32 protein-coding genes are annotated in these 41,806 nt (G+C 46.8%); 15 read left to right on the forward strand and 17 right to left on the reverse strand.

Annotation, left to right across the window (positions count from 1 at the left end):
- Positions 1–161: 161 nt before the first annotated feature.
- Positions 162–1,421: a serpin family protein gene (locus V2I46_00045; GenBank protein ID MEE4175874.1), complete on the reverse strand. Its 1,260-nt coding sequence runs from the start codon at positions 1,419–1,421 to the stop codon at positions 162–164.
- 259 nt (positions 1,422–1,680) lie between these two features.
- Between V2I46_00045 and V2I46_00050 the strand changes: the two genes are divergently transcribed.
- The 6 genes from V2I46_00050 (at position 1,681) to V2I46_00075 (ending at position 8,841) form a co-directional block, all read left to right on the forward strand.
- Positions 1,681–2,445 (forward strand): DUF6089 family protein, encoded by a 765-nt coding sequence (locus tag V2I46_00050; protein MEE4175875.1) that lies wholly within the window; start codon positions 1,681–1,683, stop codon positions 2,443–2,445.
- Between the two features lie 19 nt (positions 2,446–2,464).
- A complete protein-coding gene (locus V2I46_00055) occupies positions 2,465–3,475 on the forward strand; it encodes a DUF6089 family protein (protein ID MEE4175876.1) in 1,011 nt (336 codons plus the stop codon).
- Between the two features lie 94 nt (positions 3,476–3,569).
- Positions 3,570–4,511 (forward strand): thioredoxin-disulfide reductase, encoded by a 942-nt coding sequence (gene trxB / locus V2I46_00060; protein ID MEE4175877.1) that lies wholly within the window; start codon positions 3,570–3,572, stop codon positions 4,509–4,511.
- 148 nt (positions 4,512–4,659) lie between these two features.
- Complete coding sequence (locus V2I46_00065; GenBank protein MEE4175878.1) at positions 4,660–6,510, forward strand: histidine kinase dimerization/phosphoacceptor domain -containing protein; 1,851 nt, start codon at positions 4,660–4,662, stop codon at positions 6,508–6,510.
- Between the two features lie 40 nt (positions 6,511–6,550).
- On the forward strand, positions 6,551–8,398 hold the full coding sequence (locus V2I46_00070) for a histidine kinase dimerization/phosphoacceptor domain -containing protein (protein ID MEE4175879.1): 1,848 nt from the start codon (positions 6,551–6,553) through the stop codon (positions 8,396–8,398).
- A gap of 26 nt (positions 8,399–8,424) precedes the next feature.
- A complete protein-coding gene (locus tag V2I46_00075) occupies positions 8,425–8,841 on the forward strand; it encodes an OsmC family protein (GenBank protein MEE4175880.1) in 417 nt (138 codons plus the stop codon).
- Between the two features lie 4 nt (positions 8,842–8,845).
- Here the strand turns inward: V2I46_00075 and V2I46_00080 are convergent, their stop codons facing one another.
- A complete protein-coding gene (locus V2I46_00080; protein MEE4175881.1) occupies positions 8,846–10,120 on the reverse strand; it encodes a DUF2851 family protein in 1,275 nt (424 codons plus the stop codon).
- A 171-nt stretch (positions 10,121–10,291) separates the two neighbouring features.
- Between V2I46_00080 and V2I46_00085 the strand changes: the two genes are divergently transcribed.
- The 5 genes from V2I46_00085 (at position 10,292) to V2I46_00105 (ending at position 14,251) form a co-directional block, all read left to right on the forward strand.
- Positions 10,292–10,576, forward strand: a complete 285-nt coding sequence (locus tag V2I46_00085) for a hypothetical protein (protein ID MEE4175882.1) — start codon at positions 10,292–10,294, stop codon at positions 10,574–10,576.
- Between the two features lie 15 nt (positions 10,577–10,591).
- Positions 10,592–10,885, forward strand: a complete 294-nt coding sequence (locus V2I46_00090) for a cell division protein ZapA (GenBank protein MEE4175883.1) — start codon at positions 10,592–10,594, stop codon at positions 10,883–10,885.
- Between the two features lie 258 nt (positions 10,886–11,143).
- Complete coding sequence (rny, locus tag V2I46_00095; protein ID MEE4175884.1) at positions 11,144–12,685, forward strand: ribonuclease Y; 1,542 nt, start codon at positions 11,144–11,146, stop codon at positions 12,683–12,685.
- 454 nt (positions 12,686–13,139) lie between these two features.
- Entirely contained in the window at positions 13,140–13,640 is a 501-nt protein-coding gene (locus V2I46_00100) for a TlpA family protein disulfide reductase (protein ID MEE4175885.1), read from the forward strand.
- 11 nt (positions 13,641–13,651) lie between these two features.
- Entirely contained in the window at positions 13,652–14,251 is a 600-nt protein-coding gene (locus tag V2I46_00105; GenBank protein ID MEE4175886.1) for a thioredoxin family protein, read from the forward strand.
- 76 nt (positions 14,252–14,327) lie between these two features.
- Here V2I46_00105 and V2I46_00110 read toward each other — a convergent pair whose 3' ends face one another.
- From V2I46_00110 to V2I46_00140, 7 genes are all read right to left on the reverse strand, one after another.
- On the reverse strand, positions 14,328–14,783 hold the full coding sequence (locus tag V2I46_00110; protein MEE4175887.1) for a ferritin family protein: 456 nt from the start codon (positions 14,781–14,783) through the stop codon (positions 14,328–14,330).
- A 1-nt stretch (position 14,784) separates the two neighbouring features.
- On the reverse strand, positions 14,785–18,489 hold the full coding sequence (locus tag V2I46_00115) for a molybdopterin-dependent oxidoreductase (GenBank protein MEE4175888.1): 3,705 nt from the start codon (positions 18,487–18,489) through the stop codon (positions 14,785–14,787).
- Positions 18,490–18,517: 28 nt separating this feature from the next.
- Positions 18,518–20,296, reverse strand: a complete 1,779-nt coding sequence (locus tag V2I46_00120) for an NADH-ubiquinone oxidoreductase-F iron-sulfur binding region domain-containing protein (GenBank protein ID MEE4175889.1) — start codon at positions 20,294–20,296, stop codon at positions 18,518–18,520.
- An 18-nt stretch (positions 20,297–20,314) separates the two neighbouring features.
- On the reverse strand, positions 20,315–20,836 hold the full coding sequence (locus V2I46_00125; GenBank protein MEE4175890.1) for an NAD(P)H-dependent oxidoreductase subunit E: 522 nt from the start codon (positions 20,834–20,836) through the stop codon (positions 20,315–20,317).
- Between the two features lie 167 nt (positions 20,837–21,003).
- On the reverse strand, positions 21,004–22,341 hold the full coding sequence (gene gdhA, locus V2I46_00130; GenBank protein MEE4175891.1) for an NADP-specific glutamate dehydrogenase: 1,338 nt from the start codon (positions 22,339–22,341) through the stop codon (positions 21,004–21,006).
- A gap of 111 nt (positions 22,342–22,452) precedes the next feature.
- Positions 22,453–25,347, reverse strand: a complete 2,895-nt coding sequence (locus tag V2I46_00135) for a PEP/pyruvate-binding domain-containing protein (GenBank protein MEE4175892.1) — start codon at positions 25,345–25,347, stop codon at positions 22,453–22,455.
- Positions 25,348–25,427: 80 nt separating this feature from the next.
- Positions 25,428–28,988: a PEP/pyruvate-binding domain-containing protein gene (locus tag V2I46_00140; protein MEE4175893.1), complete on the reverse strand. Its 3,561-nt coding sequence runs from the start codon at positions 28,986–28,988 to the stop codon at positions 25,428–25,430.
- A gap of 333 nt (positions 28,989–29,321) precedes the next feature.
- On the opposite strand from V2I46_00140, the gene gdhA (V2I46_00145) reads away from it, so the two are divergent.
- Positions 29,322–30,665, forward strand: coding sequence for an NADP-specific glutamate dehydrogenase (gene gdhA / locus V2I46_00145; protein ID MEE4175894.1), 1,344 nt, complete (start codon positions 29,322–29,324; stop codon positions 30,663–30,665).
- Between the two features lie 44 nt (positions 30,666–30,709).
- Here gdhA (V2I46_00145) and wecB read toward each other — a convergent pair whose 3' ends face one another.
- Both wecB and V2I46_00155 read right to left on the reverse strand, forming a co-directional pair.
- The gene (wecB, locus tag V2I46_00150; protein MEE4175895.1) at positions 30,710–31,789 is read right to left on the reverse strand and encodes a UDP-N-acetylglucosamine 2-epimerase (non-hydrolyzing); all 1,080 of its coding nucleotides are present in this window, start codon (positions 31,787–31,789) and stop codon (positions 30,710–30,712) included.
- Positions 31,790–31,827: 38 nt separating this feature from the next.
- The gene (locus V2I46_00155; GenBank protein ID MEE4175896.1) at positions 31,828–33,129 is read right to left on the reverse strand and encodes a lipopolysaccharide biosynthesis protein; all 1,302 of its coding nucleotides are present in this window, start codon (positions 33,127–33,129) and stop codon (positions 31,828–31,830) included.
- A 95-nt stretch (positions 33,130–33,224) separates the two neighbouring features.
- Between V2I46_00155 and V2I46_00160 the strand changes: the two genes are divergently transcribed.
- Positions 33,225–33,728 carry a shikimate kinase gene (locus V2I46_00160; GenBank protein MEE4175897.1) on the forward strand — a complete coding sequence of 168 codons (504 nt, stop codon included), beginning with the start codon at positions 33,225–33,227 and terminating at the stop codon, positions 33,726–33,728.
- On the opposite strand, the gene V2I46_00165 is transcribed toward V2I46_00160, so the two are convergent.
- Positions 33,708–34,274, reverse strand: coding sequence for a C40 family peptidase (locus V2I46_00165; GenBank protein MEE4175898.1), 567 nt, complete (start codon positions 34,272–34,274; stop codon positions 33,708–33,710). The two genes, V2I46_00160 and V2I46_00165, sit on opposite strands and share 21 nt — an antisense overlap.
- 65 nt (positions 34,275–34,339) lie before the next feature.
- The gene (locus V2I46_00170) at positions 34,340–34,906 is read right to left on the reverse strand and encodes a YqgE/AlgH family protein (protein ID MEE4175899.1); all 567 of its coding nucleotides are present in this window, start codon (positions 34,904–34,906) and stop codon (positions 34,340–34,342) included.
- Between the two features lie 108 nt (positions 34,907–35,014).
- On the opposite strand from V2I46_00170, the gene V2I46_00175 reads away from it, so the two are divergent.
- Entirely contained in the window at positions 35,015–36,403 is a 1,389-nt protein-coding gene (locus tag V2I46_00175; GenBank protein ID MEE4175900.1) for a hypothetical protein, read from the forward strand.
- Positions 36,404–36,503: 100 nt separating this feature from the next.
- Positions 36,504–37,889, forward strand: a complete 1,386-nt coding sequence (murD, locus tag V2I46_00180) for a UDP-N-acetylmuramoyl-L-alanine--D-glutamate ligase (GenBank protein MEE4175901.1) — start codon at positions 36,504–36,506, stop codon at positions 37,887–37,889.
- A 552-nt stretch (positions 37,890–38,441) separates the two neighbouring features.
- Here the strand turns inward: murD and V2I46_00185 are convergent.
- The 4 genes from V2I46_00185 to fmt all read right to left on the reverse strand — a co-directional run bounded on the left by V2I46_00185 (position 38,442) and on the right by fmt (position 41,718).
- Positions 38,442–39,131, reverse strand: coding sequence for an RNA methyltransferase (locus V2I46_00185; protein ID MEE4175902.1), 690 nt, complete (start codon positions 39,129–39,131; stop codon positions 38,442–38,444).
- A gap of 9 nt (positions 39,132–39,140) precedes the next feature.
- Positions 39,141–40,193, reverse strand: coding sequence for an agmatinase family protein (locus tag V2I46_00190; protein ID MEE4175903.1), 1,053 nt, complete (start codon positions 40,191–40,193; stop codon positions 39,141–39,143).
- Positions 40,194–40,287: 94 nt separating this feature from the next.
- Positions 40,288–40,560 (reverse strand): HU family DNA-binding protein, encoded by a 273-nt coding sequence (locus V2I46_00195; GenBank protein ID MEE4175904.1) that lies wholly within the window; start codon positions 40,558–40,560, stop codon positions 40,288–40,290.
- 186 nt (positions 40,561–40,746) lie between these two features.
- Complete coding sequence (fmt, locus tag V2I46_00200) at positions 40,747–41,718, reverse strand: methionyl-tRNA formyltransferase (GenBank protein MEE4175905.1); 972 nt, start codon at positions 41,716–41,718, stop codon at positions 40,747–40,749.
- Positions 41,719–41,806 lie beyond the last annotated feature (88 nt).

Here is a 41,806-nt window from a genome sequence, read left to right on the forward strand (position 1 = left end):
CCATTTGTCTGTTATGGTTTGTAACTGATCAAAATACTTACTGGGATCTGTCGGGGGTGTATCCGATTTGAAAACCGCCCGGGTCCCTTACTTATATTATTTCTGATATTCTGTTTCCCCTTAAGGGTCCGGGCACTATCCTTTATTTTACTTTTTGATCCTTAGAATTTCAACTGACGGCCCATGAACAGGATGCTGTTGAAGCGGTTGTCCTTGATAAAATAAAGGAAGGGCCGATCGGCCTTGAAGGTGATATTTTGTTCTTCGTCAGGAGCGATGGCAGTTTTACGAATGATGACTACAGCAGTAGCTGCTGCCGCCTCAGTGCCTTCCTCTGCCACTTCGATCATGGCTTTATGGATTACCTTGTCAATTTTCAAATCCATCTCACCGGTCATGCCACTGAAATCGGCTTTGTTTGAAAAGGCCAGGGGCATACCCATCATAGCCAGCAGGTCCTCCAGGTCAGTTTTGGTTTCGGCTTTGAATTTTGGTACGATCACATGAACATCCTTTTCTTCCATGCCCGCAATGGCTGCAATAAAGTCGTCTGCCGTCAGATTTGCTTCCAGTTCAGGCAGGCTGATTCCTTGTTTGGGCAGGAAAATCAGCATCGAAAAATCACCCCCGTCGTAGGACAGTTCAATGGCTTCCATTTGATCGCTGGCGAAATAGGGCAATTTGTCGGTGCGGAACATAAATTCGGTTAGTTGCCGTTCCCCGTTTATGTTGGTAAAGTAATCCTGGCGGGTCATGTTTTTGTCAAATTCCACTGCCCAGGGTCCAAAAAAGTGAACCGCGTTGACCAGTACCAGGCGGCTATCCTCCGTAAGGATTCCCGGGAGGATCAGGTCGCTGATCTTTTCGCGGGTTTCATCATATACCCACTGATTGATGTCGAGGCGGATCTGCTCACGGTCTCCGCGATAGAAGTCTACCTCGTTAAGTGTTGTGCCGTAATTGCGCTCCAGCAAGTCGAAATACTGGGGACGGAAGTGATATCCCTGTTGCGCCCAGAGGTTGTTGGCAATATTGAGCTGAACCTTGTCGCCGGCCAGCTCACGCAGACGCAACATATAGTTGCTGTATTCAGGATGGAAGCGCTCCTGTTCTGGATCAAAATACAGGGTAGCCATCATTTCATCCTTGGTTTTTCCATCAGCGCCGGCATAAGTCATAGCCAGGGCCGATGAAATGCTGAAGGGCGAAATAATGAAGTTCTCCTTGTATTCGGGAATGGCTTTCAGCAAATCGAATGCAAAGAGGTTGTTGCGCTGGGGCAGGGGGAGTTCCATAACTTCTTCCATATTTCTTCCAGAGGTGGTGGTAACCAGTGATTTGTTTTTTTTGTTACATGAACTGAAGAACAAAAGAGATGCTCCCAGGACAAAAAAGAAAATATATTTTCCGATTTTTTTCATATGAATGCTATTTAGCATAATTTTTATAACAAATTTAAGATTTAACAAGCGAACTACGGATGATTATATCGAAAACCGTACCAAATATTCTTTATTCTTGTGCGTTGTAATAAAATAATGCATTTTTCAGCCATTCCTTTTTTTATAACTTTACAGTGATTTTACCTCCGGTCTGATCTCCGGCCAACCAAACAGGCCTGAAACGGGTGGAAAAACCTCATCAACGCAGGAAGCAAAAAATGATTCTTAAAATCAAACAATGAAGAGAATTTTATTTATTGCCGCAATCATTTTTCTTAGCAGTTACTCCAATTTAATTGGCCAGACCCGGCCCAATATTCCCATCACGGGAGTGCCCAGCCAGCCTTTTACTTCCCTGCGTGAAGTGATGCTGAGCAAGTCGAGGGGCTGGGATGCGGGTCTGAGCATTGGTTCTTCTCATTCGCTTGCCGATATTGGGGGGACCCGTGATGCTTCGCGCATCCTGTTCCTCGATGTGCAATGGCAGGCCACCGGGGTACATCTTGGAGCCTTTGCCCGCTATCGGTTTTCTGAATTGTTTGCTGTAAATATGGGCTTAAATTATGGCCGTATCGGCGGGGCCGACAGCCTTTCGCCTGTGACCTCTTCCCGCTACGGCAGGGGGTATTATTTTGAGAATGATCTGTATGAACTTGGCCTGAAAATGGAGGTTTACCTGCCAAAGCGCGTTTTAAACATTCCGGTTGACCTCTATGCATTTGCTGGGATTTCTGCCCTTTACCACGATCCTGTTCTTGCTGATTCCCTTGGCATCATTGATATTTCTGAGAATTACATTCCTGTTCAACCTGTCATCCCCATTGGCTTTGGGTTTCATTACACCACCGAGTCGAACTTCAAGATTGGTTTTAATGTGGGCTGGCGTAAAACATTTACTGACTACTTAGATGGAGAGGCGCCCCCACCAGGGCCTGCCAAAGATTCCTATTTCTTTAACGCCATTAACCTGGGCTATTATTTCAGCCCCAGGATGGGGAAGTAAACCCTAATCTTTTTCTGTTATGAGGAAACTGTTTGTTCTGGTTTTACTGTTGTTTTCAGGGGTAATCACTGCCCGTTCAGATGCTTTTGCCGATAATTGGATAGCCCCGGCCCGGGGGCTTTCAGCAATGGATCAAGTCAACAACTCGGAGGTTACTGATGCCCTTACCCTCGTTTTTGAGGATCCGGAATACTATCCAGAGGATTCACCAGATAAGCCAAATTCATCAAAGGCCAGCAAAATTAGCCAATCGCGAAGGCACACCGGCAGCCGCAGTCAATCATACCAGGCACCCAATTCCAGCAGCCTAAGGGCAGGGAGCCTGGGGAGCAGCCGGGGAACACCTTCCCCAAGTATTCTCACCCAGACCAGGGCCCAGGGTAAACCATCACTTCGCATGTCGCACCGTGACAGGTATTTTGGCGTTGGAAGCCGTGAATTTGGCTTCAATATTGGGACCGCCCATGGGTTTACTGATCTGCAGGGCAGCAAAGGTTTAGGCTTTGGCGAATCCCTGCAATTCCAGGTGAAAAACCCTGGCTTTACTTTAGGGCTTTATACCAAATTGCGCATGGTTGACTGGTTTGGCCTTAGTCTTGGCTTTGATTACGGAAGGGTGTCAGGAGAGGGAGATAATACACTGGGACCTTATGAAGGGTACTCCTTTGAGAATAACCTGGTGGAATTCAATGCCCGCCTGGCTTTCTATGCACCACTGGCTTCTGTGAACATATTCGATATATACGCCTTTGCCGGGTTGGCCCTCTTCAGCAATAACCTTAACTTGTATGATCCCGAGGGGTTTACTGTTGATACCGAGGGCAGTTTTTCCAAGCTTCAGCCTGCTATTCCTTTTGGCATAGGGCTTTCCGGGCTGGTAGGTAGCCGGGTGGTCATCGGATATGAACTTGGTTATCGTTACACTTCTTTTAATTACCTGGATGGAATTGCACCGGTCGATACCCGGTATGATGGTTATCTTTTCAACAATATTAAGATTGGGTTTATTCTGAAACCAAGGGGAAAGTAAGGCTTTCAAGGCTTTAACAAATATTAATATATTTCCGTGGGATAATTATTTTAATTTTGCAAAAAATTAAAAATCATTTAGAAAAGGAAAAAGCATGAGCGAGAATAAAGAACTGATTAAATGCCTGATTATAGGCAGTGGGCCTGCTGGTTATACAGCTGCCATCTATGCAGCCCGTGCGGATCTTCATCCCGTTATTTATCAGGGTTTGCAACCTGGTGGGCAGTTGACCATCACCACAGAGGTTGAAAACTATCCCGGATATCCGGAAGGGGTCCAGGGCCCGCAGATGATGGAGGATTTCCGGCAACAAGCCGAACGTTTTGGCACAGATATCCGTTGGGGCCTGGTTTCAGCGGTTGATTTGTCGCAGCGTCCCTTCAAAGTTACCGTTGATGAGACCAATGAGGTATTTGCAGAGACCCTCATCATTGCTACCGGGGCCAGCGCCCGCTGGCTGGGTCTGGAATCGGAAAAGAAATTTAATGGCTTTGGTGTTTCAGCCTGTGCCACCTGCGATGGTTTCTTTTACAAAGGCATGGATGTGGCTGTTGTTGGAGGAGGGGATACCGCCTGCGAAGAGGCTTCCTACCTCTCTAAACTGGCCAAGAAGGTATATCTGATTCACCGGCGCGATGAGTTAAGGGCTTCGAAGGCCATGCAGCACCGCGTGATGAAAACCCCCAATATTGAAGTGATCTGGGATACGGTACCCCAGGAAATTGTCGGGGACAAAACCGTGAACGGCGCCATCCTGAAAAACGTTAAGACTGGTAAGGAAAGCAAGCTTGACATTGAAGGCTTCTTTGTGGCCATCGGCCACAAGCCCAACAGTGAGATTTTTAAAGGACAGCTTGATATGGATGAGACCGGTTACCTGATCACCAAGTCCGACAGCACCCAAACGAATGTCCCGGGTGTGTTTGCCGCAGGCGACATTCAGGACCACGTTTTCCGCCAGGCTGTAACAGCAGCAGGTTCAGGATGCATGGCTGCAATTGAAGCCGAACGCTTCCTGGCCGACCTGGAAGATTAGTTTTCCCTTTATCTTTTCTAAAGCCCCGGATGGTCTGCCATTCGGGGCTTTTTGTTGGTATGCCAGGGGAATAATTTCCTTAACTCGAAAAATTATCTGATATTTGATGTTGCTTTTTTTTTAGGTAATCCTTCAAAGTGTCTGGAATATGAACGTTTATGCATTTCTCTCCTTGGTGAGTTTTTTGCTTTTTATCCAGGCTTTTGTTTACGCTTACTTTTTATTGGAACATTCCAGGGAAAGAACGGGGTTCGCCCTGTTTTCCCTTTCTTTTTCTATTTTTGCCTTGTTTTCTTTTTTTATGAATTTGGCTACTTCCGTGGAACAGGCCTACCTGTTCGACCGGTTTGCTTCTATTGGCTGGACTACATTCCCCGTTTGGGTGGTTTGGTTATTATACCTGCTCTCCAATTCTGACAATAAAAGATTAAAGCAAGGCATCTGGTATTTTTTGTTGCCCCTGGCGCTATTATCCTTTCTGAGGTTTAACCTGGAGCCTGAAACCATCAAGATATTCTATTTTCAGGATCAGGTTTTATTCAATTCAATCAATAGGGAAACACCGTGGTTTTATGTTTTTGTATTTTTCCTGATGTCTTCGGCATTGATTAGTTTGTTGATATTGCTCAGGTGGCAAAAGAACCTTCAAAAGAATCGTGAGCGGAGACAGGTAAGGGCCATTTTGGCGGGGATTCTTGTATTTTTCTTTGCCAGTGTGCTTACCAATCTTCTTTTCCCTTTTCTGGGCAATACCATCGTACCTCCCTTGGCACAAGTGACCGCCCTCCCCATGGGGGTAGGTCTTTATTTGTCGGTGGTGAGCCTGCGACCGCAAACTTTTACTTCTGATGTAGTTTCCAGGTTGATTACCAATCATCTTAAGGAGTTTGTCTTTTATTTCGACCAGCAGAATTCAATCTATGCAGCCAATCGGTATTGCCTTGAAAACCTAAGGTATAACAGCTATGAATTGATGCGTCTTGAGCCCGGGAAGATTTTTGCAGACTTTTCCATTATCCAGGAAAATGCCAGGAATCTCCGCTCCAATCAGGTCGTTTCCGAGATATCCACCCGGTTGAACCCAAAAACAGGTTCCCCCATTCCCGTGGTGCTTTCCCTGATCCGGATTGATGATTACCTGGGAAATTATCTTGGCCTGGTAATTTTGGGACTTGATTTACGCCAGAAGGAAAAACTGCAGGAAGAGCTTGCTGAGCGGGCCCGCAATGAGCAGCAAATATCCCAGATCAGGCTGGACCTTGAGTCGTTGGTAGAAAAACGGACCCGGGAACTCATTGATGCCAATGAGCGCCTTAAAAAGGAGATCCTGGAAAGGAAAAGGGCCGAACAGCAGATCTCGGCCGATCTTGAAGAAAAAGTTCAATTGGTAAAAGAGATCCACCACCGGGTCAAGAACAATATTCAGATCATTATCTCGCTCACCAATATGATGGGCACGCACAAGGATATAGATCCCAATTCCCGGGAGAAATTGCGACGCATTGCTGAGCGAATCCGAAGTATTTCTGCCATTCATGAGGACTTTTATTCCTCAGCCAACCTCTCGAGGATCAATTTCAGCGATTTCATTAAAAATACCACCGGTGAGATTTATGCAAATCAGGGCGCTGGCAAAAACATCATTTTCCGGCTGAATGTTGGCAATGAATGCCTCGAAATTGATCAGGCTATCCCTTGTGGTATTATTTACAGTGAGCTACTGACCAATGCCCTTAGGCATGCCTTCCCGAAATCGGAAGGTTCTGGTGGAACAGGATTAAATGTTGGAACGATAAATGTTGAGTTTTACAAACGCCAGGATGAATATACCCTGTTAATCAGCGATAATGGGATAGGGCTTGATGGGAAAAGGCAAAATAATTCTGAAGGTTCTAGCGGGCTGGGACTGGTCAATGTTCTTGTCAAAGACCATCTTAAGGGCCGTTTAACCAAAAGGGTTTCATTCGGGACTTCCTTTATTTTAAAATTCAATACTTAATGGGCCTTTGTATACCATGACCTTCAACATGATTTCCATAATGTCCATTATTGTCTTGGTCTTGTACCTGGAGATGGGTTTCTTTGTGTTTTTGAAGAACCCTTCGGCAAGCCTGAACCGGTGGTTCTTTTTCGTTGCCTTGGGACTTGCTGTTTGGTCCTTCGGACATGTCTTCCACGACCCTTCCAGCAAAATGTTTGGGGGGTATTTCCTGTTCCCTTTTTCCGTGGTGGGGGCATTCCTTTATGTCCCGTTCTTGGTAAGGTTTATTTCGGGCCTTACCGATTTTCCGCGTAACAACAGGTTCAAGCGATGGATTTTCAGAATTGCCTTTTTATACGCATTGCTGTTAGTTGTTTATCTTTTGACCAATCCTGAAAAAATTGATCATGTTTTTTTTATCAACTGGTTTGAAAATTCGCCATCAAACAGCTTGTTTACACTGGGTGCATTCTTCTTTTTTTTACTGACCAACGTTCTTATCATTTTTTCCCTTTTAATTTGGAGAAAAGGAATGCGCCGACCGGCTGAAATTGCCCAGTTCAGGTTCATTTTTTACCCCCTGATTGTATCCCTTTTCTTTTCCTTTTTGTCCGACCTCATCCTTCCTATGGGGAGCATTTGGGGGATAAACCATCTGTCGCACATTTATTCGATTTTTTGGTTGGGCGGGGTAGCTTATGGCGTTTTGCGCCTGAGGTTTTTTGCCCTGACCCCGTCACTTGCCGCTGAACAGGTCATTGGTCAAACCCGCCAGGTTTTGTTATTCTGCGACCTACAGGGCCGCGTGACCAAAACAAATGCCTTTACGGCTGGGTTGCTGCAATTGCGCAGTAAAGAGATGGAAGGTAAAAAGGTTATCCAATTCTTTGCAGAAGAACGCGAATTGGAGAATTACCTGGAGTGGGCTACTTCTAATGGCTTTTCCGGCCCGGCTGAAATCAGCCTTCGTTCTTCACGTGGCGAGTACATTGCCGTGAATGTGTCGTTTTCACTGGTAAAAGATGCCTTTGATGATGTCCTGGGATTAATGGTCTATGGACAGGATAATCGCGAGTCCATCAAATTGCGTAATGAAATCCTGATACGCCAGCAGATTGAGAATAAACTGCGGAGCCTGAGTGAAGTGCTTGAGGCAAGGGTAAAGGAAAGGACTGATCAGCTTGCCAATTCCTATAAAGAACTGCAGGTTAAGATGACCGAACGCCTGAAAGTCGAAGAGAAGATCAAGTCAGATATCGCTGAGAAAGAAGTCCTGATCAACGAAATCCATAACCGGGTCAAGAACAACATGAATCTGATCATTGCCCTGATCAATGCCCAGATAAGCAAGGAAAACCCCCGGAAGGTCAATCAGAAGTTCAGGGAACTGGCCCAGCGTGTCCGAGCCATTCTGCTCGTGCACCATCACTTGTATCTTTCACTGAATTACTCCGAAGTGGATTTCTCTGGATTTTTGAGGCTGCTTGTCAGCCAGCTGATCGATTTTTACCCCTCGGATGAAGAAGTCAGTCTTGAGCTAAACCTCTCCGAGGTTTTCCTCGATATTGACCATGCAATCCCTTTGGGGATCATTGTCAACGAATTAATCAGCAATGCCCTGGCGCATGCTTTTCAAGCACGCGGACGGAGAAAAGAAGAGATTAAGCCTCCGCTGCTTGCCATCGACTTTTTCCAGGAGGAAGGGTTTTGCCACCTTCGCATAAAAGACAATGGAAAGGGATTGCCCAAAAAATTTGATTTTCACAATGGCCAAACCAACGGTCTTTCCCTGGTGGATGTTTTGGTAAGTGACCAGGTAAGTGGTCAATTGGAAATACAGTCGAAGGAAGGAACCCAGATAAAAATCATTTTCCCGTTGGCTGCAAGCTCATTGTCTGGTTCATGACAAGGGATATTTAAATCGTTTTATTTATGAAAAGATTTGTTGAATTAAAATGGCTAGAGGATATGGTCTTTGAAGTGGACAACGACGGACAGAAAGTCATGATCGATGCCAATTTGGATCAATCGGAAAAGCCCCGGGGCTTGCGTCCCAAATCCTTAATGATGGTTTCTTTGGCCGGATGCACGGCCATTGATGTGGTGGATATTCTGAATAAAATGAGGGTAAAGATTGATGGTCTGACCATTTCTGTTGAGGGGAACCTGAGGGATGAACTGCCCAAGGATTATCTTTCCATGCACGTCTCCTATGTTTTTAAAGGTAAGGACCTGCCCATGGAAAAACTGGAGCGGGCAGTTGAGTTGTCCAAAGAAAAATACTGCGGGGTGAGTGCTACCCTAGTCAGGGCCATAGACCTTACTTACGCGATCCGGGTGGAGGAATAAGCCCCTAAGCCCCTTTCAGGATCAAATGCCCGATAGGGCAGTGGAGACAACGTTTTGGGGTGCAGTAATATTTTTTGCATTCTATCAGGGCTTGGGTATCTGCAGCGTGCTGTGCTTTTACTCCTATGGAATTCCAGTTCCGGATGATGGCGTTATTTTCAGGGGGTGTGCCTTGCAGGAGGTCCATGGCCTTGTCGCAAAGGTCCTGCCGCATGTTCTGCCTGCCATAAATAAATAATACCGGCGCCAGCGTATTGATGATGATATTGTTGATGGCGTCTTTTCCCAGGGGTTTTTCTTTTCTGGCCGTTTTCCTGTCGAATACATAATGCTCGTTCCAATAGGGGGAAGCCTGAACTCTCAGCTGCCGCTGGATGTCGTTAGCCTTCCTGGTTTCCAGTAGGTTTCTGAAAAGGTGCCCCGACTGATGGAAAAGCATGGCGAACTGGGCAATGCGGATGGTTGGAAAGTTGAGCGGCCTGAGGCGGGCAAATTTCCATAGCCCGCGATCGATGGGTTTCAGGTCGTGCTTAATGGCCTGGTGTCGGTATTCCTTCAGGAGGGTTCGGGGATAAATATCTTTTAAATCCTCGCTAAGCAGTGAAGCCTGCCCAAAGAGCAAGGCTTCCAAAGTGGTCAGATTGTCACGGTTACGGGCAAGGAGGTTGTGTGGGGTTCGCTGCGCCATCAGGCCAAACGGGCTTGCATTGACCTTAAAACCAAAATTGCGGGCCAGCAGGAAAAAGAAGGTCTGATCCCAATCGTTCCCAAAATATTCGAGGAAATGCAAGACTTCCTCCGATTTCATTTCCAGGCGCTCCACCAGCAAGCGGTTCAACCAGTTATTCCAAACCAGCCCTGCCACCCCCTGTATTTGCTTTTCACAGGGGACCCAAGCCTTTGATGCCTGGAGCCTTTCGTAATTCTTTAGCAGTCTGGGGTCGAAATAATCCCTTACCTCAAGGACCTGGAATACCTCGCCCTTCGAACTCCTGATCTCCTGATCATGTTCATACACCAAGTGAAGGATAATATTATCGTAAGCGGGATCGTCCTGATGACCATGCAGATGCCAGTGTGAACTCCGGATGTGTATCTCAACATTACCCACCCAAAGGGTCGGCCCGATGCGAATACGGGCAGCAAAAAAGTCGGGGCCTGCGTCGTGATTTTCCTGGCCGGGATGTTGTATATAGACTGGCTCGCCCGAAATGGTAAATAAAGTCTCTGGAAAAAGAAGTTTGTTTTTCCACAGGTATGATATAAATTCTTCTTTCATTCGGGGTGTCAGCTTGCTAATCAGAATTCAGAGACTAAAGTTTGAAAAATTTTTCCAAAAATCCAAAAAGTGTTTTCGGACATTTGTTTAATTTGCTTGGGCGAGTCAAAAATTCTTTATAAATTAGTGGAAATATTTTACATTTGTGGCAACGCTTAATGCCAAAAAGGAATGGACGAATTGGGGCTTACCGTTGAGGGCATTATCAACAAAACCCAAAAACTGATCTTACGCAACAAGCAACTGAAGGAGAAGATCATCCGGCTTGAGACAGATCAGCAAGGGTTTAAGGATAAACTCAACGAGCAGTCCGCCCGAATCAGGGAACTGGAAGAACGCTTGTCGAACAACCAGATCAGCTCTGCCCTCGGAAAGGAAGATTCGAACCATGCCCGGCAAAAAGTGAACGACTTATTGCGGGAGATCGAGAAGTGTTATGCGCTTTTAAACAGATAAGCCCTGCTGGCATTCATGAAGGAACAGTTAATATCCGTAATAATTGCTGAACGCCCTTACCGGCTCAGCGTAAAAAGTGAAGAGGAGGAACAATTATTTCGGGAAGCCGGAAGGCTGATCCGGGAAAAAATGACAGAATATGGCAGTGCATACGCATTCCGCGATAAACAAGACCTGCTGGCCATGGTGACCCTGCAGTTCGCCGTTGAAAGCCTGGGGGTAAAGCAGGCAACGGGCACGCAGGCATTGCTGAATGAAAAACTGCAAAAACTTGAACGGATATTGGACGACCATCTGAAAGAAAGCTAACGTTCTTTGAAAATATTCTTGGTATACCCGCATTAATTCAAGAATACGTTTGTGAAACTCAACACAATTAAACTTTAGGGACCCGTTTGGTGTTTCTAGAACAGGCCTCACCGTCCATGGTTCGCCCTGGATGGTCCCTAGTGGACAGTGGACGTTCGAAAAACGCCAGCCCCCTAAGCCTGTATTACTGGGGTTTCTATAAACCTCCTTGAATTAATTGCGGGTTTTTTTATTTATTTAACAAACTAACAGGCAAATATGAATATATTAATCATTGGCATTGTTGCAGTGGTTTCGCTCGGTTTGGGTGGCCTGATCGCCGGCACAATTATGCGGAATACGATCGTCAAAAAAAGCCAGCACATCCTGAAAGATGCAGTTGCAGAAGCCGAAGTGCTCAAGAAAGAGAAGATGCTGCAGGCAAAGGAAAATTTCCTCCAGCTGAAATCCGAGCATGAAAAATTTGTTTTTGAGAAAAACCAGGAGATCAATGCTTCCGAAAGCAGATTAAAGCAGAAAGAACTGGCTTATTCTCAGCGAATGGAGGACAATCAGCGAAAGCAAAAAGAGCTGAATGCCCTTCAGGAAAACCTCAACAACCAGATCGAAATTGTTTCACGCAAACAAATTGAACTGGAGAAAACTTACAAACAGCAGCTTGAAAAACTTGAATCGATCAGTGGCCTCTCAGCCCAGGAAGCTAAGTCAGAACTGGTTGAGACCCTCAAGGCTGAAGCCCAGTCTGATGCCCAGGTGTTTATCAAGGACATGATGGATGAAGCCAAATTGACCGCGCATAATGAAGCCCGCAAATTGGTGATCCACTCGCTGCAACGTACGGCTACTGAGGTGGCCATAGAAAATTCCGTTTCTGTTTTTCCCATTGAAAATGATGAAGTAAAAGGCCGTATCATTGGTAGGGAAGGCCGTAACATCAGGGCACTGGAAGCCGCCACTGGCATCGAGATTATTGTGGATGACACCCCCGAGGCCATCATTCTGAGCGGATTTGACCCGGTGCGCCGCGAGATTGCACGCCTTTCTTTGCATAAACTCGTTACCGATGGCCGGATTCACCCGGCCCGTATAGAGGAAGTGGTGGCCAAGGTAAAGAAACAAATTGACCAGGAAATTATTGAGGTAGGCAAACGTACCGCCATTGACCTGGGCATTCATAACCTGCACCATGAGCTGATCCGGATGATTGGAAAGATGAAATACCGTTCGTCGTATGGTCAGAATTTGTTGCAGCACTCGAAAGAAGTGGCCAACCTGGCCGCCACCATGGCATCCGAACTGGGACTGAATCCCAAGCTTGCCAAGCGCGCCGGACTGCTTCACGATATCGGAAAAGTGCCCGACAACGAACCGGATCTGCCCCATGCATTGCTGGGCATGAAACTTGCCGAAAAGTTTAAGGAGAATCCTGAAATAGTAAATGCCATTGGTGCCCACCACGACGAAGTGGAAATGACGAGCCTGATCTCGCCCATCATCCAGGTGTGCGATGCCATTTCAGGCGCACGGCCGGGTGCAAGGCGCGAAGTGGTCGAATCTTATATCAAGCGTTTGAACGACCTCGAAGAGCTGGCATTGTCCTATCCCGGGGTTGTTAAAACCTACGCCATTCAGGCAGGTCGCGAACTCAGGGTGATCGTAGGCAGCGAAAAGGTCTCCGATAAAGATGCAGAGCAGATTTCCTACGACCTGAGTAAGAAGATTCAGACCGAAATGACCTATCCCGGACAAATTAAAATTACCGTGATCAGGGAAACCCGTGCTGTGGCATACGCCAAGTAAGGTTTTCTGGTAAATTCTTAAGAGGCCGCCTCAGCAAAAAAGTTGTAGGCGGCTTTTTTATTGGCGTTAAAACCGGTCAAATATACTTATCTAATTATTATGCAAGTCATTGCATATCAATGCCATTTAAATACCACCTTCATAGTTAATACGGAGTTAATACGGAGTTTATTCGGTTTAAACCGAATAAACTCCGTATTAACTATGACCCGGATTACTCCAAATGCCTGATTTGGGTGGGACTAATTCCCTGAGGAAAAAAAATGGTCCCGGTGTTTTTAAAAGAATAACTGGCCATTAAGGTTTTATGGAAAATAATTGGTTTGCTTTAATTGGAGTTTCTGTTTTTTACCTAAAAAAAGATCTCTTCTCTTCAAACAATCATTTAATTATCTTGTTTTATACTTTACCTCTAACGTGGGCTTATTAAAAACAGTTTACAACCTCTTCCTGTATGAATAAAAGAGTTTTCCAGATATTTGCATTCCTGACAATCCTTGCTGGTGGTATTCAAAATGCATTTGCCGGCGATGACAAGGCCATCCGGATGGTAAACTTTGACGATTTTGAGCCCAGGCTTTATTTTGAGAATGACACGATTTATGTGGTGAATTTCTGGGCTACCTGGTGTGCTCCTTGTGTTCGGGAGATCCCGGTCTTTGAGTCTGTTAATGAAAAATACAAGGATCAAAAAGTCAAGGTGCTGTTTGTTAGCCTTGATTTTCCCAATCAACTGGAAAGCAGGGTAATCCCTTTTGTGGAGCGGATGGATATGAAGAGTGAGGTGATCCTTCTGAACGATACTGATTCAAATCGGTGGATACCGCTGGTCAGTGAGGAATGGACCGGTGCTATCCCTGCAACCTTAATTTATTCCAACGGATTCCGGGGCTTTTACGAGCAGGAGTTCCATCTGGAAGAACTCGAAGCAATAATTAAACCATTATTAAACTAAAATAAATTACGATGAAAAGAGTGAATATTTTCTTAGGTATACTTTTCCTGGCTGTGGCCAGTTTTGCACAAGGTTATCAGATAGGTGACGAAGCAATTGATTTTAAATTGAAGAATGTGGATGGTAAATACATCTCAATGGCCGATTATCCCGATGCCAAAGGGTTTATCGTCATTTTTTCATGCAACCACTGTCCTTATGTCGTTGCTTACGAGGACCGTATGATTGCGCTCCACAATGAATTTGCTCCCAAAGGGTTTCCCCTGATCGCCATCAATTCGAATGACCCTGAGGTTCAGCCGCAGGATTCTTACGAACTCATGCAGGTCAGGGCAAAGGAAAAGGAATTCCCCTTTCCTTATGTGTTTGACGAAGGACAAAAGGTTTTGCCGCATTACGGAGCAACCCGCACACCCCATGTTTATCTGCTGGAGCGCGTAGGTGATAAATTGAAAGTGGCTTACATCGGCGCTATTGATGACAACTATCAGGATGCCTCGGAGGTAAAGGAAAAATACCTTGCCAACGCCATCAACGCCTTAATAAACGGGCAGCGTCCTGAGCCTAACTTTACCAGGGCAATCGGTTGCACCATCAAGAAGAAGAGCTAATTACGGTTTTATTTCCAGGTTAATTCCATCAAAAAAAAGCCGGATCATTGTCCGGCTTTTTCTTTTTGATGCCTGCTTAGTTTTCACGCATCACAAATTCATCATATTCGAGTTCGAAACGCAGTTTGTGTCTCGACTCCTCAATGGCCAATGCGTGGAAAACCTTACTGAGCTCTGCATTATTCGTACGTTCAGCCAGCGCAGTATAAAGTTTAAAAGCTGCTTTTTCCTTTTTCATGGCCAGCACCAGGGCATCGGCATAACTCAGTTCGGGAGAGGGCTTTCGGCTTACAACATAATCGGAGATTTTTAGATCCGTGACTTTTTCGATCTCCATATCAAAAAGCCTTTCATCCTTGATTTTTTGCAGCCTAGCCTTATGGCTGACTTCTTCCTGGGCAAACTCCAGGAATAAGTCCTTGATTTGCTGGTTGTTTTGCTGAGCTGCCAGCTGGGTGTAAAAATCCACGGCTTCCTGTTCTGAATTCATTGCAAAGTCGAGAATCTCATCGAGTGAACTAAAGGTTTTCATATCAGGATTGGTTTTGATTAAATGCTTTTTCCCATTCGTCGTCAAAATATTTAACCAGGTAATCACATCCGTGGTTGAAATAATGTGTTTCCTGATCTGTGGCCGGCAGGTGGAAACTGAAAGGGGCCTTTCCGTTTGCGGGCATTTGTTGGATTACATTGGCTACCTCCAGGAGCACGTCAGCAGGTCCTTCATAGGTCCAGTCTGTACCCAGGGCTTTTGCCATCGCCATTAGTTGTTGAAGGTTGTTTAGGGCCACCGGACCTGTAACGGAATCTTCAAATTGCTGGATGAACTTCTGGGTGTTGGTAAAGCTACCCCCGGTCTCAAAATGAAGGCTGGCCGGAAGGATCAGGTTTGCCATAGAGGCCGTTTCCGTCATAAAAAGATCCTGGACCACCAAGAAATCACTCTTCATGAGGGAATCCCTGACAAGGTCCTTGTCAATGGCGCAGCCCAAGGGGTCTTCACCAAAAACAAACACATTTTTCAGCTTGCCCGAGGATAGCAGGCCCCATTGGTCTTCCTCAATTTCTGCAGATAATTTTGAGGTTTTCCAAAAGTTTTCCAATTGTTTAAGGACCGTTTTATCGCGTAAGTTCTTTCCACCAGGTGCCAGAGCAGCCGATGCCCCCATATCGAATATACCCTGGGCATTGTTTTTTTCCTTCAGGCTAATCAGTCCGCTGGCGTTCTTCCCCGGTTTGCCCGTCAGGTATGCCAGGTTATGGACCTCATGACAGGCAGAAGAATTCAGATGCTTTTCGGAATACAGGATGATCGACTGGTGTTCGTTGTTGAAATTTTCAACAAAAGCTGCCAGGGTTTCCTTGCTGCAGCCTGCCCCCTCAAGCAAAGTGTTGAAGTCGTGGGCAAGCAGTTGTTGGCTGTATTCATCAAGGCCTGTGCAATGGTCATCAATGAAAATGTTATTTTGCAGTTTATTGCTCAGGATATAATGGTTGGCTGCCCTGAGAAAATGCACATAGGATTTAATGGTCAGGACCTTGTCCGCTTTATGGGCCATGGCACTTTGTTCCGCTGTGGTTATTACCTCCAGGGGAATATTTTGCTTTTCCCTTAGGTTGTTAATGTAAAATCCGGGAACGGCATTTTCGAGGTTCAGTTCGCTTCCCAGGAGAAAGATGCGCTGGGCTGAATGGATCTGGTCAAACGGGACGTTGTTGTGGCTATTCTTAAAATATCCTGAGCCTCTTCCCAAATAATGAAAGCTTGAAATATTATTTGTTAAGACAGCGGCCCTTGCCAGTTTCTGCAACAGATAAATCTCTTCGTTGGATAGCCTGGCCCCTGCAAAAAATGCGTTTTTATTGGGCTTGACACCTAAGATTTTTTCACCAATGAGGTCAAAGGCTTGTTCGAAAGATATCTCTTTAAATGAGCCATTTTGCTTTAACAAAGGCTTGGTAATCCGGCTGGGGTCGTTCAGGTAACGGTAACCAAACTTCCCGTAACGGCAAAGGCTTGCGTCCTTATTGATCAGCCCATGGCTCCCGCTTGCCTTAGCAAAGAAACTGGATTTGTGATGCAGGGTGATCTGACAGCCAACGGAGCAATAATTGCAAATGGTATTGAATTGATCGAGGGGAACCGGCCCTGGTTTAAAGGGCACATTTTCGGTGATGGCCCCCGTCGGGCAGGTTTCAATACACATGCCGCATGATTCACAGTACGTGTGAAGCAGTGATTCTCCCAGGCTGGGGGCTATAAAAGTATCGAAACCCCGGTTTATAAGCCCCAGGGCGTTTGCGCCGACCACTTCCGAGCAAATACGAACACAACGGCTGCAGAGGATGCATTTGTTGTTGTCGATTTCCACAAAGGGGTGGTCGTAACGAACCTGGAATTTCCGGTAATCTCCCTTGAAATGGCCTTGTACCGCCTCATATTTGGTAGCGTAACGCTTCAGGTCACAGGTATAAAGTTCGGTGCAACCGCACTCGAGGCAGCGCAGGGTTTCCTTAATGGCAGCCTGGTCCTGATAACCCAGTTCAACTTCTTTAAAATTATTTCTTTTGGCGGGGTCGAGGGTTGGCATTTCTTCCCGTTCCTGTTTTTCGTACCAGGCTTCGTAATCGGCTTTCAGTTGTTTCTGGAAGTTTTCGCGACGGCTCAGGAACTCGTAGGCGGGAGGGCTCACTTCCTGGCCAAGCAGGAATTTGTTGCAGCTTTGTGCTGCCAGGCGTCCCTGGGCAATGGCTTCGATCAGGGTAGCCGGACCCGTCACCCCATCGCCACAGGCAAAGACATTTTCTATGGAGGTATGCAGGGTTTTGGCATCAGCGGCAATGTCGCCCCATTTATTAAGGACCAATTCTTTTTCAGCGTGGCGGTTAATGTCTTCAATAAAGTTTACATTGGTTTTTTGGCCAATGGCAGCCAATACGATGTCGAGCTCTACATCGAATTCCGATCCGTCGATTTTCACAGGACGGCGTCTTCCGGAAGCATCGGGCTCGCCAAGCTCCATCTGAAAGCAGGTCAGTGAGCGTATGTTGCCGGTTTCATCCGGATTAACCCTCGCAGGAGCTGTTAGGAATAAATAATTGACCCCTTCCAACTTGGATTCGTGAATCTCGATGGGGTTAGCCGGCATTTCCTTTTCGGTGCGTCGGTATATTACCGTAACCTCCTCAGCCCCGCATCGCATGGCAGTGCGGCAGCAATCCATGGCTGTATTGCCGCCCCCAATCACGCCGACCTTTTTGCCGCTGAAGTCATACTTCTGACCGGTAGCTTCCATATTACGGAGGAAATCTATGCCGGAGAAAATATTTCCGGCATCATCGTTTTCACATCCAATGCGGGTTCCGTTTTGTGATCCGATGGCCAGGATTACGGCATCGAAGTTGCTTTTCAGCTCGGCATAACTCAGGTTATCACCCAGTTTAAGGTTGTAATGTATTTCGGCCCCAAGGCCTGTGATGCCTTCCACTTCCTTGTCGATTATGTCATTGGGCAGGCGGTAGGGAGGGATCCCGTAGCGCAGCATTCCTCCTGCGTGCGCATTGCCTTCAAAGATTTCCACATGGTGACCTTCCTTAGTCAGGAAAAAAGCTGCACTCAGCCCACCCGGACCTGCACCAATTACGGCCACTTTTTTTCCACTGGCAGGCTTTTGGACTGGCATGAATCGATCGGGTGCTTCCAAGTCAATATCGGAGGTGTAACGTTTCAGATAATCGATGCCCACGCCTATACCTTCTACCAGGTTGCGGCGACAGGCCAGCTCACAGGGACGCACGCAAACCCTGCCGCAAATGGCTGGGAGGGGGTTTGTGTTTTTAATAATTTCTACGGCTTCACGGTGCATCCCTTTGTTGATCATGGCTATGTAGCCCTGGACATCTACTCCGGCGGGGCAGGTTTCCCTGCAAGGGGCGATGCAGTCGGCATAGTGATTACTAACCAGCAACTCCAGAGCCATCTTGCGTGACTTACTGACACGCTCGTTTTCGGTTTCAATACGCATTCCCTCGGTGATCCTGGTGGAACAGGCAGGTTGTAACCCCCGCATGCCCTCTACTTCCACTACGCAGAGATAGCAGGAAGAGTAAGGTTCCAGACGGTCATCGTGGCAAAGAGTTGGGATTTCAATGCCAAGCCGGCGTGCAAGTTCAAGGATGGTTTCACCTGCAATGCCTTTTACAATTCGCTTGTTAAGGATAATATTCAGATGGCTCATGGAATGTTTTTTTCTTATTGGATATTTCCTAGCTTATTTGAATGGCCCCGAATTTACAGCGGGTAAAACAAACACCGCACTGAATGCAGATATCCTGATGGATAAAATGGATCTCCCGCTTTCCGCCTTCAATGGCATCCACCGGGCAGCCCTTTGAACAGGACATGCATCCTGTGCATTTCTCGGGATCTACCTGATAAGTCAGGAGTTTTTTGCAACTCAGTGCAGGACACTTCTTGTCGCGGATATGGGCTTCATACTCATCTCTGAAATACTTGATGGTGGTAAGCACGGGGTTTGGTGCAGTCTGGCCCAAACCGCAGAGGGAACCTTCTTTAATGTTTTGTGCCAGTTCCTCCAGCAACTCAATATCGCCTTCCTGTCCTTCGCCTTCAGTAATTCGTGTCAGGATTTCGAGCATCCGCTTGGTGCCTATCCTGCAAAAGGTACATTTACCGCAGGATTCTTTCTGGGTGAAATCAAGGAAGAAGCGGGCGATATCCACCACACAGGTGGTCTCGTCCATGACTACCATACCGCCCGATCCCATAATGGCGCCAGTGGCGGTCACCGAGTCGTAATCAACGATGGTATCAGAAAGGTACTCAGGCACACAGCCCCCGGAAGGTCCTCCCAGTTGCACTGCCTTAAATTTTTTATCTCCCTGGATGCCACCCCCCAGTTTGTAAATGATGTCTTTGATGGTGATTCCCATTGGAACTTCTACCAAGCCGCCGTGCTTGATCTTTCCGGTAAGGGCAAACACTTTGGTGCCCTTGCTTTTTTCAGTACCCAGTCTGGCGTATGCTTCAGGCCCATTGAAGATGATCCAGGGGATGTTAACAAAGGTCTCGACATTGTTGATGTTGGTAGGGTTCTTCCACAGTCCGCTTTGCGCTGGGAAGGGAGGTCTGCGGCGGGGCATTCCCCTGCGCCCTTCGATGGAAGCGATGAGCGCTGTTTCCTCGCCGCAAACAAAAGCACCAGCCCCTTCTTTTATCCTTATATTAAAATCAAAGCCTGTGATGCCAAACAGATCCTTGCCGAGGTATCCTTTCTTGCGGGCCTGATCGAGGGCAATGTTCAGGCGTTTTATGGCCAGGGGGTATTCGGCCCTGCAGTAAATATAGCCTTCGGAAGCCCCAATGGCATAGCCGCATATGATCATTCCTTCCAAAACCCCGTGTGGGTCGCCTTCCAGGATGGAACGGTCCATAAAGGCTCCGGGATCGCCTTCGTCGGCATTGCAAATAACGTATTTTTGCGGTGCATCATAATTACGGGCAAATTTCCATTTCATCCCGGTTTGAAATCCGCCGCCACCTCGTCCCCGCAAACCTGAGTCCATTACCATTTGGATCACTTGCTCGGGTTGAAGGTGGTTGTCTGCAATTTTTCGAATGGCTGCATACCCATTACGCGACTCATATTCCTTAATGTTTTCAGGATCCATGTGTCCGCAGTTTCTAAGGGCGATTTTAACCTGATCTTCAAAAAACGACTCGTCGGGTGAAGGAAATTTTTCACTCTGAACGATGTATTCGGGAACAGGGGAGAAGTTCTTGATATGTTTCTCGATGATCTCATCAGCTTTAGATGGGTCCACATGGCCATACAGGTAACTGCCTGATTCGTCAATGATCTCCACCAGGGGCTCGCGGTAACACATGCCAACGCAACTGGTTTTTTTTAGTTCAAAATCCAGGTTGTCGGTTGTTTTGATGCGTTCAAACTCCTGATAGGTTTTCCCTGCACCTGCTGCAATCCCACAACTTCCCAAACCTACAATAACGGTTGTCTTTTTCATCAGCTGGTCTTTTTTGGTTTACTGGACTTCGTTGCGACGTATTTCTTTAATAATCTTAAGGGCTTCCTTTGGAGTCAGCTTCCCGTGGGTTTCTTCATCCACCATCATGACAGGAGCAAGGGAACAGCAACCCAAACAGGCGACGGTTTCCACAGTAAAAAGGCCATCAGGGGTCGTCTCTCCGTCTTTAACTTCTAAGAAGTCAAGCAACTCATCCGTGATGGCAGTGACATTCTGCACGTGGCAAGCCGTTCCATGACACATCTTGATGATATGCTTCCCTGAAGGGGTAAGCCGGAACTGTGCATAGAAGGTGGCAACACCATATAATTCACTCAGATTAAGTCCAGTATCTAGGTTAAGCTTGAGAAAGGCTTCCCGGGGGATGTAACCAAACAGGGTTTGGGTTCCCTGGAGTAGGGGGATCATATTTCCCTTTTTTCCCTTAAATTTATTAATCAGCGCATCCATTGGTGACAAATCGACCGCAGGGAATTGGGGTTGGGCTGGGGGATCAGGTACTATCCTTTTTATGCGCATGGAATCAGTATTTTAGTTTCAGCCTGAAAATTAAATAAAAATGAAGATAGTGCAGGGAAAGAAAAAAATATTTTTTTTATTCCGGATTTCTTGCATATGTCATTTATTTTTATAAAAAAGGGCCGTGCAGACACCTGCACAGCCCTTTTTGATGAAGTAAACCCTTATTAAATAACGCCTTGGTCAATCATAGCATCGGCCACTTTGATGAAACCAGCTACGTTGGCGCCTTTTACATAGTTAACAAATCCATTCTCTTCTTTGCCATATTTTACGCAAGCTTCATGGATGTTGACCATAATTTGGTGAAGTTTATCTTCCACTTCTTTGGCAGTCCAATTTAATTTCATTGCGTTCTGGGTCTGCTCCAGACCGGAGGTAGCAACACCGCCTGCGTTGGAAGCTTTTCCAGGTGCGTAAAGAATCTTGGCGTTGAGGAAGATCTCCATGGCTTCGGGCGTGCAAGGCATGTTTGCCCCTTCCGAAACGCAAATTACGCCATTATTGACCAGGTTCTGGGCATCCTGGGCGTTCAATTCGTTCTGTATGGCGCATGGGAGAGCCACATCACATTTCACTTCCCAAGGACGCTTTCCTTCAAAGAACTGGGCATTGGGGAACTCATAGGTGTAAGGTTTAACAATGTCCTGGTTAGATGCGCGCAGTTCAAGCAGGTAATCGATCTTTTCGCCACTGATGCCATCGGGGTCATACACATAACCATCGGGGCCGCTAATGGTTACAACCCTTGCACCCAATTGATTAGCCTTGATGATGGAGCCCCAGGAAACGTTACCAAAACCAGAAACTGCAACAATTTTTCCTTTCAATGATTCACCGCGGGTTTTAAGCATTTCTTCGGCAAAATAAACATTACCGAAACCGGTTGCTTCGGGACGGATAAGGCTGCCTCCCCAGTTGCGACCTTTGCCTGTCATCACACCGTTGTGGGTGTTGACCAGTTTCTTGTACATCCCATAAAGAAAGCCTATTTCACGGCCACCAACGCCAATGTCACCCGCAGGAATATCGGTATCAGGTCCGATATAACGGTAGAGTTCGGCCATAAAGCTCTGGCAGAAGCGCATGATCTCAGCATTGGATTTTCCTTTGGGATTGAAATCGCTACCCCCTTTGGCACCTCCCATTGGAAGAGTCGTAAGCGCGTTCTTGAAAGTCTGCTCAAAACCAAGGAATTTCAATCCGCCAAGCGTTACACTGGGGTGAAAACGCAAACCGCCCTTGTAAGGACCAATTGCATTGTTGAATTGAACACGGTAGCCACGGTTAACATTGACATTGCCCTTGTCGTCAAGCCATTCAACCTTGAAAGAAATAACCCTGTCGGGTTCAATGATCCTTTCAATAATGTTGTTGGCATCATACTTGGGATTCTCTTTGATGACGTCTTCAATCGTTTCAAGTACTTCCTTAACTGCCTGCAGAAACTCGGGCTGTCCTGGATTTTTCTTTTCCAGGTCTGCCATGATCTTTTCTAAGTCCATAATTTAACAGATTTAAAATGTTTTGAATAGGGGTGATGTTAAAAAATTAACGTTGATTTCCGGGGCGAAATTAGGCCTTATTTTATAGATAACAAAGCAAAGACAGGAAATTTATTTTTCTGGTTTTAAAACAATTCCGGTCTTTTTGCTTCCATCTATTTTTATGATGACAGGGTCAGTAAATTTCAAATGCCTGACGAATTGATCTTCATAAACGGCCTTTTGTTTATTGAGGAATTCAAGGTCGTAATGTCCTTCGCCGATAAAAGGGTTAATTGTGAAATAACCGACATTAAACGAGGTGAGGTTTTGGAAGAAATGAGTGCCCTGGCTGGGGTCTATGTGAAAATCTTTCAATCCGGCCTCCACAATGAGTCTGGCTGCTGATATCTGTGCCCATTTGACAGGTATACCAAGCCAGGGATCGGCTGATCCCCAGCGGCCTGGCCCAACAAGGATATAATTGCCGTTGTTGTTTACAAACTGACTATTCAGCCGGTCAACGACCTGGGCAATTTCTTTGGTGGAAGCAGGATTGAATGAGTCGGGCTTCACATAAATGAAATCACGGATGGTGTCTAAAAGTCCATTTCCAAGAGCTTGGTGACTGATGATAATGGATTTCTCAGGCACACAGGAATTGATTTTGATCCTATGGCGCTCCTGGGTTTCCACCACAGGCCTGATTTGCAGGAAATTAAACCCCTTGTTCTGACCTTCCGGTACATCCAGGTTGGCAGCAAATTCAATTTCTACCTGGTTGTTCATTTCTTTTAGCCCGATTTCCAGCAGGGTTTTCAGGATATCAGCCAAAGGAAAAACGTTGTGCTGTAAAATATTTGAAAAGGTAATGATCACTTTTCCTGACTCGTAAATGCCATCACGAACAATATGATCCTCATAATCATAGGTGGAGGCAATATATTTTAGTGAAGCATCTGAAAGGGCATCACGGATCTTAAGTTTAAAGAGGTTTTCGGCATCATTTATACTCGGTCTGAATTTTTCGGGATCCATATTAAGGCTGAAAAAATCTTTCTGACTGTCGCGGAGGGCAAAGTCAGGATTGGAGAGTTGCAAAGCCTTTTCAGGATACTTTGGGGAGAAGCGCAGAGAAATACCTCCTTCCACAATGGTGCGCCCCAGACCAAATGCAATGTTGGCAACTCCATCTTCATAACGCTCAGGCTCAATAGGGTAGAAGTTCACTGAGCGTGCAACGCCTGAAAGGGTAGGGTAAAACTTGTTGCCATATGACCTTCCGGCTACCTCTTGAATCACCACGGCCATTTTTTCCTCGTCGATCACGTTGGAAGTAGCAGAAATATAGGCTTTGCTTTCACGAAAAAATACGGAAGCATAAACGCTTTTTATAGCTTGCTCGAGTTGTTGCATTCGCACGGAACGCTCTGGATGGTTGTTAGAGATCATATAGGTGGAATACACCCCGGCAAAAGGCTGATAGTGGCTATCTTCGAGCAAACTGCTTGAACGAATGGCAAGCGGTGCATTGAAGAATCCTGCAATGTCCTTGACATAAGATTTCAGACGTGAAGGGGTGCGAGCTTCAACAAAACGTTCGAGGATCTCTTCATCACTTGCATTTGAAAGGGCAAATTCATAGAGTTCATTTTCTTCCATGAACTCATCGAACATATCAGTGGTAATGACAACTGTTCTGGGAATAGCAACCGTAACCCCTTCCCATTGATACATGATTTTGTACTTGTTGATCACCGAGTCGATAAAGGCTAAGCCCCTGGCTTTGCCCCCCAATTGGCCATCTCCAAGTCGGGTGAAGACTGCATATTCATCAAAATAACTGGCAATGATCCCCCGGCCTTTGGTACGACGGTAATTGGCGATGGTGTCAATAAGATAACTGCGAATTTCTTCAATGTTTCCAAAATCTTCACGGCTTTTTTCGGCGAATACATTGGCTAGTGAAAACAGTGCACGGGCCTTAAGCCAGCGAGAGAAGTGATTATTCGACACATGGTATTCTAGCGTTTTTGCGGGAACCCTGGCAATCTTTACCTGTAAGGAATGCAGGTTGTTTGCCCGGTCCTCTTCCCTTCCTGTCAGGGGTTCCTTAAATACAAAATCCCCGAAACCATAGTTCTCCCGGATATATTGTTTTAGTTCAACCAGGAGAGTTTTTGAGTATTTGTTAATAAAACTGACCCTGAGTTCCTGCATGATGCCTTCATCCCACTCATCTGACGATTGCAGCATAATGGGCAATTGGCTGTCTGCTTTGCGGATGTGTCTGGCAAAGCGAATCCCCGCTTCTTTATCGTTTTTACCTTTCCTCGAATAACTGATGTCGGAAATGACTCCCAGCAAGTTCTGGTGGTATTTTTCAAACAGGCTTACAGCCTCTTCATAGGTTTTTGCAAGGAGTATCTTGGGCCTTGCACGCATCCGCATGGTTTTCCGGTGCTCATTCAGGCCTTCTGTCATCAGCTCATTAGTTTGGTCAAAAATGACCTTATAAATGGTTGGAAGGTAAGATGAATAATACCTGATTGAATCTTCAACCAGCAAGATTGCCTGAACTCCGATCACGTCAATGTCAAATTCAGCATTCATGCGATCTTCCAGCAGTTTGATAATGGCCAGCAACAGACTTGAATTACCCAACCATGAGAAGACATAATCAATGCCGCTTAAATCCTCATTGGATAGTTTTATTGAAACTTCACGTGAGAAATGTGTCAGCACCACAATTGGGATCTTTGAGTAACGCTTTTTTACCTTTTTGGCCATCTCGAAGGCATCAATCTTCCCCACATTCAGCATCGTAATTACCAGGTCGAATTCTTTTTCTTCTAGCAGTTCAAATGCTTCTTCAGAGGAGCTGGCCTTAGTGAATTGCGGGGGGTAACGCAGGTTCTTGGAAGTGTATTCAAGAAAGATTTTTTCGTTAATACGCCCGTCTTCTTCCAGCATAAAGGCATCATAGTTGCTGCAAATTAAAAGCACATTAATGATTCGTTTTTGCATCAGATCTTCATAAGCGATCTCGGCAAAATCATAATGATCAGTGGAAAACTGTTCGTTGTATTTATATTTTGACTTCAGTGTCATAGTGGCATGTTTTCAGTATCGTTTTCTTCTTTTGGAAAATAAATCAGCGAGGTTCGCTTTTTCCCATCCATGACTATTTCTAAGGGTTTGTCAAATCGTACATGCCTGAAGAAACGGGTTTTTTCAATTACCGGGGCACTTTTCAGGGCTTCCCAGTTAACAAAGTCAATCAGGTCGTTATGCTTGACTGAGAAGTACCCGACATTCATGGAGATTACATTGTGAAAAAAGTGGGAGCCCAGGGAGGCATCCAACGGGAAGTTTTCAAGGCTGACTTCCACTATGATGCGTGCATTTGAGATTTGTGACCAGACAACCGGAATGCCAATGAACCGGTCGCGTGTTCCCCAGCGACCAGGTCCAATCAAAATGAATTTCCGGTTTTCTTCAACCATTTGCTGGTTGAGCCGCTCAATCTCATCTCGCATTTTTTCGGTCTTCAGACGGTCAAAGTGTTCCACATCCACAAAGATCACATCATAGATGTTGTTGATTCGCCCGTTGCCCATGCCGTTCTCGCAGTATAGCATCAGGCGTTCATTTTCTATCTTGTCAATAGAGATTTCGTTATCGATAATATTTTTGATCAGCGGTTTCACTTGGAGCAGGTAAAAGGCTGCCCGGCCTTGTTTGTCCTTATTGAGGTCAACCGCAAATTCTATTTCTACAGGTGTACCCATGGATTCAGAAACGATGTCAAGGATGACCTGGATGGTTTTTGACAAGGGAATGTAATCGTATTTCAGGATGTTGGCAAAGTTGATAACCCGTGGCCCGGGTTGTGTTATTCCAGGGATGGTGCGTTCATTTGAAATATCGTATACCGAGGCACAATGCTTCAGAGTACCGTGCGTTTCGGCCTTGTCAATTTCGAGTTTGATCAGGCCGGCATCTTCCCCTTCCAGCAGGTTGATGTCTTGCTTTTTCATGTCGATAGCATAAAAGTGAACCTGGGAGTTTTTAAATAGGTCGCGCGGGGTGAAAATCTCCAATTGAGGATGAACCGGGGAGAATCGGTAGGTTTTTTCGCCTTCAACCACATACTTGCCCAAACCTACGGCAGCCACTGCAAAACCTTCATCAGGCTGCATGTATGAGAATGGATAAAAGTTATAGGATTGCGCTACCCCGCTGATGTGTGGGTAAAAACTTCTTTCATATTCATTTCCTACCACTTCCTGGATAATCACCGCCATTTTTTCTTCTTCGATCTTGTAGTTGACAGCCTGAAAATAAGCAGAGGCAGTAGGAGAAAAAATGGAAGCGAAGACCAGTTTAACGGCATTCATCACCTGTTCCAGGCGCACTTTTATATCCGGATGATTATTGGGTAACAGAAAAGTATCGAAAATTCCTGCGAAGGGTTGCATCAGTGAATCTTCAAACAGACTGGAGGACCTTATGGCAATAGGGCGGTGAATAATAGACAGGTAGGTTTTTAGCCTGCGCTGAAGCGTATCTGTCAAACGGCCCGCCACGAAAATCTCCTTTAGGCTTTCATAATCAGTCTCATCCTGAATCTTCTCCAGAATATTATTATTTTGGAGAAATCGCTCAAACTCCTCTGTCCCAATAATGGAAGTGCGTGGGGAAAGGATACGGATATCAGGGACCAGTTCCGAAAAACTAAAGTTGTTGATGATCATGTTGATAAAGGCCAAACCACGTCCTTTTCCGCCGAGAGAACCGGAAGCCATACTCACAATGTTGGTTTCATCAAGAATGGCTGATTCCTCAAAGTTAATCACCTTGCCTTTTTGTTTGTCGCGGATACATTCCTCAATAATATTTAAAAGAAATTCCCGAAGACTTCCGGGCGACTTGAAATCATCCACGCGCAAAGGCTTGATACGCTTAGCAATCTGAATCTCCCCGCGCGCCATAAGCCAGTGCGAGAAATGGTTCTTGCGGGCATGGTAGATAAGTGATTTTTCCGGAATGGTCCGAAGGTGGTTCTGAAACTCCTTCATCGAACGCGCTATGGCAATATCTTTGCGGCCATCCTCATCCTTGTAAACAAAATTTCCAAAACCCAGGTAATAATTGATGAAACTTTGAAGGTCTTGCTTAAGGTTTTCTGAGTTTTTGTTAATAAAGGTGGATTTGAGTTCATAGGCGCGTTGTGCATTATCAGGATCCGACGACTGTAAAACCGTTGGAAGGTCGGGGATTTTTTCCTTGGCATACTTAATAAGGCTTATTCCCGCTGATTCATCCAGCCTGCCGTCTTTTTCAAATTTTGCATCTGAAATAATGCATAGCATGTTGTCCTGGTATTTGCTGAACAACTGTACCGCTTCCTTGTAACTCGAAGCAAGCAGAACCTTGGGTCTTACCCTCATTTTCAACAACTTGTAAAGCTCGTCGGTATTTACCTCTTCAATGAGTTGCTGGGTCTGTTCAATTACAATGGAATATAAAATAGGCAGATATCTTGAGTAATACCTAGCAGAGTCCTCCACCAGCAGAATAACCCTTACCATCCCAATGCGGATATCATTTTCAACATTATAACGGTCTTCGTTGTATTTTACCATTGCCAGGAAAACCTTCGAGTCACCGTTCCAGACGAAGATCTTGTCGATGGGGGCAATTTGCTTGTTGCCATCCTCAAACATGGCAATATCGCTGTTGTTGTTCAGCAATAGAAAAATCGGAACCGTCGGATAAATCTGTTTGATGATACGGCTCAACTGTATTGGTGTGGATTTATCAACCCCCATCATTACAATAACAAGGTCAAAGTTTTTCTCCTCCAGTTTCTCCAGAGCTTCTTCAGGAGTGGAGACGCCAGTTATTCGGGGAGCCGAAGAAAGATTTAGCTGGTAATATTCCCCGGTGACCTGCTCAAAGAAACGGCCTTCCTGTTCAATGTTGTATGCGTCGTATAGGTTAGCTACCAGCAGGATTTCGCGAACCTTGTATTGCATCAGGTCATGGTAAATGTCCCGATCTGAATTGTGCTTAATCAGGAACTTTTGCAGTAAGTGTCTGTTCTGGGCGGCGTGATCCTGTTCCTGCTTGGTTTGGGTGGCACTTAAATGGTCTGAGATATTCTTTTGCAGCAGGCTTTTCCCAATGTTGGTATTCAAGTGGCCTGTGATCAGGTTGGTGATATTGGCAATTAATTGCCGTTCTTCCATCAGGAAAGGTCCTTCATCGGCCTGGTGATGCTCATTCAAATAATAAATCTCAACTGTCCCTTCACGACCATCAATGGTTTCAAAAGTTCTTCGCTGCAACCAGCGGCTTTCCTTAAAACGGTTGCTGCTGATAAAAACCTCTTTGCCATATTTAATTCGAGCGACGGTATCTTCCGGATACTGCCAGGCAGGAGGGAGCACTTTAACAATATCCCCAAGCATCTCTCCAACCGCCTTATCCTCTTTTAATATGGATACGGTTTGGTTAATGGCTCCCAGTTCCTTTAGCCGCTCTTGTTTTTCGGCAAGTAACCGCTGAATCTCTTCCTGGCTTACGGGAATAGGTTGGTCATCGCTTACCTGGTTGAAAAACCCAGGCTCATTAATTCCCCTTGAATCATCGCCTTTATCCATAGTTGTATGCTTGGTAGTCATTGAAAAACCGGTGTCATTTCATAAAAAAAACTTCGTTTGTACGAAATGACCGTGAAAATAATAATTATGAAGGTTTCAACGAGCCAAATCTCAGAATTTTTTATCCTTATGAAGGTACAAAAAATGAACCTTTAAATTTAATGTTAGATTTATCTCCTAATGCCAGGAGGATGTTATATAAAAAAAAATGAGATACGCAAGAAAAATATAAAAAAAATATGTTTTTAAAAAAAATGTGTTTCATTATAAAAAGTGCCTAAAATTGTTGAGTTAACTCATTTACTTAATTTCTCAATTCCAAAACCAAAACGTATGGATGCACAATTAAAAAAATTCATGGATTATGTGATCGCCAAAAACCCCTCCGAGCCTGAGTTTTACCAGGCTGTTCAGGAAGTGGCAGAGACCATTTTCCCTTATTTGGACGAAAACCCAAAATACAAGGCAGCCAAAGTCTTCGAACGAATGATCGAACCGGAGCGGATCATTATCTTCCGGGTGCCTTGGATTGACGACAAAGGGGAAGTCCAAATCAACCGGGGCTTCCGGATTGAAATGAACAGCGCCATAGGTCCTTATAAAGGAGGCCTGCGTTTTCACCCCACCGTTAACCTGGGCATCCTGAAGTTCCTGGCTTTTGAACAAGTCTTTAAGAACAGCCTGACCTCTTTGCCCATGGGGGGCGGAAAAGGCGGCAGTGATTTCGATCCCAAAGGAAAAACCGACAATGAAGTGATGCGTTTTTGCCAGAGCTTTATGACCGAACTTTTCCGCCACATTGGCCCTGATACCGACGTGCCTGCAGGCGATATCGGGGTAGGTGGCCGTGAGGTTGGTTTTATGTTTGGCCAGTACAAAAGGCTGAAAAACGAGTTTACAGGGGTTTTGACCGGAAAGGGCATTGAATATGGCGGCAGCCTCATCAGGCCGGAGGCCACTGGTTATGGCTGCGTATATTTTGCACAGGAGATGCTTAGTACCATTAATGAAGGACTCAAGGGTAAAGTGGCTGCCGTCAGTGGTTCAGGTAACGTGGCTCAATATGCTACCCAAAAACTGATCGAACTGGGTGCAAAAGTGGTCACCCTTTCTGACTCCAATGGCTACATCTTTGACAAAGATGGCATTGATGCCGAAAAACTAGCCTTTATTCAGCACCTGAAGAATGTTAAGCGGGGCCGCATTCGCGAATATGCTGACCAGTTTGGCTGCAAATATGTGGAGGGCGTCTCACGTCCCTGGCATGAGGTATGTGACATTGCTCTGCCCTGTGCAACCGAAAATGAATTGAATGAGGAGGAAGCAAAAACCCTAGTGAAGAATGGTTGCATCTGCGTTTCGGAAGGTGCTAATATGCCTTCCACTCCCGATGCTGCAGAAGTCTTCCTCAATAACAAGATCCTGTATGGTCCTGGTAAGGCAGCGAATGCCGGTGGCGTTGCAACCTCAGGACTTGAAATGAGCCAAAACTCATTGCGGCTTTCCTGGACCAGAGAAGAAGTAGACCAGCGCCTGCATAACATAATGATCAACATTCACAAAACCTGCCTGCAGTTTGGCAAGGAAGAAGACGGATATGTTAATTATGTGAAGGGAGCCAATATCGGTGGTTTCGTAAAAGTAGCCGATGCCATGATGGCCCAGGGTTATGTGTAATTGATTGCGTTGATTTCCAAAAAGGGGCCTTACGGGCCCTTTTTTTATAATTCGGGCTGAAGGAAAGCATCAGCAATTATTGCCGCCGCATTGCCTATCCCATATAATCCGGAAGTGAATTCCGGCCGTTTTTTGTTTAGCATGTCAAAGGCTTCCACGATGGCTTTTTTACTGGTGCCACTGACCAGGTTGTATCCAGCATCAACAAGTTCTGTCCATTCAGTTTCCTTTCGAAGGGTGATACAAGGGCGTTCAGCAAAATAGGCCTCTTTTTGCAATCCGCCACTGTCGGTGAGTACCATATGACTTTTCTCCAGCAGATAAAGGATCTCAAGATAGCTCACGGGCTCAATCACTGTAATGCTTTCGATCAGGTTAGGTACATCCGTGTGGTTTAATACATTAAAGGTGCGTGGGTGTATGGGCAACACCAGGGGAAACTCAGCAGCAATCTCATTTAGGGCTTCCACAATTTCCTTCAGAGTCTCCGGCTGATCCGTGTTCTCAGCCCGGTGAAGGGTCACCAGCCCAAACTTTGCAGGCAGTTTAAGTTTTTTTGGGGCTTTTCGCATATCCGAAAAGTGAAGATAGGCATCGTACATCACATCGCCTGTAAGCAATACCCGGTTATCGAAATGGTCAAAACCTTCCCGCTCCAAGTTATCCAGGGCCACTTGTGAAGGACAGAAAAGCAAATCAGCGATCCGATCGGTGAGGATCCGGTTGATCTCTTCAGGCATAGCCATATTAAACGAACGCAGGCCTGCTTCCACATGGGCAACTGGCAAACCGATCTTTTTTGCAGCCAGGGCCCCGGCCAGTGTTGAGTTGGTGTCACCGTATACCATTACCCAATCGGGATTTTCCTTTAGCATGACTTCCTCGGCCCGCTCCAGCATGCGACCTGTCATGGCACCATGCGGAAGGTTATGAATTGCCAGATTATAAGCAGGTTCGGGAATGTGCATTTGTTCAAAGAAAACCTGGCTCATGTTGTGATCAAAATGCTGTCCTGTATGAACAATCACTTCCTTAAGGCCCTTACGCCGGGCAATCTCCCTGCTGACAGCAGCAGCCTTGATAAACTGGGGACGAGCCCCAATGATGGTCAATATCTTTTTCATCTCCTTTTGGTTGAACTTCAAGCTCCCTCTCTGGAAGGTTAAGGCTCTTGTTCTGTTTTTTCTTTACTGATAACAGGTTCAATGATATCCCGGTGGTATTGTTTTACGATCCCGTTGATCAGCAAAAGGTTGATGCTATATGCAATCACTTCAACTGCAGCCAGAATCAGGATAAAATACATGATAGGCAAATTCCGGAAAAGTACCAATGCACAAACCAGTGCAAAATAAGTGATTTGCCAGGCAGCCTGGGCCTTTAGTTTTCGCAGGCCGACATATACCATGGTCAGGGGCGAAACAGCAACCCGGGCAAGTGTACCCCAGACGAGTAGTTGGGCAAAACGGCCCGATTCCTGATAGGGCGCCCCTGCATAAAGCCCCAGCAAGCGGGGGCCAAAAAGGGTAAGAACCACAGCGAAAAGCAACCCCAGTATGCTTAATACCCCCAGCAATTGTTTGTACTCCCGGATAAAAGACAAACCCTTCCGCTTTTTTTCCGAAACTTCCTGTAAGAATACCTGCCCCACACTCATCGTAAGCAAAGCCGAAGGTACCACCAACACAAGGCGTGTCAGGTCAAAATATCCAGCTACCTCCTGGCTGTAAAATTTATTGATGAATATGGTTGGGATCATCAGGCAAAAGGTGTTCAGGGTCATGGGAAGCATGCTGTAAAGCGGGTAATCGGAATATTGCCTGATTAATCGTTTTTGCAGGGGAAAAGAATGCAGGCTTGCTTTGAAGCGGGATTGCCTTAGCTGGAACATCCCGCTGATGACATTGGCAACATGTCCTGCCACATCTCCAATCACAAGTCCTGCTGGCCAACGGATGGCGCCCAGCCCCATCTGCACACCGCCTTCGGCTACCCTCCTGGCCCCTTTGTTGAGGGAAATGGCTTTGAATCGCTTTTTCCGGATCAGGTAATAATTCATCGTCTGGTAAGTCCCAAGCAAAAAAACACTGGCCGGAAGGAACAACAGCCACCAGGCTTGACCCTTGCTGATATTTAGAAAGCCTGCCAGCGAATCCCTGAAAAAGCCGACAATCAGCAAGAGAATAAAGCTGAAGATCAGGTTGAAGTAGAATGCCAAAAAAAATAAATTCACCGCTTCGGCTTTCTTCTCGGGCTGCACAATGGCTGGCTCATAACGAAGGGTGGACAGGGTGACCAGTATACTTACCAGGCTCAGATAAACCGAATAGGCCCCAAAATCCTCGGGTAAATACATCCGCCGGAGAAACGGTTGCAGCAGGATGGCCACCAGCTGGGCTGCTGCCGTCCCCGTAAAAAGAGTAAATATCCCCCCGAATAAAGACTTGTTGAGCTGAAAATGCATTGAAATTGCCTTTTTGAAGGCTTATGGGCAAAGTTAATCTATTTTCTTTAGGTTCAATTCTCGAGTTTTTGCCTTAATTTTATAAAAAAAACTCCATGCGCATTTACCTCATTGGATTTATGGGCAGTGGCAAAAGTTCTCTCGGCAGACGGCTGGCGAAAAAACTCGCATATCATTTTGTGGATTTAGACCAGGAAGTGGAAAATCAGGCAGGAATAAGCATCCCTGATATCTTTCTTCGCTTTGGGGAAAGCCACTTTCGGGAGCTGGAGCAAAAGGCTTTGCTGCAATCAGTATCACATCATAAGGCCGTGATAGCAACTGGGGGAGGGACCCCCTGCTTTTTCGATAATATGAAGTTTATCAATGAGCACGGCGTGTCTGTATACCTGCGAATGAGTCCTGCAAGCCTGGCTTATCGCCTCGAACATGCCCAAACTTCAAGACCACTGGTAGAGAAACACAAAGGCGATGACCTTCTGAATTATATTGAGGAAAAATTAAAGGAAAGAGAGCCCTGGTATTTGCAGGCCCGCTGCATTATCAAAGGGGAAACCGTGAAAGCTGACCAGATCATTTCATTGGTCTTTGGCCACTGATGTTTGAATCGGGGAGAAATCCGGCAGCCGTCCTCCTTTCACTAAATTACGTTTGAAGTAGGTCTCGCTCAGGTCGCTGATCTTTACCCCCTGACTTGACGATGTATGAATAAATTTTCCACCGCCCAGGTAAATTCCCACATGGTCGATGCGGCTTTGATGATAGACGCGGAAAAATACCAGGTCGCCTTCTTTCAGGGATTCCTGGGGAAGCGGTACTATAAGGCGAGACATATCTTGTGAACTTCCTTTGAGGTCTATCCCGTATACTTTGCGGTAAATGATCTTTACCAGCCCCGAACAGTCAATGCCTTGCTGGCCTCGGCGCCGGTGAGGGGTGCCAAGCCATTTGTGCAACTCAAAAAATAGTGCAGGATTGGTTTGATAACTGACCGGAACCCCCAGTGCTGAGAAATCGGTCATCACAGCCAAATAGGTTGAGTCGGGGAAAGTCTGATCTGCAACTTCTTCGCTAGCTGAAAACATGTGAAAAAGGGGTGGAACCGTGAAGATGCTTATTACCAGGACCAGTATATATCGAAGCATTAGATTGGGGTAGGATTTGCTTGACAACCCGAAATTTGAATCCTCTGTAATTGGTATGCGACAGCTTAGTTGAGAATGGGATCTGCAGGGAAGTTGGCCCATATGGCGTAATCATCGCCCAATTCCTTAAGCATATTACCCCAAATACTTTCCGGCTTATCGCTCATTACCGTATCAAGCGAACACTGCGTAACGATCCACGAATCTTCCTTGAGTTCACGGTCCAATTGTTTGGGCTCCCAGCCCGAATAGCCAATAAAAAAGCGTACTTCTTCAGGGTTTACCAGCTTCAGGTCAACCAGCTCCATAAGTTTTTCGATCTCGCCACCCCAGAACAGCCCCTCAAGAATTTCCATACTGCCGGGAATACGCTCACCCAAAGTATGCAAGTAAAACAGGCGGTCGGGGTGTACTGGTCCACCGAGGTAAAGCGGAAATTCATTGGTGGGGAATTCCTTCACTACATCTTTCAGCTTCAGGTTGATGGGCTTGTTGAGGATCAGGCCTACACTGCCTTCTTCATCGCTGTGCTCAGCCAATAGCACTACACTGCGACTGAAATAGAAGTCGCGCAATGCAGGCTCGCTGATCAGCAGTTTGCCGCGTGCAGGATTGGCCTTGTTCTGGTTCATGTTTAGAAAGTTATTACTTTTATTTTGAATTTCGGACCCTAGAGCGGTTTTTGTTACTTTTGGAGCTGAATTCAGCAATACAACAACAAATTTCTTGCCATTGTTCAAATGCGCCAAAATGACCATTCAATAAAATATCAACAACTTCGGGCAGCTTTCCCGCGCTTTGTTTATGAGTCCTGCCTTGTAAAGAAAACGGCCGGTGGCGTTCATTTGGTATTTGAGTTTTCGGTAAATCAGGAATTGGTTTTCAGACCCACGATGTTTTTTCCCAACCAGGGGCGTTTCCGCGTTTTGCCTGATGGGCTACTGGAAGTCCTTGCTTTCCATATTGGCATGGTCGAAATGATCAGTTACTGGAAAGCTTTTTGCTCGCCTGTCATCCTGATAAGGCCATTCCAACTGGATCCCGCCAAAGAGGAATGGTGGAAAAAGCTGTTTCGTTATGGACTGGGTGAGTTTTTTTATACCAATGGCATTGAAATTCCGGGAGAAGAAATATTTGAATTTGAATATGCCCCTGAAGCCTTCCCTTTTGAGAAGTATCGTCTTCCTGAACAGGACGAAAGCGTGATCATCCCGGTGGGGGGAGGCAAGGATTCGGTGGTTACACTCCAACTGATGAAGGATTTTGGCGGCCACCACCTGCCCCTGGTGATGAACCACCGCGGAGCCACCCGGCAAGTGCTCGAAGCCGGAGGCTATGGTTTGGACGACAGCCTCGAAATTAAGCGTACCCTCGATCCCTTGCTCCTTGAACTTAATACCCAGGGCTTTCTCAATGGTCATACGCCCTTTTCGGCCTTACTCGCTTTTTTGACCACCATGGCGGCCGCCCTTACGGGAAAAAAATACATTGCCCTTTCCAACGAGTCAAGCGCAAATGAGCCAAGCATCCCGGGAACGAAAATCAACCATCAGTATTCAAAATCATTTGAATTTGAACAGGACTTTAGAGATTACCTCTTGGAACATTTTCTGGAGGGCATTCATTATTTCAGTTTTCTGAGGCCCCTTAACGAATTGCAGATAGGAGCCCTGTTTGCCCGTTTCCCAAAATACCACGGAGTGTTTAAAAGCTGCAATGCAGGCAGCAAGACCGATTCCTGGTGCTGCAATTGCTCTAAGTGCCTGTTTACCTGGACCATGCTCGACCCCTTTCTTCCGCAGGAGCAGTTGCTGGGCATCTTTGGTGAAAACCTGTTTGAAAAGGCAAGCCTGGCCCCCATGCTTGATCAGCTTATTGGTGTGGCCGAAAACAAACCCTTTGAGTGTGTTGGGACCATAAATGAAGTCAATGCCGCCCTTCATAGAAGTATTCGCAAGCGTCAGGGAGAGGATTTACCTGTCTTGCTTAAACATTTCGGGGAACATCAACCCGGGGAGTCGAGTTTGAAAGGCCTGGAAGATTTCCTTACGGGATTTCATAGCCCACACGCCCTGGAAGTGCCTTTTGTGAAATTGCTGAAGGATGCGCTTTCGAAAATAGGCAGGTGAAATTCAAGGTTTAATGTTTAACCCACCCTTCAGCAGGCAGCCTTGAACCTTGAACCTTAAACTTTTAAACTTTAACCCCTAACCCCAAACTCCGAACCCTTTGAATAAGAAACTGTTTCAGAACTTTTTCAGCGACAAGAAGGTAGCCATCCTGGGTTTTGCCCGGGAGGGGCAGTCTACATACAAGGCCATTCGGAAAGCCCTGCCTGATTTTCCGCTTTTGGTATGCGACCGTTTGGAACCCGCTTCCGAAAACCTGACCAAATGGCAGGATGACCCGAATACAAGCTTGTTTTTTGGGGCTCATTACCTCGAAGGTATAAAAGGCGCCGATCTTATCATCAAAACCCCTGGCATTCCTTTCCGGGTGATTGAAGACGAAGCCAATCGTGAAAAAGTTGTGTCGCAAACCGAACTTTTCCTGAAGCTTTTTGGGAACCAGGTCGTGGGAATCACGGGTACCAAAGGGAAAAGCACCACTTCGAGCTTGCTTTACCATATCCTGAAAACCGCTGGAAGACCCGCCCTATTGGCTGGGAATATCGGGACTCCGCCCCTCGATTTTATCGATGAGATCACCGATGAAACAGTTGTGGTGTTCGAGATGAGCAGCCACCAGCTTGAACACTGCAAAGTTTCGCCCCATATGGCCATTCTGCTTAATATCTTTCAGGAGCACCTTGACCATTACAAAAGCTACCGCGATTACCAGCTGGCTAAAATGAACATTGCCCGCTGGCAATCGGCTGAAGACATTTTTATCTATAATCCCTTCAACGAGGTGGTGGTTGACCTGGTGAACGAACTCGAACTGGTCTCGCAGCATTGGTTATTGGGAAATGCCCTGGGACATCCCAACCGGGTCTTTTGCGATAAGGGAAGCCTGGTACTGACCCATGACGGGCAGGAGTCACGCATCCGCGACATCTGCCGGGTTCGTAAATTGCCCGGCGATCACAACTTGTTCAATATTGCGGCTGCAGGGGCTGCGGCATTCCTGCTGAATGTTGCCCCGCTGAAGATCACCCGCGCCGTTGCCAGTTTCTCTGGACTTCCCCACCGGCTTGAGTTTGTGGGTTTCAAGCAAGGCATTTCCTTTTACAACGACTCCATCTCAACCATACCCGAGTCGACCATGGAAGCCATAAAAACTTTTCCTGATACCGACACCCTGATCCTGGGAGGCTTTGATCGCGGGGTGGAATACCAGGCCCTGATGCATTTTCTTGCCGATTCTAAGGTGCAGACCCTGGTTTTCCTGGGCGCAGCAGGGCAGCGTATGTACCATGAAGGGAAAGACTTTCCCGGTATTCAGAAAAAGCAATGTTTCTTCCCCAAAAGCTTCCGTGAGGGCTTTGAAATGGCCGTTGAGCATACCCCGGCCGCGGGCATCTGCCTCCTTTCGCCCGCCGCCGCCAGCTACGACGCCTTTCGGAACTTTGAGCACAGAGGCGACACCTTCAGAGACCTGGTGATGGGATTATAATCCTGAAATCGCCTGGCCTGCTTTGACCGGATTCTTTCTGTTTCACTTAATTTTTTCCTCCTGCCGGGAAGATTCGCTCCCTTGTCCATTTGTTTTGATGGTCCAGCCATTGATTTGGCATAGTTTGAATTTTCCCGGCAGTGAGCAGTAAAGTACCTGCTCCATACCAAGCTCGTAGTTTATACGGTTTAAACCGTATAAACTACGAGCTTGGAACGAACCTGGTGCGAGCATGGCAGGGCGGTCCTTTGGTCCTTCCTGATGAAAGGAAAGGCAATGGAAATGAAAAAGGGACAAGCCGAAACTTGTCCCTTTTTCATTTTGTGAACCAATAAATAGGGAATGTCCTATTTCTTGGTTGTTCTCTTTTTTGGGGCTGCTGGAGGGGGAGGGGCAACAGGTGGTTTGCTGGTGTTGCGGGGCCTTGTTTTACCATAGGTTCCTCTAAAAAGTTTTCCGCGGCGGGTTTTTTGATCTCCTTTTCCCATAGCCTTATTTTTTTAGGTTAAACAATGATTCATGCTTTAAAAGTAATCATTTCGGGCGGGAAAGTCAAAGATTTGCCTGATGATTTTCCAGAAATCGTTCAATAAGGAAGTCGGCGCTCTTCACCGAAGCTTTAACCCACTGGAGGTGGAGGGCGTCGCGCTCAGCTTCGGGGAGTGCCCAGGGAAACTGGCTGCTGCGAATGCGGGAGCTGAGTTCGTAGAGGCAAATGGCTGCCGAGACGGAGATGTTGAAGCTTTCGGTGAAGCCGGCCATGGGGATGCACAGAAAGGTGTCTGCCATATCTATGGCTTCGGCTGTGAGGCCTTCGAGCTCTGTACCGAACAGGAGGGCCACAGGCTTGTCGAGGGGCAGGGTGGCTGGGCTGTATTTGTTTTCGTGGGGGGAAGTGGCCACAAGGGTGTAGCCTTTGGATCTCAGGTTTTCGAGACAGGCTCGGGTGTTGTTTCCCAGCTGGTTGTATCGTTGCAGGTCGAGCCATTTGGTAGAACCCATTGACACATCGGGGTTTACCTCGTATTCATTGCGGTTTTCGATGATGTGGACATCCTGGATGCCGAAACATTCGCAGGAGCGAAGCACGGCATTGGCGTTGTGCGATTGATAAATATCTTCGAGGACCACAGTCAGATAACGGGTGCGTTGCGAGAGCACCTGGAGGATGCGCTCGCGGCGGGTAGGGGTCATAAAGCCACTGAGGAACTCGATCAACAGCTTTTGGGTCGAGGGGTCCATAGGGATTAATTAATGGTTCTCAGCATTGCTTTTGATGATCATCCCAGCGAGGCGGAAGAGAAGGCGGCTTGAGACGATGCCATCCATTTCGCTTGGTCCGGTTTCCACCAGGTCGGCGCCAATGATCTTTTTTCCCTGGGTCACGATGGTTTCGAGCAGGAAATTGGCCTGATTAAACGACAAGCCCCCGGGCAGGGGTGTGCCAGTGCCGGGGCAGAGGGAGGGGTCGAGGCCATCGACATCAAAGCTTACATATACTTCGTCGGGTAGCTTTTCGACGATTTCGTGGCAAATCTCTGACCAGCTGTCGCCTTCAAACAGGCGGTTATGGAGGTCACGGTCGAAATAAGTGCGTATCCTGGCGGGGTTTTGGCTGATGACCTGCACCTCTTCGGGGCAGATCTCGCGGATGCCTACCTGGACCAGTTTCCCGACGCCTTTGGTTTGCAAAGCGTTGTACATGATGGAGGCGTGCGACTGAATAAATCCCTGGTAGGCATTGCGGAGGTCGGCGTGGGCGTCGATCTGGAGGATGCCAAAGCCGGGGCGTTTGCGGGCCAGGGCGCGGATGAGGCCGAGGGGCACACTGTGCTCGCCGCCTACCACCACAGGGATTTTTTCCTGCTCAAGGTACATCAACGACTTCTGCTCGAGTTCGAGGCTCAGGGCTTCACTGGCATCGTTCACCTCGCGAATGATCTCCTGCATATCATTGTGCTCATCGGGGTCACCTCCCAGTTCGAGGAAGCTGATGTAATGGCTTGCTCTTTTTCGAAGTTGCTGGTTACGGCTGACCATGGCTGGGTCGATGTCCTCCATGGCCATTCCCTCTTGCCAGGCATTGGGGACAAAGGGATCGAACAGGTCAATCTGGAAGGAGGATTCGAACACCTTTTCCGGCCCCAAGGAGGTGCCTTCAAAGTTTGAAACTGTGACATCCCAGGGCATGGGGATGAATACCACACGGGCACTTTCAGGGGTGAAAGGCAGGCTGAAGATATTGTTTGACGTGTTGCCGGTCCCATTGGGGTTAAACCCCCGGAGGGCATCTTTTTCGCTCATGACCGTGGTATTTATGAAGGTGAAGGAAAAGCTCCAGACAAAAATAAAAAAAGCCCCGGAACTTCCGGGGCTTATCGAAGCTTGATTTTCAGGCTTACTTAACAATCTTAGCTAAATCAGCACCAGCTTTGAATTTTACCACTTTTTTGGCGGGGATGGTAATTTCCTTGCCAGACTGGGGGTTGCGGCCCTTGCGAGCTTCTCTTTTTGAAACAGAGAATGAACCGAAACCAACGAGGGCAACACGGTCACCTTTTTTCAAGGCTTTGGTGGTGGCACCGATGAAGGCGTCGAGTGATTTTTTTGCGTCGGCTTTGGTTAAACCTGCTCCTGATGCAATAGCATCGATCAATTCTGCTTTGTTCATTTTTTTGAAAGTTTTAGTTACACGAGTAATTGGTTGCTTCCATTAATCATTGCAAATATAGGCCATTTATAAGAAAATGCAAGCCTGACGCGGGAAATCTCGCTATTTTGTTGAAAAATCAGCGATTTTGTTAATAACTATGGCCTAAAAATGGCCAGAATAGCAGATTTAACAGGGATTTTGGCGCTATTGGGGGAAACTTCTGAGGTTTTCGGCCCGGAAACCCCGGAGGAAATCAGAGGTGTTCATGCGCTTTTTCCCTGCCATCTGGAGGCTGTTGACCAAAACCAGGCCATCGGGGGTGGCAAACATCAGGTTGGACTTGCCATCAGAGAAAAGGGTGCCTGGCGTTTTGGCGTGGGGCACTTGTTTTGCCCGGGCCTCGAATATTTTCAGGGTGGTTTGCTGCCCTTCGTGGGATATGGTGGTAAAGGCGCCCGGATAAGGGCTCAGGCCGTGAATGAGGTTGACCACCTGCTGGCAGGGTTGGTTCCAGTCGATCTGGCAGTCTTCCTTAAATATCTTTGGGGCCTTTTTTAGCTCGACGGAATTGGTGATGAGGCCTTCCTGATCCAGGGGTTTTGCTTTGCCGGAGGCCAGGGCATCGAGGGTTTTCATTACGATGGCGGCACCTGCTTCCTGGATACGGTCGTGGAGTTGTCCTGCGGTTTCGTTTTCCCCGACAGGTATTTTTTCCCTGAAAAGGATTTTGCCGGTGTCGATCTCACGATCGAGCAGAAAGGTGGTTACGCCGGTTTCGGTTTCGCCGTTGATAATGGCCCAGTTGATAGGTGCGGCGCCGCGGTATTGCGGGAGGAGGGAGGCGTGCATATTGAAGGTGCCCATTGGGGGCAAAGCCCAGACGCTTTCGGGGAGCATGCGGAAGGCTACCACCACCTGCACATCGGGTTTCCATCCCTGAAGAGCTTCCTGAAATTCGGGGGATTTCAGACTGGTGGGCTGCTGGATGGGTAAGTCCCATTTCAAGGCAGCCACTTTCACATCAGAATAATGAATCTTGAGACCACGTCCGGCGGGTTTGTCAGGGGCGGTAACCACTCCCACCACCTGGTAGCCTTCCCCGAGTATTGCTTCGAGGATGAAGGCAGCAATGGCAGGCGTGCCCATAAAAACGATGCGGAGGTCCCTGGGGTTCATGATTGTTTTCAGGCGCCCAGCCTGTTTTTCAGGTCCACCATTCTGATGGCAGTGACGGCGGCTTCATCGCCTTTGTTGCCGTGTTTTC

This window comes from Bacteroides sp., assembly GCA_036351255.1.
GTDB lineage: Bacteria > Bacteroidota > Bacteroidia > Bacteroidales > UBA7960 > UBA7960.

Excerpts from the sequence above, each read along its gene's own strand:
- V2I46_00045 (MEE4175874.1), bottom strand. The coding sequence starts at position 1,421 with ATGAAAAAAATCGGAAAATATATTTTCTTTTTTGTCCTGGGAGCATCT.
- V2I46_00050 (MEE4175875.1), top strand. The coding sequence starts at position 1,681 with ATGAAGAGAATTTTATTTATTGCCGCAATCATTTTTCTTAGCAGTTAC.
- V2I46_00055 (MEE4175876.1), top strand. The coding sequence starts at position 2,465 with ATGAGGAAACTGTTTGTTCTGGTTTTACTGTTGTTTTCAGGGGTAATC.
- trxB (MEE4175877.1), top strand. The coding sequence starts at position 3,570 with ATGAGCGAGAATAAAGAACTGATTAAATGCCTGATTATAGGCAGTGGG.
- V2I46_00065 (MEE4175878.1), top strand. The coding sequence starts at position 4,660 with ATGAACGTTTATGCATTTCTCTCCTTGGTGAGTTTTTTGCTTTTTATC.
- V2I46_00070 (MEE4175879.1), top strand. The coding sequence starts at position 6,551 with ATGTCCATTATTGTCTTGGTCTTGTACCTGGAGATGGGTTTCTTTGTG.
- V2I46_00075 (MEE4175880.1), top strand. The coding sequence starts at position 8,425 with ATGAAAAGATTTGTTGAATTAAAATGGCTAGAGGATATGGTCTTTGAA.
- V2I46_00080 (MEE4175881.1), bottom strand. The coding sequence starts at position 10,120 with ATGAAAGAAGAATTTATATCATACCTGTGGAAAAACAAACTTCTTTTT.
- V2I46_00085 (MEE4175882.1), top strand. The coding sequence starts at position 10,292 with ATGGACGAATTGGGGCTTACCGTTGAGGGCATTATCAACAAAACCCAA.
- V2I46_00090 (MEE4175883.1), top strand. The coding sequence starts at position 10,592 with ATGAAGGAACAGTTAATATCCGTAATAATTGCTGAACGCCCTTACCGG.
- rny (MEE4175884.1), top strand. The coding sequence starts at position 11,144 with ATGAATATATTAATCATTGGCATTGTTGCAGTGGTTTCGCTCGGTTTG.
- V2I46_00100 (MEE4175885.1), top strand. The coding sequence starts at position 13,140 with ATGAATAAAAGAGTTTTCCAGATATTTGCATTCCTGACAATCCTTGCT.
- V2I46_00105 (MEE4175886.1), top strand. The coding sequence starts at position 13,652 with ATGAAAAGAGTGAATATTTTCTTAGGTATACTTTTCCTGGCTGTGGCC.
- V2I46_00110 (MEE4175887.1), bottom strand. The coding sequence starts at position 14,783 with ATGAAAACCTTTAGTTCACTCGATGAGATTCTCGACTTTGCAATGAAT.
- V2I46_00115 (MEE4175888.1), bottom strand. The coding sequence starts at position 18,489 with ATGAGCCATCTGAATATTATCCTTAACAAGCGAATTGTAAAAGGCATT.
- V2I46_00120 (MEE4175889.1), bottom strand. The coding sequence starts at position 20,296 with ATGAAAAAGACAACCGTTATTGTAGGTTTGGGAAGTTGTGGGATTGCA.
- V2I46_00125 (MEE4175890.1), bottom strand. The coding sequence starts at position 20,836 with ATGCGCATAAAAAGGATAGTACCTGATCCCCCAGCCCAACCCCAATTC.
- gdhA (MEE4175891.1), bottom strand. The coding sequence starts at position 22,341 with ATGGACTTAGAAAAGATCATGGCAGACCTGGAAAAGAAAAATCCAGGA.
- V2I46_00135 (MEE4175892.1), bottom strand. The coding sequence starts at position 25,347 with ATGCAAAAACGAATCATTAATGTGCTTTTAATTTGCAGCAACTATGAT.
- V2I46_00140 (MEE4175893.1), bottom strand. The coding sequence starts at position 28,988 with ATGGATAAAGGCGATGATTCAAGGGGAATTAATGAGCCTGGGTTTTTC.
- gdhA (MEE4175894.1), top strand. The coding sequence starts at position 29,322 with ATGGATGCACAATTAAAAAAATTCATGGATTATGTGATCGCCAAAAAC.
- wecB (MEE4175895.1), bottom strand. The coding sequence starts at position 31,789 with ATGAAAAAGATATTGACCATCATTGGGGCTCGTCCCCAGTTTATCAAG.
- V2I46_00155 (MEE4175896.1), bottom strand. The coding sequence starts at position 33,129 with ATGCATTTTCAGCTCAACAAGTCTTTATTCGGGGGGATATTTACTCTT.
- V2I46_00160 (MEE4175897.1), top strand. The coding sequence starts at position 33,225 with ATGCGCATTTACCTCATTGGATTTATGGGCAGTGGCAAAAGTTCTCTC.
- V2I46_00165 (MEE4175898.1), bottom strand. The coding sequence starts at position 34,274 with ATGCTTCGATATATACTGGTCCTGGTAATAAGCATCTTCACGGTTCCA.
- V2I46_00170 (MEE4175899.1), bottom strand. The coding sequence starts at position 34,906 with ATGAACCAGAACAAGGCCAATCCTGCACGCGGCAAACTGCTGATCAGC.
- V2I46_00175 (MEE4175900.1), top strand. The coding sequence starts at position 35,015 with ATGCGCCAAAATGACCATTCAATAAAATATCAACAACTTCGGGCAGCT.
- V2I46_00185 (MEE4175902.1), bottom strand. The coding sequence starts at position 39,131 with ATGGACCCCTCGACCCAAAAGCTGTTGATCGAGTTCCTCAGTGGCTTT.
- V2I46_00190 (MEE4175903.1), bottom strand. The coding sequence starts at position 40,193 with ATGAGCGAAAAAGATGCCCTCCGGGGGTTTAACCCCAATGGGACCGGC.
- V2I46_00195 (MEE4175904.1), bottom strand. The coding sequence starts at position 40,560 with ATGAACAAAGCAGAATTGATCGATGCTATTGCATCAGGAGCAGGTTTA.
- fmt (MEE4175905.1), bottom strand. The coding sequence starts at position 41,718 with ATGAACCCCAGGGACCTCCGCATCGTTTTTATGGGCACGCCTGCCATT.